66 protein-coding genes (2 of these 66 running past the window's edge) are annotated in these 54807 nt (G+C 57.6%); 43 read left to right on the top strand and 23 right to left on the bottom strand.

Translation table 11 applies throughout. The features are described 5' to 3' along the window. The 4 genes from SIB73_RS01920 to SIB73_RS01905 all read left to right on the top strand — a co-directional run. On the top strand, positions 1-507 hold the 3' end of the coding sequence (locus SIB73_RS01920) for a homoserine dehydrogenase (RefSeq protein WP_413403378.1). Its footprint begins 810 nt before the window's first position; the window shows 507 of its 1317 coding nt (coding positions 811-1317); its start codon lies beyond the left edge, outside the window; it ends in the stop codon at positions 505-507. A 131-nt stretch (positions 508-638) separates the two neighbouring features. Beyond that, positions 639-881 carry a hypothetical protein gene (locus tag SIB73_RS01915; RefSeq protein ID WP_413403380.1) on the top strand — a complete coding sequence of 81 codons (243 nt, stop codon included), beginning with the start codon at positions 639-641 and terminating at the stop codon, positions 879-881. 57 nt (positions 882-938) lie between these two features. Next, on the top strand, positions 939-2534 hold the full coding sequence (locus SIB73_RS01910; protein ID WP_413406509.1) for an ABC transporter substrate-binding protein: 1596 nt from the start codon (positions 939-941) through the stop codon (positions 2532-2534). Further along, positions 2534-3553, top strand: a complete 1020-nt coding sequence (locus tag SIB73_RS01905; RefSeq protein WP_413403382.1) for an ABC transporter permease — start codon at positions 2534-2536, stop codon at positions 3551-3553. Before SIB73_RS01910 ends, SIB73_RS01905 begins: the two co-directional genes overlap by 1 nt. Before the next feature lie 27 nt (positions 3554-3580). Here SIB73_RS01905 and SIB73_RS01900 read toward each other — a convergent pair whose 3' ends face one another. Next, positions 3581-5131: an alpha/beta hydrolase gene (locus SIB73_RS01900; RefSeq protein ID WP_413439689.1), complete on the bottom strand. Its 1551-nt coding sequence runs from the start codon at positions 5129-5131 to the stop codon at positions 3581-3583. 104 nt (positions 5132-5235) lie between these two features. On the opposite strand from SIB73_RS01900, the gene SIB73_RS01895 reads away from it, so the two are divergent. The 7 genes from SIB73_RS01895 to SIB73_RS01865 all read left to right on the top strand — a co-directional run bounded on the left by SIB73_RS01895 (position 5236) and on the right by SIB73_RS01865 (position 11256). After that, complete coding sequence (locus tag SIB73_RS01895) at positions 5236-6489, top strand: MFS transporter (RefSeq protein ID WP_413403386.1); 1254 nt, start codon at positions 5236-5238, stop codon at positions 6487-6489. Positions 6490-6589: 100 nt separating this feature from the next. Further along, positions 6590-6988 carry a hypothetical protein gene (locus SIB73_RS01890; RefSeq protein WP_413403388.1) on the top strand — a complete coding sequence of 133 codons (399 nt, stop codon included), beginning with the start codon at positions 6590-6592 and terminating at the stop codon, positions 6986-6988. Positions 6989-7109: 121 nt separating this feature from the next. Further along, the gene (locus SIB73_RS01885; protein WP_413403390.1) at positions 7110-7730 is read left to right on the top strand and encodes a cysteine hydrolase; all 621 of its coding nucleotides are present in this window, start codon (positions 7110-7112) and stop codon (positions 7728-7730) included. Between the two features lie 9 nt (positions 7731-7739). Then, complete coding sequence (locus SIB73_RS01880; protein ID WP_413403392.1) at positions 7740-9293, top strand: ATP-binding protein; 1554 nt, start codon at positions 7740-7742, stop codon at positions 9291-9293. A gap of 245 nt (positions 9294-9538) precedes the next feature. Continuing rightward, entirely contained in the window at positions 9539-10108 is a 570-nt protein-coding gene (locus SIB73_RS01875) for a peroxiredoxin (protein ID WP_413403393.1), read from the top strand. A gap of 168 nt (positions 10109-10276) precedes the next feature. Continuing rightward, positions 10277-10729 carry a hypothetical protein gene (locus SIB73_RS01870; protein ID WP_413403395.1) on the top strand — a complete coding sequence of 151 codons (453 nt, stop codon included), beginning with the start codon at positions 10277-10279 and terminating at the stop codon, positions 10727-10729. A 206-nt stretch (positions 10730-10935) separates the two neighbouring features. Next, positions 10936-11256: a Nif11-like leader peptide family RiPP precursor gene (locus tag SIB73_RS01865; RefSeq protein ID WP_413403397.1), complete on the top strand. Its 321-nt coding sequence runs from the start codon at positions 10936-10938 to the stop codon at positions 11254-11256. 261 nt (positions 11257-11517) lie between these two features. On the opposite strand, the gene ychF is transcribed toward SIB73_RS01865, so the two are convergent. Then, entirely contained in the window at positions 11518-12609 is a 1092-nt protein-coding gene (gene ychF, locus SIB73_RS01860) for a redox-regulated ATPase YchF (RefSeq protein ID WP_413403398.1), read from the bottom strand. A 101-nt stretch (positions 12610-12710) separates the two neighbouring features. Here ychF and SIB73_RS01855 point away from each other — a divergent pair, with 101 nt between their 5' ends. The 4 genes from SIB73_RS01855 to cysS all read left to right on the top strand — a co-directional run bounded on the left by SIB73_RS01855 (position 12711) and on the right by cysS (position 19476). Then, complete coding sequence (locus SIB73_RS01855; RefSeq protein ID WP_413403400.1) at positions 12711-13886, top strand: efflux RND transporter periplasmic adaptor subunit; 1176 nt, start codon at positions 12711-12713, stop codon at positions 13884-13886. A gap of 24 nt (positions 13887-13910) precedes the next feature. Then, positions 13911-16922: a DNA polymerase I gene (gene polA / locus SIB73_RS01850; RefSeq protein WP_413403402.1), complete on the top strand. Its 3012-nt coding sequence runs from the start codon at positions 13911-13913 to the stop codon at positions 16920-16922. 456 nt (positions 16923-17378) lie between these two features. Then, the gene (locus tag SIB73_RS01845) at positions 17379-17765 is read left to right on the top strand and encodes a hypothetical protein (protein ID WP_413403406.1); all 387 of its coding nucleotides are present in this window, start codon (positions 17379-17381) and stop codon (positions 17763-17765) included. Positions 17766-17979: 214 nt separating this feature from the next. Next, a complete protein-coding gene (gene cysS, locus SIB73_RS01840) occupies positions 17980-19476 on the top strand; it encodes a cysteine--tRNA ligase (RefSeq protein WP_413406511.1) in 1497 nt (498 codons plus the stop codon). On the opposite strand, the gene SIB73_RS01835 is transcribed toward cysS, so the two are convergent. Continuing rightward, a complete protein-coding gene (locus tag SIB73_RS01835) occupies positions 19477-19716 on the bottom strand; it encodes a hypothetical protein (protein WP_413406513.1) in 240 nt (79 codons plus the stop codon). Positions 19717-19799: 83 nt separating this feature from the next. On the opposite strand from SIB73_RS01835, the gene SIB73_RS01830 reads away from it, so the two are divergent. Beyond that, positions 19800-20213 carry a DUF2721 domain-containing protein gene (locus tag SIB73_RS01830; protein ID WP_413406515.1) on the top strand — a complete coding sequence of 138 codons (414 nt, stop codon included), beginning with the start codon at positions 19800-19802 and terminating at the stop codon, positions 20211-20213. 27 nt (positions 20214-20240) lie between these two features. On the opposite strand, the gene SIB73_RS01825 is transcribed toward SIB73_RS01830, so the two are convergent. Next, positions 20241-21587: a sodium-dependent transporter gene (locus SIB73_RS01825; protein ID WP_413406517.1), complete on the bottom strand. Its 1347-nt coding sequence runs from the start codon at positions 21585-21587 to the stop codon at positions 20241-20243. 82 nt (positions 21588-21669) lie between these two features. Between SIB73_RS01825 and SIB73_RS01820 the strand changes: the two genes are divergently transcribed. Together SIB73_RS01820 and SIB73_RS01815 are read left to right on the top strand one after the other, a co-directional pair. Then, positions 21670-22923 carry a 1-deoxy-D-xylulose-5-phosphate reductoisomerase gene (locus SIB73_RS01820; protein WP_413403408.1) on the top strand — a complete coding sequence of 418 codons (1254 nt, stop codon included), beginning with the start codon at positions 21670-21672 and terminating at the stop codon, positions 22921-22923. Beyond that, positions 22920-23264: a (2Fe-2S) ferredoxin domain-containing protein gene (locus tag SIB73_RS01815; RefSeq protein ID WP_413403409.1), complete on the top strand. Its 345-nt coding sequence runs from the start codon at positions 22920-22922 to the stop codon at positions 23262-23264. Before SIB73_RS01820 ends, SIB73_RS01815 begins: the two co-directional genes overlap by 4 nt. On the opposite strand, the gene SIB73_RS01810 is transcribed toward SIB73_RS01815, so the two are convergent. The 4 genes from SIB73_RS01810 to SIB73_RS01795 are packed head-to-tail and all read right to left on the bottom strand — an operon-like array spanning position 23242 to position 27307. Next, positions 23242-24399, bottom strand: a complete 1158-nt coding sequence (locus SIB73_RS01810) for a YheT family hydrolase (protein WP_413403411.1) — start codon at positions 24397-24399, stop codon at positions 23242-23244. The genes SIB73_RS01815 and SIB73_RS01810 overlap by 23 nt on opposite strands. 24 nt (positions 24400-24423) lie before the next feature. Continuing rightward, entirely contained in the window at positions 24424-25845 is a 1422-nt protein-coding gene (locus SIB73_RS01805; RefSeq protein WP_413403413.1) for an NAD(P)(+) transhydrogenase (Re/Si-specific) subunit beta, read from the bottom strand. After that, the gene (locus tag SIB73_RS01800; RefSeq protein ID WP_413406519.1) at positions 25845-26189 is read right to left on the bottom strand and encodes an NAD(P) transhydrogenase subunit alpha; all 345 of its coding nucleotides are present in this window, start codon (positions 26187-26189) and stop codon (positions 25845-25847) included. The genes SIB73_RS01805 and SIB73_RS01800 overlap by 1 nt, the downstream gene beginning before the upstream one ends. After that, entirely contained in the window at positions 26189-27307 is a 1119-nt protein-coding gene (locus tag SIB73_RS01795) for a Re/Si-specific NAD(P)(+) transhydrogenase subunit alpha (protein ID WP_413403415.1), read from the bottom strand. Before SIB73_RS01795 ends, SIB73_RS01800 begins: the two co-directional genes overlap by 1 nt. A gap of 144 nt (positions 27308-27451) precedes the next feature. Here SIB73_RS01795 and SIB73_RS01790 point away from each other — a divergent pair, with 144 nt between their 5' ends. Next, positions 27452-28030 carry an EF-1 guanine nucleotide exchange domain-containing protein gene (locus tag SIB73_RS01790; protein ID WP_413403416.1) on the top strand — a complete coding sequence of 193 codons (579 nt, stop codon included), beginning with the start codon at positions 27452-27454 and terminating at the stop codon, positions 28028-28030. 37 nt (positions 28031-28067) lie between these two features. Here the strand turns inward: SIB73_RS01790 and SIB73_RS01785 are convergent, their stop codons facing one another. Next, a complete protein-coding gene (locus SIB73_RS01785; RefSeq protein WP_413403418.1) occupies positions 28068-28244 on the bottom strand; it encodes a hypothetical protein in 177 nt (58 codons plus the stop codon). Positions 28245-28424: 180 nt separating this feature from the next. On the opposite strand from SIB73_RS01785, the gene SIB73_RS01780 reads away from it, so the two are divergent. The 3 genes from SIB73_RS01780 (at position 28425) to trxB (ending at position 31649) form a co-directional block, all read left to right on the top strand. Next, positions 28425-29780 (top strand): DEAD/DEAH box helicase, encoded by a 1356-nt coding sequence (locus SIB73_RS01780; protein ID WP_413406521.1) that lies wholly within the window; start codon positions 28425-28427, stop codon positions 29778-29780. Between the two features lie 96 nt (positions 29781-29876). Further along, positions 29877-30125 (top strand): hypothetical protein, encoded by a 249-nt coding sequence (locus SIB73_RS01775; protein ID WP_413406523.1) that lies wholly within the window; start codon positions 29877-29879, stop codon positions 30123-30125. A gap of 162 nt (positions 30126-30287) precedes the next feature. After that, the gene (trxB, locus tag SIB73_RS01770) at positions 30288-31649 is read left to right on the top strand and encodes a thioredoxin-disulfide reductase (protein WP_413403419.1); all 1362 of its coding nucleotides are present in this window, start codon (positions 30288-30290) and stop codon (positions 31647-31649) included. 3 nt (positions 31650-31652) lie between these two features. Here trxB and infA read toward each other — a convergent pair whose 3' ends face one another. Further along, complete coding sequence (gene infA, locus SIB73_RS01765; protein WP_006041809.1) at positions 31653-31922, bottom strand: translation initiation factor IF-1; 270 nt, start codon at positions 31920-31922, stop codon at positions 31653-31655. A 227-nt stretch (positions 31923-32149) separates the two neighbouring features. On the opposite strand from infA, the gene SIB73_RS01760 reads away from it, so the two are divergent. Then, positions 32150-32398 carry a Nif11-like leader peptide family natural product precursor gene (locus tag SIB73_RS01760; RefSeq protein WP_413403420.1) on the top strand — a complete coding sequence of 83 codons (249 nt, stop codon included), beginning with the start codon at positions 32150-32152 and terminating at the stop codon, positions 32396-32398. Next, positions 32356-33012 carry a pseudouridine synthase gene (locus SIB73_RS01755; RefSeq protein ID WP_413403422.1) on the top strand — a complete coding sequence of 219 codons (657 nt, stop codon included), beginning with the start codon at positions 32356-32358 and terminating at the stop codon, positions 33010-33012. The genes SIB73_RS01760 and SIB73_RS01755 overlap by 43 nt, the downstream gene beginning before the upstream one ends. Here SIB73_RS01755 and SIB73_RS01750 read toward each other — a convergent pair. The 5 genes from SIB73_RS01750 to SIB73_RS01730 form a co-directional block, all read right to left on the bottom strand. After that, entirely contained in the window at positions 32987-33766 is a 780-nt protein-coding gene (locus tag SIB73_RS01750; protein WP_413403424.1) for a methyltransferase domain-containing protein, read from the bottom strand. The genes SIB73_RS01755 and SIB73_RS01750 overlap by 26 nt on opposite strands. Beyond that, the gene (locus tag SIB73_RS01745) at positions 33766-33981 is read right to left on the bottom strand and encodes a hypothetical protein (RefSeq protein WP_413403427.1); all 216 of its coding nucleotides are present in this window, start codon (positions 33979-33981) and stop codon (positions 33766-33768) included. Before SIB73_RS01745 ends, SIB73_RS01750 begins: the two co-directional genes overlap by 1 nt. Positions 33982-34059: 78 nt before the next feature. Continuing rightward, positions 34060-35022 (bottom strand): NAD(P)H-binding protein, encoded by a 963-nt coding sequence (locus SIB73_RS01740; protein ID WP_413403429.1) that lies wholly within the window; start codon positions 35020-35022, stop codon positions 34060-34062. A gap of 55 nt (positions 35023-35077) precedes the next feature. Continuing rightward, positions 35078-35176, bottom strand: a complete 99-nt coding sequence (petM, locus tag SIB73_RS01735; RefSeq protein WP_011933540.1) for a cytochrome b6-f complex subunit PetM — start codon at positions 35174-35176, stop codon at positions 35078-35080. Between the two features lie 25 nt (positions 35177-35201). Beyond that, a complete protein-coding gene (locus SIB73_RS01730; protein WP_413403431.1) occupies positions 35202-36332 on the bottom strand; it encodes a N2,N2-dimethylguanosine tRNA methyltransferase in 1131 nt (376 codons plus the stop codon). A 46-nt stretch (positions 36333-36378) separates the two neighbouring features. On the opposite strand from SIB73_RS01730, the gene SIB73_RS01725 reads away from it, so the two are divergent. Next, positions 36379-37359: an alpha/beta fold hydrolase gene (locus SIB73_RS01725; protein ID WP_413403433.1), complete on the top strand. Its 981-nt coding sequence runs from the start codon at positions 36379-36381 to the stop codon at positions 37357-37359. Beyond that, entirely contained in the window at positions 37356-37886 is a 531-nt protein-coding gene (ilvN, locus tag SIB73_RS01720; RefSeq protein WP_413403435.1) for an acetolactate synthase small subunit, read from the top strand. Before SIB73_RS01725 ends, ilvN begins: the two co-directional genes overlap by 4 nt. 9 nt (positions 37887-37895) lie before the next feature. On the opposite strand, the gene SIB73_RS01715 is transcribed toward ilvN, so the two are convergent. The 3 genes from SIB73_RS01715 to SIB73_RS01705 are packed head-to-tail and all read right to left on the bottom strand — an operon-like array spanning position 37896 to position 39337. Further along, positions 37896-38582 (bottom strand): peptidylprolyl isomerase, encoded by a 687-nt coding sequence (locus SIB73_RS01715; protein WP_413406525.1) that lies wholly within the window; start codon positions 38580-38582, stop codon positions 37896-37898. 9 nt (positions 38583-38591) lie between these two features. Further along, on the bottom strand, positions 38592-39128 hold the full coding sequence (locus tag SIB73_RS01710; protein ID WP_413403437.1) for a photosystem I assembly protein Ycf4: 537 nt from the start codon (positions 39126-39128) through the stop codon (positions 38592-38594). Beyond that, on the bottom strand, positions 39128-39337 hold the full coding sequence (locus tag SIB73_RS01705) for a hypothetical protein (RefSeq protein WP_413403439.1): 210 nt from the start codon (positions 39335-39337) through the stop codon (positions 39128-39130). The genes SIB73_RS01710 and SIB73_RS01705 overlap by 1 nt, the downstream gene beginning before the upstream one ends. Positions 39338-39349: 12 nt before the next feature. Between SIB73_RS01705 and psbD the strand changes: the two genes are divergently transcribed. After that, positions 39350-40405 (top strand): photosystem II D2 protein (photosystem q(a) protein), encoded by a 1056-nt coding sequence (psbD, locus tag SIB73_RS01700; RefSeq protein ID WP_006041823.1) that lies wholly within the window; start codon positions 39350-39352, stop codon positions 40403-40405. After that, positions 40389-41777 (top strand): photosystem II reaction center protein CP43, encoded by a 1389-nt coding sequence (gene psbC, locus SIB73_RS01695; protein ID WP_413403440.1) that lies wholly within the window; start codon positions 40389-40391, stop codon positions 41775-41777. Before psbD ends, psbC begins: the two co-directional genes overlap by 17 nt. A 90-nt stretch (positions 41778-41867) precedes the next feature. Here the strand turns inward: psbC and SIB73_RS01690 are convergent, their stop codons facing one another. Next, on the bottom strand, positions 41868-42128 hold the full coding sequence (locus SIB73_RS01690) for a hypothetical protein (RefSeq protein ID WP_413403442.1): 261 nt from the start codon (positions 42126-42128) through the stop codon (positions 41868-41870). Between the two features lie 79 nt (positions 42129-42207). Continuing rightward, entirely contained in the window at positions 42208-42780 is a 573-nt protein-coding gene (locus tag SIB73_RS01685) for a nucleoside triphosphate pyrophosphatase (RefSeq protein WP_413403443.1), read from the bottom strand. Positions 42781-42835: 55 nt separating this feature from the next. On the opposite strand from SIB73_RS01685, the gene SIB73_RS01680 reads away from it, so the two are divergent. The 11 genes from SIB73_RS01680 to SIB73_RS01630 all read left to right on the top strand — a co-directional run bounded on the left by SIB73_RS01680 (position 42836) and on the right by SIB73_RS01630 (position 50818). Then, the gene (locus SIB73_RS01680) at positions 42836-43216 is read left to right on the top strand and encodes an Npun_F0494 family protein (RefSeq protein ID WP_413403444.1); all 381 of its coding nucleotides are present in this window, start codon (positions 42836-42838) and stop codon (positions 43214-43216) included. Between the two features lie 64 nt (positions 43217-43280). After that, positions 43281-44762: a cobyric acid synthase gene (locus SIB73_RS01675; protein WP_413406527.1), complete on the top strand. Its 1482-nt coding sequence runs from the start codon at positions 43281-43283 to the stop codon at positions 44760-44762. Then, entirely contained in the window at positions 44759-45010 is a 252-nt protein-coding gene (locus tag SIB73_RS01670; protein ID WP_413403445.1) for a 2Fe-2S iron-sulfur cluster-binding protein, read from the top strand. Before SIB73_RS01675 ends, SIB73_RS01670 begins: the two co-directional genes overlap by 4 nt. After that, positions 45007-46209 carry a chloride channel protein gene (locus tag SIB73_RS01665; protein WP_413403446.1) on the top strand — a complete coding sequence of 401 codons (1203 nt, stop codon included), beginning with the start codon at positions 45007-45009 and terminating at the stop codon, positions 46207-46209. Before SIB73_RS01670 ends, SIB73_RS01665 begins: the two co-directional genes overlap by 4 nt. Next, a complete protein-coding gene (locus tag SIB73_RS01660) occupies positions 46209-47081 on the top strand; it encodes an EamA family transporter (protein ID WP_413403448.1) in 873 nt (290 codons plus the stop codon). The genes SIB73_RS01665 and SIB73_RS01660 overlap by 1 nt, the downstream gene beginning before the upstream one ends. Positions 47082-47138: 57 nt before the next feature. After that, on the top strand, positions 47139-47882 hold the full coding sequence (locus SIB73_RS01655) for an MBL fold metallo-hydrolase (RefSeq protein WP_413403450.1): 744 nt from the start codon (positions 47139-47141) through the stop codon (positions 47880-47882). A 24-nt stretch (positions 47883-47906) separates the two neighbouring features. Then, positions 47907-48569: a secondary thiamine-phosphate synthase enzyme YjbQ gene (locus SIB73_RS01650; RefSeq protein ID WP_413403451.1), complete on the top strand. Its 663-nt coding sequence runs from the start codon at positions 47907-47909 to the stop codon at positions 48567-48569. A gap of 10 nt (positions 48570-48579) precedes the next feature. Then, positions 48580-49854, top strand: coding sequence for an MFS transporter (locus tag SIB73_RS01645; RefSeq protein ID WP_413403453.1), 1275 nt, complete (start codon positions 48580-48582; stop codon positions 49852-49854). A 68-nt stretch (positions 49855-49922) separates the two neighbouring features. Continuing rightward, positions 49923-50210: a hypothetical protein gene (locus SIB73_RS01640; RefSeq protein WP_413403454.1), complete on the top strand. Its 288-nt coding sequence runs from the start codon at positions 49923-49925 to the stop codon at positions 50208-50210. 148 nt (positions 50211-50358) lie between these two features. Next, positions 50359-50535: a hypothetical protein gene (locus SIB73_RS01635; RefSeq protein ID WP_413403456.1), complete on the top strand. Its 177-nt coding sequence runs from the start codon at positions 50359-50361 to the stop codon at positions 50533-50535. 73 nt (positions 50536-50608) lie between these two features. Further along, a complete protein-coding gene (locus SIB73_RS01630; protein ID WP_413403458.1) occupies positions 50609-50818 on the top strand; it encodes a hypothetical protein in 210 nt (69 codons plus the stop codon). 953 nt (positions 50819-51771) lie between these two features. On the opposite strand, the gene SIB73_RS01625 is transcribed toward SIB73_RS01630, so the two are convergent. After that, entirely contained in the window at positions 51772-51993 is a 222-nt protein-coding gene (locus SIB73_RS01625; protein WP_413403460.1) for a hypothetical protein, read from the bottom strand. Between the two features lie 272 nt (positions 51994-52265). Between SIB73_RS01625 and SIB73_RS01620 the strand changes: the two genes are divergently transcribed. Continuing rightward, positions 52266-52496 carry a DUF1651 domain-containing protein gene (locus SIB73_RS01620; RefSeq protein WP_413403461.1) on the top strand — a complete coding sequence of 77 codons (231 nt, stop codon included), beginning with the start codon at positions 52266-52268 and terminating at the stop codon, positions 52494-52496. 43 nt (positions 52497-52539) lie between these two features. Here SIB73_RS01620 and SIB73_RS01615 read toward each other — a convergent pair whose 3' ends face one another. Continuing rightward, positions 52540-52800, bottom strand: coding sequence for a hypothetical protein (locus SIB73_RS01615; protein ID WP_413439688.1), 261 nt, complete (start codon positions 52798-52800; stop codon positions 52540-52542). Between the two features lie 155 nt (positions 52801-52955). Next, positions 52956-53528 carry a septal ring lytic transglycosylase RlpA family protein gene (locus SIB73_RS01610; protein ID WP_413403465.1) on the bottom strand — a complete coding sequence of 191 codons (573 nt, stop codon included), beginning with the start codon at positions 53526-53528 and terminating at the stop codon, positions 52956-52958. A 154-nt stretch (positions 53529-53682) separates the two neighbouring features. Between SIB73_RS01610 and SIB73_RS01605 the strand changes: the two genes are divergently transcribed. The 3 genes in view from SIB73_RS01605 to SIB73_RS01595 are tightly spaced (at most 25 nt apart) and all read left to right on the top strand, a layout consistent with a single transcriptional unit that may run on beyond the window. Next, a complete protein-coding gene (locus SIB73_RS01605; protein WP_413439687.1) occupies positions 53683-54420 on the top strand; it encodes an alpha/beta hydrolase in 738 nt (245 codons plus the stop codon). Between the two features lie 25 nt (positions 54421-54445). Next, positions 54446-54592, top strand: coding sequence for a hypothetical protein (locus SIB73_RS01600; protein WP_413403470.1), 147 nt, complete (start codon positions 54446-54448; stop codon positions 54590-54592). Further along, positions 54589-54807 carry the 5' portion of a hypothetical protein gene (locus tag SIB73_RS01595; protein ID WP_413403472.1) on the top strand. Its footprint extends 36 nt past the window's final position, so 219 of the gene's 255 nt are visible here — the first part of the coding sequence; its start codon is at positions 54589-54591; its stop codon lies beyond the right edge, outside the window. Before SIB73_RS01600 ends, SIB73_RS01595 begins: the two co-directional genes overlap by 4 nt.

Here is a 54807-nt window from a genome sequence, read left to right as displayed (position 1 = left end):
CAACCCACACTGGTGCCGAAGGATCACCCCCTCGCCGGGGTCAACGGTGTCAACAACGCCATCCTTGTGGAAGGCGATCCAATCGGCCGGGTGATGTTTTACGGCCCCGGCGCCGGATCAGGCCCAACCGCCTCTGCAGTGGTGGCTGACATTCTCAATATCGCCGGAATACGCCAGCTCAGCAGCAGCGATGGCGGCCTTGACCCACTGCTGGCAGCCAGCAGCTGGCGTTCCTGCCACCTGGTGGATTCCAGCCGGATCCGACAGCGCAATTACGTGCGCTTCAACACGGAAGACACTCCCGGAGTCATCGGCAGGATTGGCAGCTGCTTCGGAGAACAGGGCGTCTCCATCCAGTCCATCGTCCAGTTCGATGCCTGCGACGAGGGAGCTGAAATTGTTGTGATCACCCATGAAGTCGGCAACGGAGCGATGCAGAACGCCCTGCAAGCCATTGCCTCTCTGCCGGGAGTCCGCTCTCTGGCTGCCCATTTCAGCTGCTTCTGAGTACATCGGGAGGACGTGTGCGGTTCAGCGTGTCGTCGCAGCACCTGGCAGAGAGCCCCCCGGATGAGGCACAGTTGTAAGAACCATCACAGCTTCGGTTCGCATTCGCGGATTCATGCTGCAAAACGTTCATGCCGAACGATCTCACAGTTCTTCAGGGGCAACGCTGCAATCAGTCGGAATCCCGATCCGTCATGAGGCTCCACCAAGGAGACTGCATCACGTTGCGCAGCGATGCCGGCCTTTTCCAGGTCATCGGCATTGATGGTGACCACGACCGCTGCTGGGTGCGCCAGTGGCCCCTGAAGCCCCAGGGCTCACCGGTTTTCGAAGTCCCTCTCAACCAGATCAAGTCACCCTCTGTTTCCGACTAGGACGCGGGGCCTTTAATGGCTTCGTCTGACTCCAGTGGCGTGATCAATTCATCCAGAATGTCAGGCCTGGCCTACCTGAGACGGCACTTGAAACACCTGCTGCCACTCACTGCAGCCCTGGCACTCTGCGTCAGCCAAGGGGCCTGTCAACCAGGCAGGCGCAGTGATCGGATCACGGTGGCCAGTGCAGGGCGCATCACCTCCCTGGATCCTGCACAGGCAAGCACCTTCGGCGCTCTGCAGCTACTGAGCGCTCTCGGAGACACGCTCTACAAAAGAACTGCGCAGGGTGAATTGAAGCCGGCCCTGGCGGCAGCACTGCCGGAGATCAGTGATGACGGCCGCACCGTCACGATCCCCCTGCGGAAGGACGTGCTCTTCCATGACGGCACTCGCTTCGATGCGGAGGCAATGGCCTTCAGCCTGCGACGTTTTCTGGAGATCGGCACCCTCAACTATGTGGTCGGGGATCGCATTACCGCAGTTGAAACTCCCGACACCTACCAGTTACGACTGCGCTTGAGCCGACCCTCGAGCTCCCTTGAGAATCTGCTCACAGCAACCAACCTGACGCCTGTCTCGCCAAAGGCCTATGAGGATCATCAGGACAGGTTTCTCAACGACCGTTTCATCGGCACGGGGCCCTACAGGCTGACCAGTTTCCGCGCTGTACAGCAGCGTCTGGAACCTTTCAAACGGTACTGGGGGCCCTTACCCAGCAACGCCGGTCTGGATCTGATCTATCTCAGCAACTCCACCGCCCTGTTCGGAGCGATGCGCAGTGGCGAAGTGGATGTGCTGCTCTCTGACTCGATCGACGAAGACCAGCGCCTGGCGCTGAATCGCATGGCCAGCGAGGGACGGCTGAGGGAAGGGCAAGGCCCGGCTCTGGTGATCGGGTACATCACGCTGCTGAGCAACACACCACCACTTCAGAATCCAGTCCTGCGACAGGCTCTGGCTCTGAGCCTGGACCGAGACCTGATTAACGAGAGGGTGAGCCGCGGATTGCGGCCACCGCTGCTTTCACTGGTTCCTCCCGGCCTGCCGGGGGGAAATATCGAACCCTGGCCAAGGCATGACGCTGCCCGAGCCAGAAACCTGTTCATCCAGGCTGGCTACTGCAATGGGAGGGTGTTGCATCTTCCGTTCACCTACCGATCGAATGTGCCCGCAGACCGTCTGATGGCACTCACCTGGCAAGCCCAGATCAAACGCGACCTGGCCGATTGCCTGTCCCTCAAACTTGACGGCGTGGAATCCACGACTGTGTACCGGCAGCTTGGAGAAGGTGCTTTCCAGGCCGTGATGCTCGACTGGCGCGGCGCCTATCCAGACCCCGAGGCTTACCTGGCACCTCTGCTCAGCTGCAGGGAATCGGAAGGATCCGTCTGCAAACGTGGAGAAGCCGCCATCAGCGGCAGCTTCTGGACAGCACCAGGCTTGGAACAAACCCTGCTGCAATCGGACCGCAGCAGGGGAGATGATCGACTGCGCGATCTGGAAAGCGTTGAGCGAATGGCTGCCGCAGGTGCTGCATATATCCCTGTCTGGCTGGTGACGCCCAGAGCCTGGAGCAGCACAGCACTGGCCACCCCGGAATTCGATGGCAACGGTCAGCTGCTTCTGGCCCGGTTACAGGGGGTGCGCTGATGGGACGAAGTCGCGAGCTGCTTCGCTACACGGGAACACGGTTGGCCCTCGCACCGGTGATGCTCTGGCTGATCGCGACCCTGGTGTTTCTGCTGCTGAGGGTGGCTCCCGGTGACCCGGTGGACGCTGTGCTGGGCAGCCGGGCGCCGGAAGCGGCCAAGGCAGCACTGAGAGCACGTCTTGGGTTGGATCAATCCCTGGTCCAGCAATATCTGGACTTTCTCTGGGCACTGGTGCACGGCGACCTCGGCGAGGCACTGATCAATCAGGAGCCCGTGAGTCGGATCATCCGCGAAGCACTTCCGGCAAGCCTGGAATTAAGTGTCACCGCCCTGATTGTTGCAGCGGTGACAGGTCTGGCGGTGGGTTTCACGGCCATTGCCCGATCCGAAGGAAAAATCGATTTGGCTGGTCGCTTCTATGGCATCGGGACCTACGCACTACCCCCCTTCTGGGTGGCCATGCTGGCCCAGCTGCTGTTTGCCGTGACCCTGGGCTGGCTGCCGGTTGGAGGTCGTTTCCCACCTGGAATGATCACTCCTGATGGCAGCGGCTTTCTGATTGCCGACAGTGTCATCAGCGGGAACTGGGAGGCACTTCAGGGTGCCCTGCGTCACCTGGTGCTGCCGGCATGCACTCTCGGACTGCTCCTGAGTGGTGTCTTCACCAACGCACTGCGCCTGAACCTCAATCGCAGTCTTCGCTCCGACTACGTGGAGGCCGCCCGAAGCAGAGGGTTGAGTGAAACCCAGGTGATTCTTCGGCATGCACTGCCCAATGCGCTGTTGCCTGTGCTCACGATCGCCGGAATCACCGTCGCCTCACTGATTGGAGGCGCACTGCTGATTGAGGTGACGTTCTCCTGGCCAGGCATCGCACTGCGCCTGCAGGAAAGCATCAATCAGCGCGACTACCCGGTGGTTCAGGGAATTGTGGTGGTGATCGCCGCTCTGGTGGTGCTCGTCAGTGTGGCCGTGGATCTTCTCGTCGCCCTTCTCGATCCAAGGGTTCGATACTGAGCGGCGCCATCAAGACGACCCTGGGCTTCAATCCACGAAGCGGGCTGCACCGGTTTGATCCAGACGATGCAGGTGGAGATCCCCCACCTGCAGATGTTCAACCCCGCCCTTCTGGGAACTCGACACACGACCAGCCTCCAGATCGATGAGGAAGCGCACGATTTCGCGTTCCAGTTGAGCCTGAACCCTCAGAGGCTGAACTCCAACCAGTTCCTCGCCGAGCTGGAAAACATCTTCACCCTGCCCGCCGCCACTCTGCCCCTCTACGCGCACGGGCGAGAAATGGCTGGCGCCTTCCACAAGCACGGCACGGGTTGCAGGATTGGCTGGCAATGACCTGAGCAGTCCCAGCTGCTCACTGAGTGGAGGCGTGATCAGATCGAGAGTCCCTCCGCTCAAAAAGACTGCGACATCTGCCGACAGGGGTATCTGTCGGGGCCAGAGCAAGCTGCCGAAGCTGTTGAGTCCCACCACACCGGCCAGCTCCTGGGGGGGACTCACCTCTGGAAGGATCACGTCCTCGATCTGACACTGAAGAAGTCTGGACAGATTGCTGATCGGAAGATCATCAAGATCCTGGCCGCAACGTCGCGCGAGGCCCTTTTCCGGCCTGGCACCGGACGCGAGCAGTGCTGTGAGTGCTCCCAGAGAATGCCCACCCAGCACCAGACGGGTCCCGGGGAGCTCGAACACTTCCCTCCGGCGAGCGGCCAGGACCGCTGACAGATCTCTCAGCCGATCAGGCAGAACCTCAGCACCCGGTGGCGGTTGTCGTCCTTCCAGTAGTGCCTGTACGGCGAGCGCATCACTGCCTGGATGCTCAAGGACAAGAACCGGCCAGCCCTGATGACTGAGTGCCCGACCCAGCCAGCGGAAATGATCCGGACTGCCACCAAGACCCGGCATGAGCACCAGCCAGTGACTGCGCTGACGACCATCGGAAGGACTCGGGCGCCAAAGCTGGAGCTGCAGCGGCTGATCGCGATGCTCAACCGGCAGGGTGAGTTGCTGCAGCGCGCTATCAGAGGCGACCTTGTCCGCATCCTCAGGATTGATGCTCTGAGTGAGCGATGAAACTGGGAGTTGATTGAGGGTTTTGACCAGAGCCTGCTGCCGTTGCAACTGAAGCCTCCAGCTGCTGGCAACCGGAAGCAGGGCATCGAGATCCAGTCTGACGCGCTGCGCAGGCAGCGCCTCCAGAAGGTCAAAGGTGGACACCTCAGGGCGCTTTGCGAGCAGCGACTCAAGCGTCATCTGCACGGTCTGCCCCGTTGTGTCGTCATCAACCAACACCAGGTCACTGACCTGATCCAGCAAACGACGGCCTGCCCAGCTGTTGAGAATCTGCCTGGCCATGCTGCGGTCGTTGATCAGCGGGGCCTTGAGCAGATCAATCACTCCCTGACGGCTTTCCTCCTCAAGCAGATTCAGCCAGACGCTCAGTTCCGATGAATCGGATCCTTGTCCGCGGATCCAGCCACCCAGATCTGAGATCGACAAAGGCAGATCCATCCCATCCAGACGGACAACCAACTCGGCGGCTGTACGCGCTGGTCGCGGTGAAAGGGCACAGAGCATCAGACTGCAAATCAGTCCTACGGCAAACCGTTGTCCTGTTGAGCGTCTTCGCAAGGCCTAAGCCAGTTCATTGGTGGAACCAGTTTCCCGCACCTTTGCAGGAAGTGGCTTCAATCAGGCTGCTGGCCTCGCTGGGAGCCGGTGGTGTCATCTACCTGACACCGATCGTGTTTCATCAAGCCAGCTTCACCGCAACCCAGGTGGGACAGGGTCTGGCTGCGGCGGCCCTGATTGGCACTGCTGCGCGTCTACTGAGTGGCCTGTTGCTGGATCGGGGTCTGAGCTGCTCCTGGCCGGTGCGCGCCGCTGCAGTGCTGGCCTTGATCGCTGATGTCATCCTGCTTCAAGCGCAGGGTTTCGGCGGCTACCTCACTGGACAGCTACTGATCGGTCTGGCGGCAGGCCTTTACTTCCCAGCCATCGAGCTGGCCGTTCCGCTCAGCTGCGCCGGTTTCAAATCCAGTCGCGGTTATGCACTGGCCCGCAGCGCTGACGCACTTGGTGTGGCCTCAGGAGCACTGATCGGTGCGATCGTCACAGCCCTGGGATTGATCCGCGCGGTCTATGTGGTCGAGGCGGTGGCGGTTGTGATGATGTTGCTCGTTCTGAGCTGGCGGCCCCTTCCCGACGGGCGTGCCGCCCTGCTGCATCTCGACAAAGCCAGTGATGAGCCTTCCAGTGCATCTACCACGATCAGGGATGGATGGCGCTGGCTACCACCTCTACTGCCTGTTCTGGCCATCAGCATCGTTGCCACAGGCATGATCGCCCTAAGACAGAGTGCCCTGCCTCTGGATCTGGTGCGTGGAGGCCTGTCGCGACCGGCAGTGAGCGAAGCCGGAAGCGGTGCACTGATCGCGCTGCAGCTGGCTCTGCTTGTGGCTCTTCAGTGGCCTGTGGGCAACTGGGTGGCCAAGCGCAGCCTCCGCTTCGGCCTGGGCATGGGACTGGCTGGCTTCGTGCTGGGCTCCGTTCTTCTGGCAAGCTCCGCTTTCTGGAGCCGCGGGATGGTGCTGATCTCCCTGGCGATGGTGCCACTGGCCTTCGGGGAAGCCGCTTTCCTTCCCAGTGCCGCCGAAGCCATGGTGGAAGAGACCCCTCTGCAACACAGAGGACTGTCCATGGCGCTGTTTTCCCAATGCTTCGCCATCAGCGCCACCGGGGCACCTCTGTTAGCCGGTGCTTTGCTTGACCAACAGGGGCATGGTGTGCAGCTCTGGTTGATGATGGCCGTCATCTGTCTGGCCGTGATGCCCCTGCTGAAAACAGTGCGGCCCCGTTATGCAGCAGAACTGAAAGGAACTCCCCTGGAGGATGACGAGGATGTCTCGAACCGGCGGGTTGCCTCGCTCCGTTGAAGATCGAACGATCCATTGTCAGGAGGGTGAACCTCCTCATCTCTTGAAAAGCCACTGGTTCACAAGCACTCCATAAACTGCCGCCAGTTTTGCTGCAGACATGAGAAGTGCTTTCAACGTCAAGTTTGAAAACCGGCAGGGTAATCCGCTCGGCTGGCGTTGCTTGTGGTATTCAGCCGTGATGATTGCCGCACTTCTGGGAGCCCTGGAGCCGCCGCTTCAAGCCAGTGAAACGCAAACGCGTCATGCCATGGCAGCCATGGCTGCTTTTGCCGAATGCAAGGTCCTGAACGCCGGATACAGCCGTGACAGAGCCCGGAACATCCTGAATACCTGGATTGAAAACAAAGGCTTGCAGAAACAAGCTGAGTGGTTGCGATCACCCCAGGCCATTCGCGTGGTAGCTCTGACCAGTGAAGCGATGAACAAAAGCTGCAATGGCTTTGATCAGAACAGTTCTCAATTCATACCTGCAATGGAAGCGATTGACCGTTTATGAAATTCAGGATTAGCGCCAAAAACCAGTGAAACTCATTTGCAAATTGAACAGATACCGTTAAATAACCATACAAACTCCGATTCAGGAATAAACTGGATGGGGATTTTATTGGGCCATCAGTGTGATTCGCTTCAGACCCAACCAAACGGCACTTGTACTGATTGGTTTTCAGAAAGACTACTTCGACCCGCAAGGAGCCCTCTATTCCGTAGTAGAAGAATCGCATCGTGTTTCAGGCACCCTCGAACACACCATCGAGACAATCGACAACATCGCTGAGTCTCCAATCACCATCGTGAACACGCCTATCGTATTCAGCGAGACCTACAAAGAGATCGAGAACCCAACTGGAATTCTCAAGGCAATCAAAGAAATTGAGGCCTTTAAAGCAGGCACCACAGGAGCAGAGGTGATAACTGAAATCACAAAGTACGGAGATCGCATTAAAACAGTTCCTGGCAAAAAGGGATTTAATGCTTTCTCCAACACTGATCTCGAGAAACTGCTTACTGAGCATCACATCGAACAGATCGTGATTGCTGGATGCGTTTCGTCGCTCTGCATCAATGCCACAGCGCTTTACGCGAGAGATCAAGGTTATGAAGTCACAATTCTCTCGGACTGCACCTCAAGCCGAACACCCATTGAACAGGAGATGTTTTGCGGTGAAATCTTCCCACTATTCGCGGACGTAATAACTCACAAGGAATTTATCAATGCAATAAAAAGCAGTTCCTGTTGATCGCAAGCCATGGATCGTTATCAAGTACCTGACGCTGCAGCGATTGCGCAATCAAGACTGATCGAACGATTGGCGGAATCGGAACGCACAATGCGAGATATTTTGGTCAATCTTCCTGTTATCGTCGCACGCTTTGATCAGAATGATAAAGGAAAAATTCAATTCCTCAATATGGCGTGGAGCAGAATATTGGGATTCAATATTGATGCCTGTATAGGGATGGAAATCAATTCCTTTGTGCTGGGAGAGGACCTAAAAAGGTGGATCGAGTTACTCGACCAGAGCAAAAACGAGGAGGAAAAGTCATCCGATCTAGACAGTCAAATCCGATTCAAGGATTCCAACGAGCAAATTCGTTGGCTGCGAATCAAACTCGATCAGCGCAACAATGGCGAAGTCATTGCATTGATGGAGGATTTCACAGAAAGGCGTCGGCTTGATGCTGAGTTAATTCAAGCCCAACGGCTGGAAAGCATTGGCCATCTTGCGGGTGGCTTGGCCCATGATTTCAATAATCTTCTGCAAGTCATTATGGGGTATATAAATTTAACCCAAAGACTCATCAACAAAAAGGGAATTGACTCTGATTACCTGGAGATCGCCAAACAGGCCTGTTTACGTGCAGCTGGCCTTTCAAAACAGATGCTGACCTTCAGCAAGGGAGGGGAGCCGGTTCAGAAGGCCGGATCCCTGGAAAAGGTTGTCAAAGAGGCTGTCGTCATGAGCCTGCACGGATCAAAACTGAAAGCAGCGATCAAAATTGAACCCCGCTTACCACAGGTGAACATGGATTATGGACAAATTCATCAGGTCCTCCATAACGTTATCCTCAACGCGGAACAAGCAACATCAGAAGGCGGAGAGCTTGCTATTGCCATACGAAGAGAATTGCCAACAGACAGCAATTCCTACCTGCAAGAAATGGTTATCATTGAAATTAAAGACACAGGAATTGGAATTAAAGCAGCGAACCTTGGGAAAATATATGATCCATATTTTACAACAAAAAAAACAGGAAATGGCCTTGGCTTGACAAGTGCGTATTGGATCATCAAGAAACACAATGGCAACTTGCAAATCAAAAGTGATTACGGGAAAGGGACGACAGTCCAGATTTCCTTACCCGCCTTGCCTCGATCAAAGGCCTCAGATCAATCAAAGAGCACTCAACACAAACCAATAACATCCATGAACATTTTAATCATGGACGACGAAGAAATTGTTCGAAATTCAATGCAGCTCATGCTGGAAGATGGTGGTCATCAGGTGACTTCCGTAAAACACGGCGAGGAATGCCTGGAGGAATACGCCAAAGGATTAAAAGAAAAAAAATACTTTGACATCATTATTCTTGATCTGACAATATCAGGAGGAAAAGGAGGCATATGGACGATTGAACAAATTCTCAATTTGAATCCGTCGGCAAGAGCCATTGCCGCAAGTGGGTATAGTGACGACAATACTTTGTCCAATTACAAAAATATAGGGTTTTATGCCGTTCTGCAAAAACCATTTGGAATAGACACTCTCAATCAATGCCTGGAAGATGTTATCAATATGTGATTTGCCTCAGACTTGCGAATACAATGACCATGCTGAATAACAAACAACAAAAACATCATTGTTCAGGGGCCAAAATCAACACTGAACCCCTGAATTTCAGATCCATCTCGGTCGGCAGGCCAATCAACTCGACACACGCACGCCATCAAAAACAACCATATAAGTAAAAACACTCATCCGTTGGTCTAAAGGAATGGTTAAAAAGACAATGTCAACATAGCCACAATCCTGCATTCATCCTGATCATGCCTCTCAACAATCAAGTTCCGTTGGTTACGTTTCAGACTCGTGTCCGTGATGAAAGTGTGCCTGGCGACAATCCATTCCGGTGGCAAGAGCTAAGCAGCAAGGACATTTTTAGTGGCAAAAAAACTGTACTTTTTGCACTTCCTGGAGCTTTCACTCCAACCTGCTCATCCAATCATCTGCCCCGGTACGACGAACTCTTCGAAGAATTTAAAAGTCAAGGCGTTGATCAGATCATCTGTCTGTCAGTGAACGACGCATTTGTCATGTTCCAGTGGAGCAAGCACCTGGGAACCAAGAACATTTTCATGCTGCCTGATGGCAATGGTGAATTCACCAGAAAGATGGGAATGCTTGTTGAGAAAGAAAACCTAGGTTTTGGAATGCGTTCCTGGCGTTATTCGATGCTTGTCAATGACATGGTCATTGAAAAAATGTTTGTTGAGCCTGATTTTGCAGACAACTGTCCAACAGATCCTTTCGAATCCTCTGACGCTGACACGATGATGGCATTTCTGAAAGGGAGCACATCAGCAGGGATCGCCAAACCACATGCGTTCATCGGCTGATTGAAACGCAAATCACCCTCATCCTGAGCTGCGTTCAAAACCAAGGTCTGTTAACCGAAGACAGGCCTTGGTCACGACAGGCTGATTGATCCAGCACGCCAAAGGGCGTCAAGACAGGCCATGAAGAGAGGAGACATCGGCAGAAAGCTACTGATCCCCTTCCTTGTCTTGGCTGTTGCACCGGCAGCAGCCGTCCCATTACCTCTGGTCTGTGAGTTAACCAGCGAAGAGTCTCCTTCAATCAAGATTCGACTCACTGAACGAACAACAGGATCGCTCAACGGTGAATTGATTCAGAACGGCAGTGCACTTGGTGTTTTTCAATCGGGAAAACCCAAGCGAGGCAAGGATCCCTGGTGGTCTTTTCAGCAAGACAAAAAAAGCTCCAAGGGCATTTCAGTTTTCTTCAAAGGCACGGAACTCTGGAACCCTCATCGACGGTTGCCGAAACCACAAGACAGCAACCGAGTGCTTTTTGCGGGGCTGGCAGCTGCGCTTTGGAACTGGGATTCAACTGAACAACGAAGTGTTTTCCGCGGGAATATTGATTTACTGAAGGCCGCTGGGGGCCTCTGGTCAATTTCCAGCCAGTGCGTTGGCGGAAGAATTGTTGATGGATGATACTCATGCAAATCATCATTCTGCACTCCTTTAATGAATCATTGAATGAGCTGAGTGACAAATTAACTTATCACCTGACAGCCTTCTTATACGATTAATAAAAACTATTATGGATTCAACAATCCCTATCAATCTTAAGAAAGATAGATGACTGGACGTTCAGCAGCCTGCTCTCTTTATATTTGTAAATTTTAGCAGATAGACGCTTGGCAGTTATTGATGATTTCATCAATGCTTTGACAGACAACACTGAGCTAAGACAATCAATCCAGGCGGCCACAACAGCCGCCCAGGCTGTAGAAATTGCTGCTAACGCAGGATTCATCGTCACTGAGAGCGAATTGCTCAGAGTTTTCAAGACAAAATTGTCTGAATTATCAGAAGAAGAACTGGCAGGTCTTTCTGGAGGAAAAGGAAAAACTGCAACAATTATTTCAGAAGGTGTTCATGATGCTTTTGTTCCACCAAAAACAACCGACCCTGGAGGATCCGGCTATTCAAGTGCCGGGCTCCCCCCCATGGAGTGATCAACAGGATTTTGAGCCATTCAAGACTGCCGGAAGAACTTGCAGAGCGCCATTAATCTCATGTTGTTGATTCCTACCCGTAGCACGATTGGAGAGATTTCCGGGGCTTCCATAACGCTTTGATTTTTAACATGCTTGTTTCAAGCCTGTCGTGATTCGGAAGAGAAACCTGATGGGGTTTTCTGAATGCCTGCAATGGTAGACAAACAGCGAGACAGATTCAGTCAGTAGATCATCACTTCAGTCGTCCTGACAGGACTTCTAGACATTAAACAAAAATTCCATCACATCACCTTCCTCAACTTCATATTCTTTGCCTTCACTGCGTAGCCAACCTTTGTTGCGAGCTTCTACCAGCGATCCTGCCTCCAGCAATTTCTCGCAACCGATGGTCTGGGCACGAATGAATCCTCGTTCGAAATCGGTATGAATCACTCCTGCCGCCTGAGGAGCGGTCATCCCAGCCCTGAAGGTCCAGGCACGAGTTTCCTTTTCACCCGTCGTGAAATAAGTGCGCAGTCCCAACAAGCGATAAGTGGCACGAATCAGGCTTTTCAACCCACCTTCCTGCACCCCAAGTCCATCGAGATAGTCCTTTCGTTCTTCTTCGCCGAGCTCCACCAGTTCCGCTTCGACCTGGGCAGAGATACGCACGGTTTCTGCACCTTCCTTTGACGAGAGAGCCACCACCTCCTCGCAGAAGCGATTACCAGCAGCGAGATCATCCTCACTCACATTGGTGGCGTAGATAATCGGCTTGGCCGTCAACAATCCAAGTGGTTTGATCATGAGTGATTCCTCGTCGCTCAGTTCAACACTGCGCGCTGCACCACCCTCTTCGAGCACAGCCTGAATCCGTTCAAGCGCCGCATCCTCTGTCTGGGCTTCCTTGCTTGTGCGCATCTGCTTTTTCAGGCGCTCGCGACGCTTTTCAATCTGCGTCAGATCAGAAAGACCGAGTTCAAGGTTGATCACCTCGGCATCGCGAACGGGGCCAACGGAGCCGGAGACGTGAATGACGTCGTCATCCTCGAAGCAACGAACTACATGAACGATGGCGTCCACTTCACGGATGTTGGCCAGAAACTTGTTGCCCAACCCCTCGCCCTGACTGGCCCCCTTCACCAGACCAGCGATATCGACGAACTCCATCCTTGTGGGGATGGTTTCGGCGCTGCTGCTCAGATCAGTCAGCTGCTGCAGCCGCGCATCCGGAACAGCCACGGTCCCGACATTCGGTTCGATGGTGCAGAAGGGGAAATTGGCTGCCTGGGCCTGGGCATTGGCCACCAGGGCATTGAAGAGAGTGGACTTGCCCACATTGGGCAAACCGACGATTCCGGCTTTGAGCATGGCGGGAAATCTATCGGCAGAGGCGTCCTGAGAACCATCCCTCAGAACACGGTTGGACCACTCACGGGCGAGAATGATTACGAAGATTGTTGAAGGGGGCCATGGGCAGCCAGAAAAGCCAGTCCCCTAAAGGGGCCACACCCGAAGCCCTGCGCCAGTTGACTCGCTTGAGTGGTGTGAAACGCAGACGACGTCGCTTAATCGCAGCTGGTGCTGCAGCTATTCTGTTGACGTCAGGTGGTGTGATCTGGAGAAAGGGGCCAGGTTCTGATCGATCGCGTCAGCTGAGTGAGTTCACCGTGGCGGCGGAGCGAGGATCTCTGCCTGGCGTGATCACGGCCAGTGGAGAACTGGAAGCCATCCGACGGGTGAACGTGAGCCCCAAGAAGGCTGGAGTGGTGGAGGAGTTGTACGTCAATGAAGGCGATGTTGTCGCCAAAGGGCAGCTCCTGGCTCGTATGGACGTCGGTGATCTTCAGGATCGCGTGGATGAACTTGCCGCACTCGAGCGGCAGGCCAGGGCGGACTACGAAGCCAAGCGGGCCGAATACCTTCGCAACCGGCAGCTGGTGGATGTTGGAGCCATCAGTGCATCCGACCTGGATGGCTTCCGAGCCGCCTTCATCAGCAGCAGGGAAGCGCTGACCGCCGCTCGCGAACGCATTGAACAACGCAATGTTGAAGGCAGTGACCTGCTGATCCGGGCTCCTTTCAGCGGGGTGATTACGGAACGCTTCGCCGAGCCTGGATCCTTTGTCACCCCCACCACAGCGGCTTCAACCAATGCCGGCGCTACCAGCTCATCGCTTGTTGAGCTGTCGGAAGGCCTGGAAGCGGCGGCAAAGGTTCCTGAGAGCGACATCGGCCGCATTCGTATTGGTCAGGATGCCACTGTTCGCGTGGATGCCTTCCCTGATCAGCTCTTTCCTGCAAGGGTGCGCGATATCGCACCGCGCGCGCTCAAAACCGACAACGTGATCTCATTTGAAGTGGAGCTCACGCTGATTGATCCGCCACCGACGCTCCGCATCGGCATGACCGCGGATGTGAATTTCCAGACCGGACGAACTAGCGCAAACACACTCGTGCCAACGGTGGCAATCGTGACTGAAAAGGGTCAGTCAGGCGTTTTGTTGGTTGGCAAAAACGATGAGCCCACCTTCCAGCCGGTGCAACTTGGTGCCAGCAGCGGCGACAGGAGTGCCATTCTCTCCGGTGTGGAGCCCGGCACACGCGTGTTCATTGACATGCCGCCCTGGGCAAAACCGCGCGACTGACCGAGCCAGGACCTCCCTTCATCCATGCCCGAAACACAGGAGAAACCCCTGCTGCTGCTGGTGGATGGCCATTCTCTGGCCTTCCGCAGTTTCTACGCCTTCAGCAAGGGAGGTGAAGGGGGACTCTCCACGAAGGATGGCCGTCCCACCAGCGTGACCTATGGATTCCTCAAGGCCCTGCTCGACAACTGCAAGGGACTGAAACCCGAGGGTGTGGCGATCGCCTTTGACACCGCAGAACCCACCTTCCGCCACAAGGCCGATCCCAATTACAAGGCCCACCGCGATGTGGCCCCTGACGTGTTTTTCCAGGACCTGGATCAGCTGCAGCTGATCCTGCGCAACCAGCTTCAGCTGCCACTGTGTCTGGCTCCTGGTTTCGAAGCGGATGATGTTCTCGGCACCCTGGCCAACCGGGCCGCCTCAAGCGGATGGAGGGTGAGAATCCTGAGCGGTGACCGCGATCTGTTCCAGCTGGTGGATGACCAGCGGGACATTGCCGTGATGTACATGGGCGGCGGACCGTATGCCAAGAGCAGCGGCCCCACCTTGATTGACGAAGCCGGGGTCCAGCTGAAGCTCGGGGTGATGCCCGACAAGGTGGTGGATCTGAAGGCACTCACCGGCGACAGCTCGGACAACATCCCTGGAGTCAGGGGCGTTGGACCGAAGACAGCCATCAATCTGCTCAAAGAGAATCAAGATCTTGATGGCGTCTACAGAGTTCTTTCCGAAGTCGAGGCGGAGGGCCCCAAGGCCAGCAGAGGCGCTGTGAAAGGAGCCCTGAAGGGCAAGCTGAGATCCGACCGGGACAACGCCTATCTCTCAAGGCAACTGGCCGAAATCCTTGTTGACATACCGCTTCCTGAGGATCCAGTTCTTGAACTTGGCCCTGTGGACGGCGATGGCCTCGAAGCGCAGCTGATGGATCTGGAGCTCAACAGCCTGGTGCGGCAGGTGCCTGGTTTCATCGCCACCTTCTCTCCAGGCGGACTGACGGCGAACGCCAATCTGCTTGAGAAGAAAAGTTCCAACGAGACAGGTCAGGCAGAGCAAGCGCAAGGATCCACGACAACAGAGCTCAAGTCATCTGAATCTGCTGGCGCTGACGCGGCCGGATCCAAGCCTGAGCTCAAGCCACAGCTGATCAACAGCTCAGCAGCACTCAAGGACCTCATGCAGAGACTCCAGTCCTGCACCGATCCTTCTGCTCCGGTTGCACTGGATACGGAAACAACCGATCTCAACCCCTTCAAAGCGCAGCTGGTAGGCATCGGCGTGTGCTGGGGGCCAGGTGATGCCGATCTCGCCTACATCCCTGTCGGCCATCGTGCAGCGACGGAAGCAACGCTGGAACCCGAACGCCAACTGGTGCAGCTTCCACTCGAAACGGTTTTGGAGCAGATGGCTCCCTGGCTGGCAAGCCCTGAGCACCCCAAGGCACTGCAGAACGCGAAATACGACCGATTGATTCTGCTGCGCCATGGCCTGGCGCTGGCTGGAGTGACGATGGACACCCTGTTGGCCGATTACCTGAGGGATGCCGCGGCCAAGCACGGCCTGGATGCCATGGCATCACGGATGTACGGCATCACCCCCACTCTGTTCACAGATCTGGTGGGCAAGCCCAAGGACGGCAAAGCCAGCTGCTTCGCGGAAGTGGACCTCGACCATGCCGCGTTGTACTGCGGCATGGACGTTCACCTCACACGTCGACTGGCCATTGATCTGCGCCAACAGCTGCAGGCAACAGGAGACAGTCTTCCCAGCCTGCTGGACAATGTGGAACTGCCACTGGAACCGGTTCTGGCTCTGATGGAAGCCACCGGCATCCGCATCGACGTGCCTTACCTCAGTGCGTTGTCAGCAGAAATGGGTGACACCCTGCAGCGCCTGGAGAAGGAGGCCAAAGAGGCGGCGGGAACAGATTTCAATCTCGCCTCTCCCAAACAACTCGGTGAGCTGCTGTTCAACACTCTCGGCCTCGACCGCAAGAAATCCCGGCGAACCAAAACCGGCTTCAGCACAGATGCCACGGTGCTGGAGAAACTCGAGGCTGATCACCCCGTGGTGCCGCTGGTTCTCGAACACAGGGTGCTGAGCAAACTGAAAAGCACCTACGTGGATGCCCTGCCGCAGCTGGTGGAAAAGGAAACCGGGAGGGTGCACACCGATTTCAATCAGGCGGTGACAGCCACCGGCCGGCTGAGCAGCAGTAATCCCAACCTCCAGAACATCCCTGTCCGCACGGACTACAGCCGCCGCATCCGCAAGGCTTTCCTGCCCCAGGAGAACTGGACCCTGCTCAGCGCTGATTATTCTCAGATCGAGCTGCGCATCCTCACCCACCTCTCAGGAGAGGAAGTGCTGCAACAGGCCTACAGAACAGGAGACGATGTACATGCGCTGACAGCACGGCTGCTGCTCGACAAAGACGAGGTGAACAGCGACGAGCGACGCCTGGGCAAGACGATCAACTTCGGTGTGATCTACGGCATGGGCGCCCAGCGCTTCGCCCGGGAGACCGGCGTCAGCCAGGGGGAAGCCAAGGAGTTCCTGCTGCGCTACAGGGAACGTTATCCCAGAGTCTTCGCTTATCTCGAGCTCCAGGAAAGGCTCGCTCTCAGTCGCGGCTACGTGGAGACGATCATGGGTAGACGACGCCCTTTCCACTTCGATCGCAACGGACTGGGACGTCTACTGGGCAAGGAACCCATGGAGATCGACCTGGATGTGGCTCGTCGGGGCGGAATGGAGGCCCAGCAATTGCGCGCTGCAGCCAATGCACCGATTCAGGGATCCAGCGCCGACATCATCAAACTGGCCATGATCCAGCTTCAGGCTGCGATAGAGCAGCAGGGGCTGCCGGCACGACTGCTTCTTCAGGTGCACGATGAATTGGTGCTCGAGGTGGATCCAGACGCTCTGGAATCAATCCGGAAGCTGGTTATTAACACCATGGAGAAGGCTGTGGACCTGAGTGTGCCCCTGGTGGCTGAAACCGGGCTGGGCGCGAACTGGATGGACGCCAAATGAAGCGAACCTAAATGACGATCATTCAATCGATCTGGAAGAGGCCATCCACACTGAAGTGCGGCTGTTCATTCTCAAACAACCCTCGCGCTCCCCGATCAAAGTGACAAAAACCATGACGATTGACAGAGCAATCATCCCGCCACTACGCCTAGCTCTGGATGCATCATCCGCTGAAACTCAGACTTCAATCAAACACCTTTAAAACCATCGTGAGATTGATACAAGTCTTCGGAACTCAAACTTCGGAAATCAACATGGGTTCCAGGCAATTACCTCTTTTCAAGAATTCTCTGCAATGAGCTATGAACAACTGGCAGGCGATTGGGGGCTTTCACGAGCCCATTCCAAGTTGCAAGCAAATCTGGAGGATGCTTGAACTGACGGTCAAAGCGCAGTTTGGCCCAGAACTCTTCAACACCTTAGTGATGCAATCCATTCACGACTGAGCAAAACGCCATGCCCCGAAGAGCTTTTCATGGACTATACCTTCAGCCGACCGGTGCACCTCGTTTCTTCTCATTCGTCACCTACACGCCACAAAGCAAGGAACAAATGGTTGCATGCGGTGACTTACAGGAAGATGAGGAATACATCAATCCAGTGATCTGCGATTTCCTCCTGTTTGTGGCCGAATGGATCCTTGATATTCCACTCAATCATGATTTCCCCATTGGGTACGATGATGTGAGGGTGATTTGTTCCAGGCAGCGAGGCAACGGCAGCCAGCACGAATACCTGATTCAAATCAGTGACCAGGGAGAGAATGAGTCAAGACGCTCAGTCCTTGGACAATTACTGAAAATAGTCGGCCGAAAATCATGGAACGGCTTTAGCCCAACCTAGGGAGAGGGGGCAACAACGAACCTCAACAAGAAGCTCTGAATCACAACAATCATCAACCAAGGGCAAGTGCAACCCACAGGCCATCGACATCCCTGGGAACTGCAGGGGGGCAGTAAAGACAACAGATCGGTAACAACACTGCAGCAACCAGCCGATTCCTGGGCGATGCAGGAGTGGGCGGGCCGTAACCTCCTTGGAGAGCCTGATCAGACCTTTGCCACTGCGCCTCACGAACAGCCTGAGCAATCGCACCGAAGACTTCGAACCGCTGGAGGCAGGCAAGGCAACGATCTACTGCTGTGGGGTGACGGTTTACGACCTTTGTCATCTGGGCCATGCACGCAGTTACATCAACTGGGATGTTCTGCGGCGTTATCTGATCTGGTGCGATTACGACGTCACGTTTGTTCAGAACTACACGGATATCGACGACAAAATACTGAACAGGGCTACTTCCGAGGGCTCAACCATGGAGGAAGTCAGTGAAAAAAATATCAAAGCTTTTGAAATCGATATGGCACGCCTGCACATTCTGCCTGCAGACAAAATGCCCAGGGCGACCTGTTGTATCCCAGGCATTCAAACTCTGATCGGAGAACTTGAAACCAAAGGAGCTGCCTACAGCTCCGACGGCGATGTGTATTTCGATATTTCCAAAGCGAAGAATTATGGACAGCTGAGTGGGCGAGACCCCAACGAGCAGAAACAAGGGGCCAGTGGCCGCATCAATGAGGAGGAGGATGCACGCAAGCGACATCCCTTTGACTTCGCGCTCTGGAAAAAAACCAAAGACGGAGAACCAGGATGGGAGTCACCCTGGGGTCGGGGACGGCCCGGGTGGCATATCGAATGCTCAGCCATGGTTCGCGAAGAATTCGGCACAACAATTGATATTCATCTCGGCGGCGGAGATCTTGTTTTTCCTCACCATGAAAATGAAATTGCTCAGTCAGAAACTGCGAATGAAGCGCAGTTAGCCCGGATCTGGATGCACAACGGCATGGTGAATGTGGGCGGCACCAAAATGTCGAAGTCGCTGGGCAATTTCACAACAATCCGCTCGCTGCTCGACAGCGGAGTCTCAGCAATGACGCTGAGACTTTTTGTGCTCCAGGCGCATTACCGCAAACCACTCGATTTCACAGCTGATGCGCTGGACGCGGCAAGCACCGGTTGGAAAGGGCTCAATGCAGCTCTTGGCCTTGGTCGCCGGTGGTCCGACCAGATGGGCTGGCCCGGAGCAGAAGATCTGCCATCCGGTGCCATGCATGCTCAGAACCTCGACGTTGATGAGGTTCTCATGGCTGCACGCGACCGCTTCACCCAGGCCATGGATCAGGACCTGAACAGCTCTGGAGGCCTCGCAGTGCTGTTTGAACTGGCCAAACCACTGAAGTCGACAGCCAACCGACTGGAGCGTGGAGAGCAAGTGAAAAAGCCGGATGACCTGAATGCCCTGCATCAACGCTGGCTGTTGCTGCGTGAGCTCGCCGCCGTGCTCGGACTCAGGTATGAGCCTCAGCAAACCATGGAGGACTCCAACACAGCATGTGAGGAGAGCAGCGAGATCGAAGCAGCGATCTCTGCACGCAAGGCCGCCAAGCAGGCCAAGGATTTTGCTGAAGCCGACCGGATCCGGGAGGAACTTGCCGCTCAGGGGATTGAACTGATCGACAAACCCGGCGGCACGACCGAATGGCGTCGCCGTTGATCACCGCTCTTTCGAAGCCATCATCGCCTCGATCTTGCGGATGCGCGCCAGTGTGGTGGTCCAGACCTCAAGCCTGAAACGCTGCTCGGCCAGAGCGGGATCATCGGGATCGGCAGCGTCGATCCAGCTCCGCAGTTGCTCCAACTTGGCCTCAGGATCCTGCTTGGCTTCGAAGGCATCCCACAGCTCCCGCTCAAGCCTGGCTCTCTCGATGAAATTCCAGCGTTTGAGCCAGAGCATCCTGTTGGCGTGCATCACAGACCCTGTCTACCGGATTTCCATTGCGTGAGCTCTAAGGTTCGCCCTGGATCGGCGAGATGCCCATGGAACCCGAGAGCCTCTCCAAAGCAATCCAGCTGTCGGTTGCCCCGGTGTTTCTTCTGGCCGGCATCGGTGCCTTGATGAATGTGATCTCGGGCCGTCTGGCGCGGATTGTCGATAACGCCCGCAAGACCAAGGCGGCCCTTGATGCGGGCGAAACAGTCGATCAACGCGAGCAATGGGGGTACCGCAGGCGCATGCAGCTCACGATCCGTGCCATCGAGATGCTCACAGCCGCAACTCTGCTGATCTCGGCCGTGGTCGCCGTGATGTTTTTCAGCGTGATCAGCCGCGTCAACCTCACGCTGGTGGTGGTTCCCCTGTTCATCACGGCAATGCTGCTGGTGATGACAGCGTCAATCTGTTTTCTGAGAGAGGTGCGGATGGCTTCCGCTCACATCAACCGACTGTTCTGAACACGCTGTTCAAACCACAAACAATGGTCAGCTCTGCCCGGTCCAGTTGCGGATCAGATCCACCACGCTGATCAAGAGACCGACAGAAATCACGACCGGTGAGACCCAGCGAAGAAAGAACAGGATCAGACCGGAGGTTGCTGCTCTGGTGACGGTGCTGTCCTTGAGGTCAGCGAGGAAGGTCTGGGGCACAACCCATCCCATCAGCACGGCAATCAGCAATCCGCCGGCAATCAGCAGCACTCCTCCGAACAGGGCATCCATCGCTCCAAGCACCTGCAGATTCGTGGCAGCGGGGAGTCCGACAACAAAAATCACAGCCGCGCTGAGCCAGGTCGCCTTGGTGCGGCTCCAGTTCAACCGATCCATCAATGACGCCACCGGGACTTCCAGCAGCGACACCGACGAGGTGATCGCAGCGAGATAGGCCAGGGAGAAAAAGGCAACAGCCACGATTCGTCCTGTCGCACCGATGGAGGCCAGACCTGTGGGCAGAGCGAGAAAGATCGTGCCGATCGTGGACTCACTGACCGCATCTCCCAGCCCGAAGCTGATCACCAAGGGGAACGTGAGCATGCCCGCCAGCAGACCCACTGCGGTGTCGAGCCCCACCACCGAAACCGCTTGCTGAGGGACAGGAGCCTTGCGGTTCAGATAGGCCGAATACGCCATGATCGATCCGATTCCGGTGCCGATCGAAAAGAAGGCCTGGCTGAAGGCATTGCGGATTGTGGTGATGTTCATCAGTTCCCGGCCGTCCCAGCGCAGCAGGAAGGTCCTGTAACCATCAATCGCTCCCGGGAGCGTGCTGGCCCAGATCGCAAGGGCTACCAGCAACACAAAGAGAAGTGGCAGCGCCCAGCGCGACAGTCGCTCGATGCCGGCCTGCACGCCCGCTGAGACAACAGCAGCGGTCAGCAGAAGGCTGATGGCCTGCCCAGCCAATGCAGAGTTGCCGCCGCTGATGGTGTTGAAGAACAGCTGGGCGTCCTCCATGGTCTGGGGCAGCCCCACGTTGAGAGCATGAATCAGGGTCTGAGCGGTCCAGCCCATCAGTACGGCGTAGAAAGCCAGGATTCCGCAGGGGGCAATCACAAAAAGCCAACCCATCGGTTTCCAGTCACGGCCGGCCACCTGGGCGGGTGCCAGCAGAGGGCTGCGACCGCTGTTGCGACCCAGCACCATCTCAGCCACCAGTACCGGCAGACAGATCACTGCAACAATGAGCACATAAAGGAGTACGAAACTGCCTCCGCCTCCCTGGGAGGCTCGGTATGCGAATCCCCAGAGGTTGCCCAGACCCACTGCACTGCCTGCTGCCGCCAGGACAAAACCCAGCCCTGATCCCCAGTGCTCCTTCTGCGCTGCCGCCATGAACGTGAACACAGTGCGCTGGCCGAAGTTTGCCAGGGCCTGGAATTGAAGTGGGAGGATGGCTGCAATCGCCATGATCCGCGTGAAAGCCATCAGCGTGCTGGGCTCCACCGGCTCAATTGGCACTCAGACTCTCGAAATCGTTCAGGAATTCCCGGACCAGTTCCGGGTGGTTGCTCTGACTGCAGGTCGCAACCTGCCGCTGTTGGTGGAACAGATCCAGCGACACAGCCCGGAGGTGGTTGCGCTGGCTGACGAATCTCTCCTAGGGGAACTGGAGGAGCGGCTGGCCTCACTCCCGGCTGATCTGCGGCCGCAACGGCAACCGGAACTGGTGGGCGGTCCCGGTGGACTGAACGTGGCGGCCTCATGGGACACGGCGGACCTGGTGGTGACGGGCATCGTTGGCTGTGCGGGCCTGCTGCCGACGCTGGCGGCTATCCGGGCCGGAAAGGATCTGGCGCTGGCCAACAAGGAAACCCTGATCGCAGCTGGTCCGGTGGTGTTGCCGGAGCTCAAGAAAAGCGGCAGCAGGCTGCTGCCGGCCGATTCCGAACACTCCGCCATCTTCCAGTGCCTGCAGGGCACCCCCTGGGCTGACAATGCGCGCCTTTCAACAGGTGTGCCCACTCCGGGGCTGCGACGGATTCAGCTCACGGCATCAGGTGGTGCCTTCCGTGATTGGGCCACGGCCGATCTGGAGAAAGCCTCGGTGGCGGATGCAACCTCCCACCCCAACTGGAGCATGGGCAGAAAGATCACCGTTGATTCAGCCTCGCTGATGAACAAGGGGCTTGAGGTGATCGAAGCGCACTATCTGTTCGGCCTCGACTACGACCACATTGAAATTGTCATCCACCCTCAGAGCATCATTCATTCGATGATCGAGCTGGCTGACTCCTCGGTGCTGGCTCAGCTGGGATGGCCCGACATGAAGCTGCCGATCCTCTACTGCATGAGCTGGCCATCTCGACTGGAGACACCCTGGAGACGACTGAATCTCACCGAAGTCGGGCAACTCACCTTCAATCAACCGGATCCCGCCAAATATCCCTGCATGGAACTGGCCTACGCCGCCGGCAGAGCCGGTGGAACCATGCCGGCTGTGCTCAATGCAGCGAATGAGGAAGCGGTGGCCCAGTTCCTTGAGGAACGGGTCCATTTTCTCGACATCCCCGATCTGATTGAGACAGCCTGCGAGCGCCATAAATCCGACCGTGTTGACCGACCACAACTGGATGATGTGCTGGCGGTGGATCAGTGGGCCCGTCTTGCCGTGCGCGAACAGGTTGAGCGGGGCACACGGCGACTGCCGCTGACTGCAATGGCGGCGTGATCAGTCACCACCTGCTTCTCTGTGCCACGGCAACCAAGGCCAAATGCTGTGATCCAGCCCTGGGCGCGGCAAGCTGGGAAGCCCTGAAGCTGGGAGTTCGGGAGCTGGCACTGGAGCGTCCGGACCGACCGGAGGGCGTTGTGCTGCGCAGCAAGGCTGACTGCCTGAGGGCCTGCGACCAGCAGGGGCCCGTGCTGCTGATCTGGCCCGATGGAATCTGGTATGGAGCTGTCACACCGGAGCGGATCAGACGCATCCTCGAAGAGCATGTGATCGGTGGATGTCCGTGTGAAGACTGGGTGATCCGCCGCAGCCCCTTCAGCGTGCCTCAACAGAGCTGAGTTGGCTCAGCCAGGCCGAAGCCACACGATCAGACCAGCATCCGCTCTCCAGGCTGTCACCGGGAGCGTGAAAGCCGTTGTGGCCGCCTCTCTCAGTGAGAAGAACCGACACGGGTTCATGCTGATCAGCCGGCTGCGAGGTGAGGGCTGAAAGCAAACGCGTGGCTCCAGCCGCTGGCACCCAGGGATCATCAAGAGCCTGAAGCAGCAGGGTGGGTGGCAATGCACGCCGGTCATCGAGCAGCAACCGCAGTGGAGAGGCCCCGGAGTAGTAGGCGTCCACGGAGTCGAATCCCCAGCGAGGGGCGGTGACCACTGCGTCAAAGGCGCGGATGGAACGCGGAGGATCGTTGATCAGTGACTCATTTTCCCGCGGGCTTACACCGAAGGGATCTGCAAGAGTCTGTTTCACCAGGCGTTGCAGCAACCAACGCTGATACACACGGTTGCGCGGTCGTTCGATCGAGGCGCTGCAGGCGGCCAGATCCAGGGGGCTGCTGGCGCAGAACAAGCCATCGAGCACCTGCTGGTCGGAGGGAAGTCCGGCTGCGGTCCTGTCTCCGGCACTGGACAGGCAAGCGTTCAGAAGCATCGTGCCGCCGAGAGATACGCCAGCCCCGAAGAGGGGAAGGACCGAGCCGGAGGGTGCCAGCTGCCGGCACAGCTCACGGGCACGCACCATCACTGGCAGCAGATCGCTGTTGCAGGTGGCGGCATAGGTGCCACCCGCCAGATCTCTGCCGGGATCGGCTCCCCGCAGATTGAGCCTCAGCACAGCAAAACCCTGCCTCTGCAGAGTGAGAACCAGACGACGCAGGCCCTCCCGCCGACTGGAACCACCCAAGCCATGAAGGGCCAGAACGAGGGCACGTGGGGAAACCGGATCACCCGCAGGCGTAGGCAAAGGAGGATCCAGAAAGGCCAGCAACTCCCCCGCTGCTGCAGCGCCACTGGCCAGCGCGGGAACAGCAATACGAATCGGCTCACCCTGATCATCAGGGAGAGGCAAGGGCCGAATCGTGTCACGCAGGGTCTGGAGATCACCGCCCAGCCAGGGCCAGCGCTGTTGATAAGGCACAACCCCCAGCTGCCTGAGCAACCGGGGGTTGTGCTGATCGTGGGAGTGGGAACCCATCAAAGGTCGTTCAGACCGATCTGATCACTTCTTACCAACTCCAAGCTCCTTGAGCTCACCGAGCAGATCACCCAGCACTTTCTTGGCATCGCCAAACACCATCGATGTGTTGGCCAGCTCGAAGAGATCGTTCTTGATCCCGGAGTAACCAGCACTCATGCCGCGTTTCACAACAAAAACCGTTCGGGCCTGCTGAACATCAAGCACCGGCATGCCGTAGAGGGGTGAATCTGGGTCGTTCTTGGCCTGGGGATTGACGACATCGTTGGCCCCAAGCACCAGGACCACATCGGTGGCGGGAAAATCAGGGTTGATGATGTCCATTTCCTTGAGCTGCTCGTAGGGCACATCGGCTTCAGCAAGCAGCACATTCATATGACCCGGCATGCGCCCAGCCACTGGATGAATGGCGTAATCAACCTGAATTCCGGCGGCTTCCAGGGATCGGGTGACCTCCCTGAGCGTGTGCTGGGCCTGGGCGACAGCAAGGCCGTAACCGGGCACGATCACCACCCGCTCTGCCGCTTCGAGAGTGAGAGCACACTCCTCAACGCTGCAGCTGGTGATGTTGGTGTATTCACCGCCGCCGCCGCCGGAGGAGGAGCCGGCCCCCAGAGCTCCACCGAACAGAACCGAAACCAGTGATCGGTTCATGCCGTTGCACATCACCTGGGTGAGGATCAGACCAGCGGCGCCGACCATGGCACCGGCCACGATCAGAAGCTGACTGCCCACCACAAAACCAGCGGCAGCCGCGGCCACACCTGAATAGCTGTTCAGCAGGGAGATCACCACGGGCATGTCAGCGCCGCCGATCGGCAGGGTGACGCCGATTCCCAGCAGGCCTGAAGCGATCACAAGCAACCACAGGGCGGCCTGACTGCTGCCGTCGGAGGTGATCAACTTGATCGCAGCCACAAGACAGACAACGGCCAGAGCGATGTTGACCAGGTGGCGGATCTTGCTCTGCATCCAGGGAGGCGTTGAAAGCCAGCCCTGAAGCTTTGCCATCGCCACGATCGAACCTGTGAAGGTGATGGAGCCAACGAAGACGGAGATCACAATCGACACCACCGCAACGAGCGTGCCGTCGTCGAGCGTGCCGGGGAAGAGTGCCGCAGCCAGGGCCACCAAAAGCGATGACATGCCGCCACAGCCGTTGAACAAGGCCACGGTTTCAGGCATGGATGTCATCGGCACCCGCTGGGCCGTGATCGCACCCAGCACGCCACCGACTGTCGTGCCGATGATGATCCAGATCCAGGCCTGACCATCAAAGCTGGGGGTGCCCAGATAACTGATCAGCAGCCCAATCACAGCAAGTGCCATGGCCACAGCGGCAAGCTGATTGGCACTGCGCGCAGAACGCACCTTGGAAAGACCTTTGATGCCGAGCGCCAGCAGCAGAACGGCAACGAGGTCGATGACGTAGTTGAGGATCTCCATCAGCTGTTCTCCTTGCGGGCGGGCTTGCGGCTGAACATGGCGAGCATGCGGTCAGTGACCAGGAAGCCGCCGATCACGTTGAACAGAGCGAAACCCAGGGAGATGGAGCCCAGAACCAGCAGAGGAGTGCTTCCATCGGCTTTGATGATCGCGGTGAGTGCGGCCAGCATCGTGATGCCGGAGATGGCGTTGGCCCCACTCATCAAAGGCGTGTGCAACGTCGGAGGAACCTTGCCGATGAGCTCAAAACCAAGCAGGCTTCCGAGCAGCAAAACCCAGAGGGCATTCACCAGTGGTGGGGTCTGGGAGGCCGTTGCCGCTCCCATTAGAAAAAGTGAATCCATCATTTGGCTTCTGGGGTGAGAACATCTCCGCGGCGGATGGTGCCGTCATGACTGATCAGACATCCAGCGATCAGCTCGTCCTCGCTGTCAAGACTGAGCTGACCATCCTTCAGGGTCGGTTGAAGCAAAGCCAGCAGGTTGCGGGCATACATCGCACTGGCGTGATTAGGAACCGTGCAGGGCAGATCGTTGGCGCCAATCAACTTCACACCGTTGCGATCCACAGTCTGCGAAGAAACGGTGTCTGCACAGTTGCCGCCCTGGGCAACCGCCAGATCCACAACCACGGCTCCGGGGCGCATGCGATCGAGCATGTCTTCACTGATCAACCGTGGAGCACGACGACCTGGGACCTGAGCGGTGCAGATGGCCACATCCGCCTCAGCCAGCTGGTCTGAAAGCTGCTGACGTTGTGCGGCAAGAAAAGCATCAGAGGCCTGCTTGGCGTAGCCACCGGATTCCGCAGGCTTGTCCTCCATCTCAGGTGGGTCAATGAAGCGGGCTCCAAGCGATTCCACCTGCTCCTTCACAGCCGGGCGGATGTCACTGACGTACACAACGGCGCCCAGCCGGCGTGCCGTGGCAACCGCCTGCAGACCTGCCACTCCGGCACCAAGAATCACAACACGGGCAGGCTGAACGGTTCCTGCCGCCGTCATCAGCATTGGGAAATAACGGTCCAGCGCAGCTGAGGCCAGGAGAACGGCCTTGTAGCCGGCGATATTGGCCTGGGACGACAGCGCGTCAGCAGACTGAGCACGGCTGATGCGAGGCAGCAGTTCAAGGGCCATGGCCGAAAGACCGGCTTGATGCAGTACCCCAGCCAGCTCAGCGTTGGCGTAGGGAGCGAGCAGACCCACCACCAGAGAGCCGCGACGGAGCTGACTCAGAGCAGTCCCTGAGGGGGATTGAACGCAGAGCAACACATCAGCCTGGGACCAGGCCGAACTGTCCCCTCGGGACACGAGTTCCGCTCCGGCCTCGACATAGGCCTCATCCAGATAGCCGGACGCCTGTCCAGCCCCTTTTTCGAGGACAACCCTGCAGCCGAGTGCAGTGAATTTCCTGACGGTTTCCGGAGAAGCTGCAACGCGGGTTTCGCCCGCTGCGGTCTCCACCGGGATCAACAGTATGGGCAAGTTCGTGATGCCGCCGACCCAGCTGAGATTAGGAGGTCACGGGTGAGGGCCCTGCATCTTTTCTGAAGAAGGGGGTTTAAGCCTGAAGCCTGTAGCTAGGGAGAGGGTCCTGTCTGCAACAGCATGGGACTCACCGCAATCGAATGCCCTGATGGCGTCTGCCACAGCCACCACGGCGGTCATGCCGTGGACCGCAGCACGATGGAACACCTTCTGGCTGAACACGGTCGTGAATGGTGCGAACGCCTGGCCGAACGCATTTATGAGATGTCGGTGGACACGTTCTCCCAGACCGTGATGCCGAGCCTGCATGCAGCAGGCTGGCAGCGACGTCATCTCGACTGGGAGTTCAAACTCAGGGAACTGGATTCCGAACCTGATCGCACCCTGGTGGATGGAATCATCAACGCCACCGAAAGTTTTCTGCGCAGCAGTGAGGTTCATCGTCTGTTCATCCAGGAGCTCGTTCAGGGCACTTTCGATGAAGCATCTGATGATCACCTGCGCAGTGAAGCCGTCAGACATTTGATCAACAAGGAGATCCTGACGCTTCTGAAAGACAACAGAGCGGAGCTGATGGATCGCCTGACATCGAAAATCCTCGAGCCGGCAGGCGGTCAGGCTGATCGCGCCCAGAAGGCGGCTTCAGAGGGTGTGATGGAGGTGGAGCGGCTGCTCCGTAATCACACCGAATCGCTCTGAAATCTGAACGCACCGATCAGCCAGAGGGTGAGGAGCTTCAGAAGATCGGCTGAAGCTCCTCCTCCACAGACAACGCCTGCGGGCGGAGGCCCTGACCGTGGAGGAGCCGCGCGCGAAGGATCAGCGGGTCAAGATCGCATTCCAAAGACCAGCAACGCTCAAGACAGCGGCGGGATTCAGGGCTGAACGAGTAACGGAGAAGGCTTCTGGCCATGGCGGCAGGGGGCCGAACCCCAGGGGCTGATGGTCGGAAGTTAAGGGTGGCGCAAGCGATTGGAATGGTTAGAAAGACCTATCTTTCAGCGCCGCCATCAACACTCCGTCCTTCGCGCTTGGTGTCGAGCTTCCATCCAGGAGGATTCGTCCCAGACAATGGCAGCAGCAGCTGATTCAGCTGCTGCGCAGACGGCTTGACCCAGAGACGACTGCTGGCCGTGATGTTCTGATTCATGCCGGTCCAGGAGCGGGCAAAACTCTTGGGGCTTTGCTTGCCTTTCAGGCGATGCAGTCGGAGGGCAGGCTTCAACGCGCTCTGATCTTCTGCCATCGCACCTCGATCCTCAACCAGTGGAGGAATGCTGCAACCCAGCTGGATCTGCAGCTTGATCTCTGGAACGGGCCTGACAGCGCCTCAGACGAGGCGGATGGGTGGCTGCTCAGCTACCAGGGCGCAGGACGCCAGCAGGATGACCTGAAATCCGAACTCAGCTGCTGGAACCCGGAGCTGCTGCTGGCCATCGCCGACGAAGCGCATCACCTGGGAGTTGACCCTGACGAACCCGACGGCCCTGTCTGGGGGCGAACCTTTCTGGAGCTCAGCAGCCATGCCCGGTTACGTCTCGGTTTGACGGGAACACCGTTCCGCGCGGACAACCTCGCGTTCTGCGCCGCCCGACGGGTGCGGGTTGAGGAAGCCGGCCAGCTGGTGGAACAGATCCATCCCGATCTGTCGGTGGAACCCCGAGAACTGATCAAAGCCGGTGATGTTCGTCCTCTGGAATTCCGTTTCCAGGACGGCTGGGTGGAACACGCCAAGCAAGGGATCCCGGAGCGGGAGGTTTCGCCAATGTCAGCTGAACAGAGAGAGAGCTGGCGAGCGAGAAATCTACGCCGCGCCATTCGTCTTTCCGACAGCAGCAGCATTGCCCAGCTGTTGCTGCTGAGAGCCCGCACCAAGCTCGAAAGCGTTCGCAGACGGCACCCACGTGCCGGTGGACTGGTGATCGCCCGTGACATTGAGCACGCCCGCAGCATCACCTTTCTGCTGGAGGAGGAGGGCGACCGGGTGGACCTCGTTCATTCCCAGGACCCGGGAGCCCCTGAGCGTCTCAATCGTTTTCAGAGCGGTAATGCCGACTGGCTGGTGAGCATTGACATGTGCGCGGAGGGATTCGACGCATCAAGGCTGAGGGTGGTCGCCTACCTGACGACCGTGGTGACACGCAGTCGGTTCGTTCAGGGAATTACCAGAGCCGTGCGCATGTGCAGCGAAAGAGCCTCGTTGGAAGCGGTGCCGCGCGAACCCTCCTACGTGTTCGCTCCAGCGGATCCATTGCTGATGCAGTACGCCCGCAGCTGGTCTCTTTCCGAGCCTTACCGCATTGCAGCCCCGCAAAGCGCCGTAGACAGCGACGGCAATCCGGAAAGTGACTGGCGAGGTCCGTCGCTGCCCATGGAAGCGATTGAGGACGGTGCAGGTGCTGTGATTCGGATGCGCACACCGCAGTTACCAGGATTTTTGCAGCGTTGAAAACATTCTTTCTCAAGAAAAAATGCGACATTCTGCGAAATCCGGCCTGATTTGGACCCATCAACCATCAGCCTGATCGCCATCTGGGAGACAGACATGGATGCAGCAATTGAACGTCGAGTCAACGTTGCCACCTGCTGGGCAACAACCAGGATCGCAGTTCTGGACAGTGCTGAGCGCTACGAAGACAGCTATGCCTTAACGCAGGAATTCAGAGAATGGATTACCTGCCTGGGAGAGCATCCTGAACTTCTTGAGGACTCTGTGTTGAGTCTTCAGAGAACACAAGGCAAACACCATCACCTGGAGCGTGACGGTGCCACCGACGGAGCCGTTGAAATCTAAAGAAAGACTGAAATTTGTATCGAAACCTTGAGGCTTTGCGGCCCAATTTGTACATCTGAGATGATCAAATTTGACTCATATTGTTGATCTGATTCGTTTTCTCCCTTCCTCTGTCGTTTCGTCGCGGAGATTAAAGTCAACTCATAATCACTCCGGATAAGCATGGCGGTTGAAAATCTGGTGATCGTGGGGTCCGGCCCAGCCGGATACACCGCTGCCATCTATGCCGCCCGTGCCAACCTCAACCCTCTGTTGGTCACAGGATTCCAGCGGGGTGGAATTCCCGGTGGCCAGCTGATGACCACCACCCATGTTGAAAACTTTCCCGGATTCCCAGATGGTGTTCTGGGGCCGGACCTGATGGATCTGATGAAAGCCCAGGCGACGCGCTGGGGAACGAGACTGCTTGAAGCGGACGCTGACCACATTGATCTCAGCCAGCGCCCATACCGAATTGAGGTTGAGGGTCGGATTGTTGAAACGCAATCCGTGATCATCGCCACAGGGGCCAGTGCCAACCGGCTCGGCCTGCCCAATGAGGACCTCTTCTGGAGCAAGGGCATCAGCGCCTGCGCCATCTGCGATGGCGCCACGCCTCAGTTCCGCAACGAAGAACTGGCTGTGGTCGGCGGCGGGGATTCAGCCTGCGAAGAAGCGGTCTATCTCACCAAATACGGAAGCCGGGTGCACCTGCTTGTGCGCTCGGACCGTCTGCGCGCCAGTGCGGCAATGAGCGATCGCGTGCAGGCCAACCCACAGATCAGCGTTCACTGGAACACCGAGGTCAGTGATGTTCAGGGCGATGACTGGCTGAACAGCCTGCAGCTGCGGAGGCGTGACAGCGGAGTTGATGAACAGCTGGCTGTGCGGGGCATGTTCTATGCGATCGGACACACGCCCAACACCGAACTGGTGCGCAACCAGCTCGACTGTGATCAGACCGGTTACCTGATCACCAAGCCCGGCCGGCCCGAGACCTCCATGGACGGTGTTTTTGCAGCGGGCGACGTCGCCGATGGGGAATGGCGCCAGGGAGTCACCGCTGCAGGCAGCGGCTGCCAGGCCGCCCTCGCCGCCGAACGCTGGCTCAGTCATCACAATCTGGCCACACTGATCACCCGGGATGAGGCAGAACCAGCCAAGGCCGACACTCCGCAGACCACGGCTGAAACCACTGAAGCGACCTACGACTCCAACGCCAGCTGGCAAAAGGGAAGCTATGCCCTGAGGAAGCTTTATCACGACAGCAACCGCCCTTTACTGGTGGTTTACACCTCGCCAAGCTGTGGCCCCTGCCACGTGCTCAAGCCCCAGATCAAGAGAGTTCTTGATGAACTCCAGGGGGAGGCCCAGGGAATTGAGATCGATATCGAAGCCGACCAGGAGATCGCCCAGCAGGCAGGAGTCAACGGCACACCCACCGTTCAGCTGTTTTTCGACAAGCAACTGAAGCAGCAGTGGCGTGGCGTCAAACAACGGAGCGAATTCATGGATTCGATCCGTTCGTTGCTCGCCGAGGTCTGATCCTCAACGACGACGCGGGCCGCCAGGACGGTTGCCACCGGGACGACCACCGGGAGCACCGGCGTTGCGCTCCCTGTAAGTGATCCGGCCACGAGTCAGGTCATAAGGACTGATTTCCACCAGCACCTTGTCTCCGGCAAGCAGCTTGATTCTGAATTTGGTGAGCTTGCCTGCCGCGCGGCAGAGGCACTGATGACCTGCGGGCTGCTCCAGAGTCACGAGATAAAACCCGTTGCCCTGTTCCTTCTCGATCACACCCGAGGTTTCAATCATGCGCTGGCGTTGACCTGCAGAACTTGCCCCAATTTAGAAGGCCGTCCGCTGCCTGAGCACCCCCAAGGGCGAGGAGCTCTCCCTAAGGTCTGCTGAATTCGAGACGAACCGATGATCCTCCCTCCCCTCTCCATGGATCTGGGGCTGCTGATGATTTCCATCGGTGCTGTGAATCTGTGGCGTGCCCGCCAGAAATCCACCTAACCTTCTGAAAACGCCAGATCGCCGTGTCCGAGTCCGCTCTCGCCGCTTTCGTAGACCTCGCCAAGTCTGATTCCCAGGTCCGCGAACAGGTGCAACAGGCCGCGACTCCCATGCATGTGGTGAACCTCGCCAGGGAAAAGGGTCACGTGTTCACTCAGGCCACCATGATGAAAATGCAGGCCGAGAAAATGAAGCACCTGCATGATGACCACCTCAACAAGGCCTCGAGTTGGGGCGAAGCACTGTTGATCTGTTTCGGGAACCACTCCTGACCCTTCTGCTTCACAAGCCCTACGGAGTTCTGAGCCAGTTCACACCGGAACCGGGCAGCAAGTGGGGATGCCTGGCCGACTGGGTGAACGTCCCTGATGTATATGCAGCAGGACGACTGGACGCGGACAGCGAAGGGCTGCTTGTGCTGACCGCCAACGGTCGGCTGCAACAACGCCTGACCGATCCCCGTTTCGGTCACTGGCGCACGTACTGGGTTCAGGTCGAAGGCATCCCCGAAACCTGCCAGCTGGATGCTCTCAGGAGCGGAGTGCTGGTCAAGCAGCGGCGCACAAGACCAGCTAAGGCCGAGTGTCTTCCAGCCGAACAGCAGCAGACCTTGGTGGAACGCAATCCGCCGATCCGCACCAGGCTGAGCATTCCCACCACATGGTTGCAACTCAGCCTCAGGGAGGGGCGCAATCGCCAGGTTCGTCGCATGACTGCGGCCGTGGGGCTTCCCACTCTTCGACTGATCCGCCAGAGCATTGATCTGATGGATGGAGGCCCTGCTCTCAGCATCGAAGGCCTTGTTTCAGGCCAGTGGCGTGAGCTCAGGTCAAGCGAGAATCAACGCTTGATTGGGTTACTCAACCGTCAGCCAAAACGCCGGTGAGCGTGACAGCACGGAATTCGATGCCCTCAACAACACGCCAGGGTTGTTCGGAGCGATCGGCGTAGCTCACGTCCTTGAAACCGAGTGCACGGAAATCAGACAGGAAGGCATCCTCTTCCCATGCACCGCTGATACAACCGCTCCACAGCTCTGGATCCTGTTGAAGATGCTGTGGAACAGGCCGATCACAAACGATGTCGCTGATGGCGATGCGGCCTGAGGGCCTCAGCACGCGGCGGATATTGGCGAGCAGAGCCGCTCGAGCGGAGGGATTCACCAGGTTGAGCACGCAGTTACTCAGCACCACATCAACACTGGCTGATGGAATCAGCAGCTCACCCGCCACGGTGGGTGCATCCAGAGCTTCGATCGCCCCCTCCACAAAGCGAACATTGCTGAAACCCACTCTCTCGGCCACCACAGGCGCGGCGGCGCGGGCAAGCTCCAACATGTCGGCATTGCGGTCAACACCGATCACGGCGCCGCCAGCACCGACAACCTGCGCACAGATGAAGGCGTTTTTGCCGCTGCCGCTGCCCAGATCCAGAACAATGTCACCGAAGCGAACCCAGCGAGTCGGATCGCCGCAGCCGTAGTCGCGCGCCACAACCTCATCGGGGATGACTTTCAACAGGGAGGCATCAAAAGCAACAGGTGTGCAGAGACAGGCTTCCTGCTCCTTTGCCGCTGCGCCATAACGCTTTTCAACAGCCTGGGTCTGATCCAGAGCCGGTCCACAACATCCTTCGCTCATCAGCCGAGGGCCTCCTGCAATTCGCGCACGGTCGACCACTGACCGTAGTAGTAATTGGCGCTCGCTCTGCGGTCGCCATCCTCAAGACTGTCGAAGGCATCAAAACCAACACTTCGCCAGAGATCGTGACCGCAGGCCCGGTCAAGCTCCGTCTCAGCTTCGCGAGCAAGGTTATCGAGACGTCGCTGCAGATTCTTGACTTGAGCGACAGACATCTTCAGGAGAAAAAAGATGAAATCAGCATAACAAGCAACTAGTACAGATCAACTACAAGGCACGAAACAGGTCTGCGCTCAGAACGGCAGTTTCTTCTTGGCATCTTTGTCAAGATCAGCCTCCATGGCCCGCAGACGTTTGAGAATGGTGTCGTAGTACTCCTGGATGTAGTCCTCCAGGTGAGTGATCTCACCGGGATCGATTCCGAAGCTCTCGCAGGTCGCCTCCATGGGGGCATCCATGGAATCACCGCTGCCAACCACCTCAGCAAAAGCAAGACGCTCGGCCACATTCACCGCAGGTTCAAAGAACGAGCACATTCCTTCCGTGAATCGCATGATGAAGGACGGCACACGAAACACCCTCGCCGACTTCTCGGCAGCTTTCTCGCAGAGCTGAACAATCTCACCACTGTTCCAGGCCTTGGGCCCGACAACAGGGAATGTCTTGCGCACAGTCTCTGAATGGTCGAGCGCGGCCACGGCGAAACGCGCCATGTCCTGCGTGTTCATATAGGCGATGGATGTGGGGCTGCCACTCACCCAGACGGTCTGACTCTCGAGAACAGGGATGGCGAATTGACTGATCACACCCTGCATGAACCCAACACCCTGAAGGATGGTGTAATCAAGCTCTGATTCCTTAAGAAGTTTTTCAGTGCAGTACTTGATGTCCATCAACGGCACATCTCGATGCTGCTCAGCATTCAGAAGCGAAAGAAAAACAAAACGTTTGACCCCGGCTCGTTCACAGGCCCTCAAAAGGTTGAGTTTGCCGTCCCAGTCGGTCTCATAAACACTTCTGGGATCATCAGGACGACTGGTTGCCGCATCGATAACGGCGTCAACCCCGTCGAGGGCGTAATCAAGACTTGCTGGATTGAGCAGATCACCTCGAGTGAGCTCGCAACCCCATTCCTGCAAAAAGGGTGCTTTCCGTGGAGTTCCCACCATGCAACGGACATCATGACCCTGATCAAGGGCCCTGCGGGCGATTTGCCTCCCCAAGGTTCCTGTTCCACCAATGACAAGAACCTGCATGGGGCTTTCAAAGTCCAGCGAGGAGCTTAGTTGGCGGTCCCTCGCATTGCGGGGATCAGTCTTTCTGAAGCTTCAGCAGCAGAGCTCCACCAGCCAGGCCCACGGGAATCAGCACCCAGAACACCGCTGCAATCCCGAAAATCTCCGAAGCCATTGGACAGTGCTCTCACAGCCCCTATTTAAAGATCTCCGGGCGATGGTTCAACGCATTGTTGTAATAAAACCGTCAATGGCGCATCGGTGCGCAGCTGACCTGTCATCACGGCGCTCGAACAAGCGCGGTGCCCTGCTTTCACAAGCGACTGAACAAGGGCTTCAAGTCGAGGCGGCCCATCAAGCGAGAGCCGACTGGCCAGCTCGGCGGTGGACCAGCAGCAGACCGGCAATCCGCAATCGGTCTGCAGACGTTCCAGCAGGCGCCGCCCAGCAGACGAGAGGCTCACGGGACGTGCATCCGCAATCTGAAGCAGATCAGCCAGCAAATCAGGCTTCTGCAGAGGGCCGATCCAGAGCGGCCCTGTCACCGCCCATCGTCCCTGGCCATCGGTGCAAAGACATCCCCCCCAGCCCGAGAGCTTCAACAGGGATTGCACCGCTTGATCACCACAGCGCTGGCAACGTGCCAGCAGGCCCAGCTGCGATTCCTCATCAGCGGCGACGCGCTGACGCAACCGCACCGCCAGCCGGAAGGTGCGTCCTTCACTGAAGCAGGCCACAGGTTCAAGCCCGCGGCCTAATTGCCAGGCTTCCCTCGCCAGTGCAGCGAGCTGAAGTCGCAGAGCCAGCTCCCAGCTAGCGGGATGTGCTCGCGCCGCAGCCCCGAAACGACGGACTGCCGCAGGGCGGTCATGGCCGGTTGGCGAACGCCCGTCAGTGCTGGCGAGGATAAGCAGGCCGTCGAAACGCAGCACCGCAAGAGCGGACTGAAGCAGGGCATTCGGGCAACCGAAAGCATCAAGATCGATCAAGTCGAAGAAGGTCTGATCGAGATAGGCCTGTCGCAGCAGACGCTCCGCCGCCCAAGAGGTCGTGGTCAAAGAGAGATCACGCAGCTCGTGAAGCGGCTCAAGGTTCAACGCCAGCAGAGCACTGCGGTCCGGATCCGCATCGTTCGACCACAGCTCCAGTTCGGGTCTTGTTTCAGGAAGGGCCTCAAGCCCCCAGCGCAGCCCGCGGATGCCACAACCGGCCATCAGATCCAGCCAGCGCAGGGGCCTGTTGGCCTCTGACACCTGATGCGTCGCCAGCAGAACCGACAGATCACGCGCGGGTCTTGAATCCTGTCGAAAAAAGCCGGTTCCGGTCTGCAAGCGGACGGCTCCTTCGCGATAGTGAGAAACCGGCGCTTCCAGGTGCGTGCACGCAACCGCTCTCCAGCCTGCCTCCACCGGTGCCAACTGGGGAAAAGCCAGTACATGGAACTGGATGGGTCTGAGCTGTCACTGGCGCGTTCTGGGGAAACCCGCGGCGCCGGCCATCGTGCTGATTCACGGTTTCGGAGCCAGCAGCAGCCACTGGAGACATAACGCCGGGGCCCTGGCCGCAGCCGGCTTCCGGGTGTTCAGTCTTGACCTGATCGGCTTCGGCCGCTCCGACCAGCCGGGGCTGAACCGCCGCTTCTCACTCGACAATCGACTCTGGTCCAGGCAACTGGGGGCATTTCTCGAAGAGGTGGTGCAGCAACCGGCCGTGCTTGTGGGCAACTCTCTCGGTGGCCTCACTGCTCTGACCACCGCTGCACTGCGACCTGAACTGGTGAAAGCAGCCATAGCGGCTCCACTGCCGGATCCAACCCTGCTGCGTCCGCTGCCGAAACAACTGCCCCGCTGGCTGAGGCGATTGCGCAGGTTGAGCGTGACTGTCGTCTGCCGTCTGCTGCCTCTGGAACTGATCGTGCCCCTGATCGCACGAACGCGACTGTTGCGCGCAGGGCTGCAGGGGGCCTATCAGCGATCGATCCGATCCGACCTCGAGCTGCAGGACCTGATTGCAGAACCTGCCCTGCGCGTCAGCGCTGCGCGAAGCCTGCGGGCGATGAGTGTGGGCATGGCTCTGCGCCCCAGGAGCGCCACCGCTCCGGTGCTGCTTCAACGCCTGCAGAACATGAGCGAAAGACCTCCATTGCTGTTGATCTGGGGAAGGCAGGACCGTTTCGTTCCCTTGATGATCGGCGAATCCGTCAGACGCCAGCACCCCTGGGTTGATCTGCAGGTCATTGACAACGTCGGGCATTGCCCCCACGACGAATGCCCCGAGCTCTTTCACCGGGAGCTGCTGCACTGGCTGGACCGTAATTTGGGAGGCGCAAGCGCATCAGGGATCGGGCACCAGGCATGAAGCACACACTGTCGGTTCTGGTGGAGGATGAATCCGGCGCCCTGAGCCGCATTGCCGGCCTTTTCGCTCGACGCGGCTTCAACATCGACAGCCTTGCGGTTGGTCCTGCTGAAGCCGCTGGTCGCTCGAGACTGACCATGGTGGTCGAGGGCGATGAGAACACGCTGCAGCAGATGACGAAACAGCTCGACAAGCTCGTCAATGTTCTGCAGGTGCTCGACCTGTCCCAGCGCCCTGCCGTTGAACGGGAGCTGATGTTGATGAAGGTCTCAGCCCCCGCATCACAGCGAGGCGCGATTCTTGAGCTGGTTCAGGTGTTCAGAGCCAAAGTTGTTGATGTGGCCGACGATGCTCTGACGCTCGAGGTGGTGGGCGATCCGGGAAAACTGGTTGCTCTTGAGCGACTGATGGCTCCCTATGGCATCGAAGAAATCGCACGCACCGGGAAAGTGGCTCTTGAAAGAGCCTCCGGGGTGAACACCGAAATGCTCAAGGCATCCAGCAGCGGCGGACGCGTGCCCGCCTGACCTGGCCGCTCAAAGACCTGGTGTCAGCACCGTGGCTTTTTTGATGGTGTCGTCCTGACGGATGGCATCCACCACCTCAAGGCCTTCGCTGACCCGCCCGAAGACGGCATAGCGACCGTCCAACTCGGGAAGGGGCTTCAGCGCGATATAGAACTGGGCACTGGCGGAATCCGGCGCCTGTGAGCGAGCCATTGCCAGAGCGCCACGTTCATGGCTGAGCTTGAGCTGCAGAAGCTCTGAGGGATTGGTGACCACACGCCCGTAACGGGGCTGATCTTCTCCCTTGAATCCCAGCTCCAGAGGAACAAAACGTGCCTGGCCAGTGGTCGGATCCACAAAACTGCCTGTGCCATATTGCGATTTCGGCGTTGAAGGATCACTGGAGGAAGGATCACCGCCCTGAACCACAAAGGGAACGGGATCGCGCACCACACGATGGAAGACGGTGCCGTTGTAAGCACCTCTTTTGACCAGATCCAGAAAATTCCCGGCCGTCACAGGAGCTGCATCACCGTCGAGCTCCAGGGTGATGGAGCCCTTGCTGGTGATGAGCTCAACGGTGGCTTGGCCTTGCAGACAGGGGCTGCTGGCCTGCTCACAACCCACAGGGATCGATGCGGTGGTGCTTGACGCGCAGCTCACCAGCAAGGGCAGACACAGGGCAAGTGTCAGGAGTGTTTTGAGTGGTCGACGCATCATGGTTGTTCAGAGGCCTTCGAGATTCACATTCAGGAAACGGGCAAGCTCGGCACCATCCTGCTCGAGCTGTGCGAGTGGAAGCGGCTCACCAACCCTGGTGAGGGGCATGTCACGACGACCCTGAACGCGCAAAGACACTCGGCGGCGGGTGTTGAAGCCATCTCGCACCTCAACTTTCACGGCTTTGATGTCCTTGATTGGAATTTCGACGCTGATCGGCTTGCGGAAGCCTCGCCTGGAGATGGTGACAAGCCCGGAGGATTTATCGAAACGGTTGGAGCCTGCACCTACATCAATGGCAATCACTGTCCATAAATATGTGGCCAGAAGTGCTGCAGCAATGCTGTACAGCCCCATGACCAGACCCTGGGGGATGAACACAAGTCCGGCGGGGTGTCCGAGAGGGAGCAGATCACGACCCAGATAACTGGACAGTGAAGCGAACAGAAAACCAACACCACCGATGGTGACCATGCCGGCGACCAGCACATTGGACAGCCGCCGGGAACCGACGACAGGTTGTTCAAGCAGATCAGCGGCCATCACAGCCCGGAAGCAGCGCCCATTGTGACCGCAGAGGCGGCATGAATGGCGATGTTCTGCATCACTGCCACAAAGGCCTTGAACAAAGAGGAAGAAACCCCGAAGAAATGTTCCGATACAAGGGGTTTCAGGTGAAGCGATTCAGCCCCGCAACCTTCGCCGAAATTGTTATGGTCGCCGGGTATCCCACAGCCTGCGGCTATCCGCACCCGTTCTCACTCATGACGATCGCTGTAGGACGCGCGCCACAGCGGGGATGGTTTGACGTCCTCGATGACTGGCTCAAGCGCGACCGCTTCGTTTTTGTCGGCTGGTCCGGCATTCTTCTCTTCCCAACGGCCTATCTGGCCATCGGTGGCTGGCTTACAGGCACCACCTTTGTCACCTCCTGGTACACCCACGGCATTGCCTCCTCGTACCTGGAAGGTTGCAACTTCCTGACTGCTGCTGTGTCCACCCCCGCTGATGCGATGGGTCACAGCCTCCTGTTGCTCTGGGGCCCTGAAGCCCAGGGTGACTTCGTTCGCTGGTGTCAGCTCGGTGGCCTCTGGGCCTTCGTTGCCCTGCACGGTGCCTTCGCCCTGATCGGCTTCATGCTGCGTCAGTTCGAGATCGCCCGTCTGGTCGGCATCCGTCCTTACAACGCCATCGCCTTCTCAGGTCCGATCGCGGTGTTCGTCAGTGTCTTCCTGATGTACCCCCTCGGCCAGAGCAGCTGGTTCTTCGCGCCCTCCTTCGGTGTGGCAGCGATCTTCCGCTTCCTCCTCTTCCTCCAGGGTTTCCACAACTGGACCCTGAATCCCTTCCACATGATGGGCGTCGCCGGCATCCTCGGCGGTGCACTGCTCTGCGCCATTCACGGCGCCACCGTGGAGAACACTCTGTTTGAGGATGGTGAGCAGGCCAACACCTTCAAGGCGTTCGAGCCCACCCAGGAAGAAGAGACCTATTCCATGGTCACCGCCAACCGCTTCTGGAGCCAGATCTTCGGTATCGCTTTCTCCAACAAGCGTTGGCTGCACTTCTTCATGCTGTTCGTGCCTGTGATGGGCCTGTGGACCAGTTCCATCGGCATCATCGGTCTGGCCCTCAACCTGCGTGCCTATGACTTCGTGTCACAGGAGATCCGCGCAGCAGAAGATCCCGAATTCGAGACCTTCTACACCAAGAACATCCTTCTGAATGAAGGTCTGCGTGCCTGGATGGCACCGGCTGACCAGCCGCACGAAAACTTCGTCTTCCCTGAAGAGGTTCTGCCCCGTGGAAACGCCCTTTAATTCCGGTCTTATCGCCACTGGCGGTAAAGACCTTGACTCCACCGGCTATGCCTGGTGGGCTGGCAATGCCCGTCTGATCAACCTTTCAGGCCGTCTGCTCGGTGCCCACGTGGCTCACGCAGGCCTGATGGTCTTCTGGGCCGGCGCCATGATGCTGTTCGAGGTGAGTCACTTCACCTTCGACAAACCCATGTACGAACAGGGTCTGATCCTGTTCCCCCACGTGGCCACCCTCGGCTACGGCGTGGGTCCCGGTGGCGAAGTCACCGACCTGTATCCCTTCTTCGTGGTTGGTGTTCTGCACCTGATCAGTTCCGCTGTGCTCGGTCTAGGCGGTCTGTACCACGCCCTTCGCGGACCTGAAATCCTCGAGAACTACTCCACGTTCTTCTCACAGGACTGGCGCGACAAGAATCAGATGACCAACATCATTGGTTATCACCTGATTCTTCTCGGTGTCGGTTGCCTGCTGCTGGTCTTCAAGGCCATGTTCTTCGGAGGCGTTTATGACACCTGGGCACCGGGCGGTGGTGATGTTCGTCTGATCACCAATCCGACTCTTGATCCAGGTGTGATCTTCGGCTACCTGTTCCGAGCTCCCTTCGGAGGCGAGGGCTGGATCATCGGTGTGAACTCGATGGAGGACATCATCGGTGGCCATATCTGGCTTGGTCTCACCCTGATTTCCGGTGGTATTTGGCATGTCACCACCAAGCCTTTCGGCTGGGTGCGTCGCGCTTTCATCTGGAACGGAGAGGCCTATCTGAGCTACAGCCTCGGTGCGCTGAGCTTCATGAGCTTCATTGCTTCGGCCTACATCTGGTTCAACAACACCGCTTACCCCTCCGAGTTCTACGGCCCCACCAACGCCGAATCCTCCCAGGCTCAGAGCTTCACCTTCCTGGTGAGAGACCAGCGACTCGGCGCCAACATCGGCTCCGCCATGGGTCCAACCGGTCTTGGTAAGTATCTGATGCGCTCACCCACAGGTGAAATCATCTTCGGTGGCGAAACGATGCGTTTCTGGGATTTCCGTGGTCCCTGGCTTGAGCCCCTGCGTGGACCCAACGGTCTGAGTCTCGACAAGCTTCAGAACGACATCCAGCCCTGGCAGGTTCGTCGTGCAGCTGAGTACATGACTCACGCACCCAATGCATCCCTTAACTCTGTGGGCGGCATCATCACTGAGCCCAACTCGGTGAACTTCGTGAACATCCGCCAGTGGCTTGCAGCGACCCAGTTCGTGCTCGCCTTCTTCTTCCTGGTGGGTCACCTCTGGCATGCCGGACGCGCCCGCGCCGCAGCTGCCGGTTTCGAGAAAGGTATCGACCGCCAGGCAGAGCCTTCACTGGCCATGCCCGATCTCGACTGATTCACTGCAATCAGACACTCAAGATCAAACTCAACGATCGTCACTCAGCCCCACTTCACAGTGGGGCTTTTTTAATGGCGACCGACTGAGTCAGAAGTTGAGATCGATCACGGTGTGACCCTTGGGGGGCTCATGCCGTTCCTGACCAGCCTCCGGCAGCTTGAATTCCGTGAGCGAACGGCTCCATTCATCCTGGGATTGAGTGAAATAAGCCTGCTCTGCATGAAGACTGAATGAATCATTGTCTTGATCGGTGGAGCTCACCGACAAAGGTTCCATGGCCGACGCGCTGAGAGCGAACATCGCTGAAAACAGAGCTGTGCCGATTGCAGGGAGCAGAGAACGAAGCATGGCCAGAGGTGTGAAGAGGGCCTGACTTCGCATTAGCTACGACTAGAGAAAAATGGCAACGTTCGCCTCTTGACGTGTATCAAACCTGCGGTATCCAACGGCGCAGAAGCGGCAGACTGAGGCCGATCACATTCGAATAACAGCCATCAAGACGCTCCACAAAGGAACCTCCAAGCCCTTCGAGAGCAAAGCCTCCGGCACAGCGAAGCGGCTCCCCACTTGCCACATAGGCTGCAATTTCCTGATCGGTGACATCAGAAAACAACACCCTGGTGGTCACACAGTCCATTCGGGGTTGCTGCGGATCCGTGCAACGAGCTGACATCAGGCAGTGGCCAGTGTGCAACTCGCCCCAGGAACCGCGCATGCCTCGCCAGCGTTCCACAGCCTGAGCCGAATCAGCTGGCTTGCCATAGACCCGACCGGCGAAGACGAAAAGCGAATCACAACCGAGCACCGCTGCGATGTCGTCGTCTTTGAGCTGACTGCGAACCGTAGAGGCCTTGGCCTGGGCCAGGCGCATCACCAACTCGATCGGATCGGGAACCTGAATGGACTCTTCATCGACACCGCTGATCTGGACTCGATGGGGAATCCCAGCCTGCTCAAGCAGACGACGTCTTGCCGGAGAAGCAGAAGCCAGCAGCAACATTGGTGTCTCAGTCGGAAGCTCTTAGAACGAGAATGACATCAACGCCACGTCATGCGTGACTTTTCAGGACCCCAGTGAACTCACCCGGCATGCCATGCGGCGAGCACGCCAGGCCGTGCGCTGCCTGCCGTTCCAACGCAATTTCTACCGCAACGTGGAACAGTCGGCCCTGAGCAGCAGCGAACTGGTCGCAAGGTCGGATTGGCCTGCACTTACCAGACGAAGACTGAATTCCAGCGAAACAGAAGATCTACTTATCTGGCTGATTCAGCTGGGTGTTCTGCGTCGGGAGGTTGACGGCCAGGGGCTGACTGAACGGGTGCGTCTAACCCCTCTGGGCAGAGAGGTGCTGGCTCCCTGGCCCGAAACGATCCCTGCAGCAGGCCTTGGAAGCCGCCTTGTTCACTGGTGTCGTCGCAGGCGGCCCCGATGGTGAATTGCGATGCTGCAGAACGTTCATGACGCAGCAACGGGTGGTATCTGAATGTCAAAGACCACTGATGGTGCTTGGCACAAGCAGTGGGGCCGGAAAATCGCTGATGACGGCAGCGCTATGCAGAGTGCTGAAACGGCGTGGGGAAACGCCGCTGCCCTTTAAAGGGCAGAACATGAGCAACAACGCCTGGGTTGATCATGAGGGGGGTGAAATGGCCTACTCCCAGGCATTGCAAGCCTGGGCTGCAGGCCTCGAGCCGAGGCATGCCATGAATCCCGTGCTGCTCAAACCTCAGGGTGATTCGACAAGCGAAGTGATTCACCTCGGAAACTCAGCGGGTATCTGCAGAGCAGAGCATTACTACCGGGACTGGTTCGATTCCGGCTGGGCAGCCATCCGCAGGGGGCTGAACAATCTGCAGACCAGCCATCCCAAAGGGAGGCTGGTGCTGGAGGGAGCCGGGAGTCCTGTGGAAGTGAACCTGCAGGCGCGCGATCTCACCAATCTGCGTCTAGCTGAGTACTTGCAGGCAAATTGCCTGCTGGTTGCCGACATTGAGCGCGGAGGCGTGTTCGCCCAGATCGTCGGCACGCTGCAGTTGATGAAACCACATCAGCGACATCTCATTCGTGGCCTGCTGATCAATCGATTCAGAGGCAGAAGAGAACTTTTTGACGAAGGTAGGCGCTGGCTTGACAGCAACACCGGAGTTCCCGTGCTGGGTGTGATGCCCTGGTTGGATGAGCTCTTCCCCCCCGAGGACTCTCTGGATCTGCTGGAAAGGCGCGGTCACAAACGCGGCGCTGAGCTGCAGATTGCAGTGCTGAAGCTGCCATCACTAAGCAACTTCTCCGACCTCGACCCCCTGGAGGCTGAACCAACAGTGGCACTTCGCTGGGTCTCACCAGGGGAAACCATGGGATCTCCCGATGCTGTGGTGATACCAGGCAGCAAACAGACACTACGGGATCTTGCAGCCATGCGCAGCAGCGGAATGGATTCTGATCTGATCCGCCATGCCAGGAGCGGCGGTGAGGTGTTCGGCATCTGCGGAGGCATGCAAATGTTAGGCGAGGAACTCTGCGATCCCGATGGCCTGGAAGGCGACAGCAATCCAGGGCGAACACGTGACAGCGTTGCCGGACTTGGCCTTCTGCCCCTGCGCACAGTGTTCAGGGGTGAAAAAGCCCTGCATCAGCGGAAGGCCCTGGTGCTCTGGCCGGATCAGCAGCCGAGGCTGGAGGTGGAAGGATTCGAACTGCACCGTGGATACAGCAAAGCCACCGGTCTCTGCGATGCGTTCAGCGCGGATGAAGGTCTGGGATGGGTCCACCAGTCCACTTCAGGCACCTATCTGCATGGAATTTTCGACAACGGACCCTGGCGCCGACGCTGGCTGAATCGTCTTCGCCGCAGACGCGGACTCGCGGATCTCAGTGAGCAGCAACCGCACCACAGTCGCCAGAGAGACGCCCTGCTTGACCGCCTTGCAGATGCCTTTGAAAAGCATGTGAATCTGGAACCACTGCTTCAGACATCTCCGTGAGCTCTGAGCACAAAAGAGTGGAAATTCTCTGGCCGGATGGCCAGCGCAGCGTCAGCCACAAAGGTGAGGACTGGCTGGTGGCGGCCCGCCAGGCCGGTGTTCATGTGCCCACCGGCTGCATGGGTGGAAGTTGCGGCGCCTGCGAGATCGACGTTGACGGCACCACCGTGAGGGCCTGTATCAGCACCGTGCCGGCGCCGGCCTCCGGACCACTCAAGGTGGAGTTGGCCACCGACCCGTACTGGTGAACAATCCACTGCCAAGCCAACAGCGAGGAATTCTCGCCGGCATGGCCCGCTCGGTTCTGGCCGGGGCTGCAGGTGGATCACTCGCAGCCCTGGTTGTGGGCTGCACGCTTCAGATCCAGGGATGGATCTGGGGTGCAACGGTCCAGCGTGGTCTGCCCAGCGAGCGGAGCTTGTTCTGGTGCCTGCTCTGGTGCGGAGCGATCGGCGTGGCCCTCAGCCTGCTGCAACGGCGGCATGCCGGCAGCTCTCTGCCCGAACTGCAGGACACACTCGCTGAACTGCGAACAGCGGAGGGACTGAACACGCAGCACGGTCTCAGGCAAGTGATCGGCGGCATGCTGGCCCTCGCCGGCGGAGGCACGCTTGGCCCCGAAGCCTTGATGACGCGGCTCGTCGCCGTGGCGAGCCATGCGATCTGGAAAGGGGCCGACCGCGACCTGCTGGCTGCTGCAATGGCCGGATCTCTGGGGCTTTTCCGCTCACCACTGCTGGGGGGAGCTGCGCTGGCAGGACGTCAGTGGCAGCTGATCTGGCGATGGCTGCCGGGAACCATCGGCGGGATCGCGGGGTTTGTGGCCTTCCACGGACTCAGTGACCTTGGTGGAGGCCTGCGGGGCGTGTCCTACGCCTGGCCCGCTGATCCGACACAACGGTTGGGTGCCCTGCTGGCGGCCTTGATCGCCGGGATCGCGGGCTGGCTGGCTGGACAGTTGATCAGACGCTGGCGGCAGTGGCTCCAGACATTGCAGCTTCTGGAAAGCTTCTGGTGGATTCCAATCGGCACGGGTCTGCTGATTGGTCTCTGCCTCTGGGGTTTGCCACTGGCAGGCTTCTCGGGGGAAAGCCAGTTGAAACCTCTGGTGCTGAACGAATGGAGGCTGGATACAGCCATCCTCATGCTGTCGGCTGTGGCCAAATTGCTGATGGTCGGACTCTGCCTTGAGACCGGCTGGAGGGGAGGACAGTTCTTTCCCGTGGTCCTGGCCAGCAGTGCGCTTGGGATAGGACTTCATCAATGGCTGCCCTGGATCGGCACGATCGACAGCTGGAGTGCCGGCGTTGTGGGGGGATGCCTTGCTGTGCTGCTCAACTCGCCGCTGCTCGGCCTGATCCTCGGCCTCACCCTGCTGCAGGGCCACGGAGCCGGTGCCCTGGTGATCGGTCTGCTGGTGGGTCTGATCCTGCAAAGGAGACACTGATGGGAATCCTGGCCGGATTGATCGCGGCCCTGGCCTGGACTCTGGCCAGCAGTCTCTGGAGGGGACTCTCCACCTCCCTGTCCGCCATTCAGCTCAACGGGCTCAAGAATTCGATCGCCTGCACCGTGTTACTGCCGGTGCTGGTCACGCTCCCCTGGGACGGGCAGTTACGGGCGCTGGTGCTGCTGCTGATCAGCGGTGGGCTGGGAATCTCGCTGGGAGACAGCTTCTACCTGGCCGCACTGAGACGCCTGGGTACACGCAGAACACTGACGCTGGAGTCGCTCTCACCGGTTGCTGCTGCTGCAGGTGGCTGGTTCGCCATGGGAGAGCAGCTTTCACTTCAGGGCTGGGCAGGTGCACTGCTGGTGACGGTCTCGGTGGTGCTGGTTGCACGGCAGCAACCTCCTGATGCCACCCGGATGCACGACCGAAGTCACACCGTTCAGTTGCAGGGACTGCTGCTGGCAGGCTTGGCCGTGGTGTGTGGTGTGGCGGGAGCTGCGGTCTCCCGCACCGTATTGATCAGCAGTGAACTGACACCTGTGCAGAGCGCCGCCTGTCGCCTGCTCGGCGGACTGCTGCTTCTGCTCCCCTGGTTGCGATTCGGAGTCAGGTTTCCACAACCGCGGCCCAGCACTATTCGCTGGCCTCGAGTGCTGGCGGCAACCCTGCTGGGCACGGTTCTGGGGATCCTGCTGCAACAGGTCGTGCTGCAGCGGTTGCCTTTAGGCATCGGCATCACGGTGCTGAGCACTGCACCCGTGATGGCTCTGCTGGTGGCCCCTTCCGAAGGTGATCATCTGAAACCGTCCGTACTGCTGGCCTCGGTGCTGGCGGTCACCGGTGTGGGGCTCGCCATGCTCAGCTGAACAACGCTCGGCACGGCCAGCACATTGATTAGCGTCAGGTCCCCACAACCCCCAGGGATGAAAGACACAGCCACCTATCTCGGCGCGAACGGTTGGCTGCTGGAGATGGCCGGACTGAGGGTACTGCTGGATCCATGGCTAACCGGTCCGTTGGTGTTTCCGCCGGGTGCCTGGTTGCTCAAGGGAGAAATGCCGAAACTGATGCCCATCCCCGATCAACTGGATCTGCTGCTGCTCACTCAGGGGCTCCCGGACCATGCCCATCCGGAAACGCTCCAGGCACTTCCGAAGGCCATACCCGTGGTGGCATCGGCAGCGGCAGCTCGGGTCGTGCAGCGTCTCGGGTTTGAAACGATCACAGCACTGCAGCCCGGTGACAAAACCACGGTCAACTCCCTGAAGATCCAGGCCACCGCTGGAGCGGCGGTGCCGGCGGTGGAGAACGGCTACCTGCTGGACTGGCCCGAGGGCTCCCTCTATCTGGAACCGCACGGCATCCTGGATCCTGCGATCGGCCAGCGCAGTGTGGACACCTTGATCACACCGGTGGTGGACCTTGGATTGCCGATGCTGGGAGCGTTCATCACCGGCGCACGCGTGATGCCGGATCTGATCAGCCGGTTCCAACCCAAGACCGTGCTGGCCAGCACAACAGGCGGTGACGTGAAGTTCAGCGGCATGATCAGCAGCCTGCTGAATGCCGCTGATGCGTCAACAGACACCGGCGATCTGCCCGACGACTGCACACTGATCACACCAACGGTCGGACAAGCGATCCCATTGCCGTCAGGGTCGCGCTAAAGAAACAACAGCGAAGCCCATGGCATGGCACTGGATCAGAGGCTGACGCAACTGAGCATCAACACGCGTGGACCTGGGTTCATTCGCCTCAACGAGCAGCTGAATCAATGTGTTCACGACTCCGGGCTTTGCACGGGAGTGGTGCATCTGACCTGCCTGCACACCAGTTGCAGCCTCACGATCAATGAAAACGCCGACCCCAGGGTTCTTGAGGATCTATCAGCCTGGATGAATGCCATGGTGCCGCAGGACGGCGCTGGACCCAGCGGACCTGACGGCAGACGTCGCCGTTATCTGCATGACGACGAAGGTGATGACGACATGCCTGCTCACATCCGCACGGCACTCACCACCCAGACCATGAGCCTGAGTGTTGACAAGGGTCGGCTGCTGCTGGGCACATGGCAGGCGGTTTATCTCTGGGAGCATCGGTCGTCACCGCACCACAGACGACTGGCCTGTCATCTGATCGGCGATCTGTCAGATGCATCCACCGGGCAGAGCCGGCTCGCGGCATCAGGCAGAAGCACGACAGCAGCACTCCTGAAACGCCGCAACGGCGCCAGATTGAACGACGTGGTGAAAGCGCGCCACATCCCTGAGGCATGGGCTGAAGACGGAGGTGTGGGAACGGATATCGATCTTCTGGTCGATCGGCTGCATGAGATCTCTGATCCATCGCAGTGATAACCAGCCGATGACCTCTCAACCCACCCAAAGGAACACCAGCAAAGTTCTGCTGGCTGGCCTGATCGGCAACGTGATGGAGTGGTACGACTTTGCGGTCTACGGCTACTTCGCAACAGTGATCGGCAGGGAGTTCTTCCCCTCCAGCGATCCAGCCGCCTCACTGATCGGTGCTTTCGGAGCCTTTGCCGCCGGATTTCTGGTGCGGCCTCTCGGAGGAATCGTCTTCGGTCGAATCGGCGATCTGGCGGGAAGAAAGCGAGCCCTGCAACTCTCGGTGATGGTGATGGCGGTGCCCACCGTTCTGATGGGCCTGCTTCCAACCCACCAGCAGATCGGCATCGCCGCACCGATTGCAGTGGTGCTGCTACGCATCATTCAAGGCTTGTCTGTCGGCGGCGAATACACCAGCTCGATCATTTTTCTCAGTGAGAACGCCCCCGACCGTCAACGTGGCTTCTACGCGATCTGGGGGCTGTGGGGGTCGGTGCTGGGGATGTTGATCGGCTCGGGCTTCGGTGATCTGCTGGCCCATACGCTCACCTCCGCTCAACTGGGAAGCTGGGGATGGCGACTGCCATTTCTGCTTGGTGCACTGGTCGCCACAACGGGTGTTGTGATCCGACAAGGGATTGGAGCCGAGATGATCGAACCATTGGCAAAATCGCCGATACGGGAAACGTTCGGCCGCTATCGCCTGCAGGTGCTGCGTGTCATGGCCCTGAACATCGCGAGCAGCATCGGCTACTACGCCGTGTTTGTCTATGCGGTGAGCTACGTGGAAGAGGTCGATCACCTCGATCCCGCAACATCCCTGAGCCTGAACACCGGCGTGTTGGCGGTGCTTCTTTTGCTCTACCCGATTTCAGCCTGGCTCTCCGACCGCATCGGTCGTAAACCGATGCTGATCTGCGGATCCTCACTGCTCTGCTTCGGCGCACTGCCTTTTTTCAACCTGATGCACAGCGGAGATCCTCAACGGGTGTTGTGGGGGGAGCTGGGGCTGACACTGGCTGTGGCTCTGCTGGCAGGGGGGAAAAATCCCGCCAATGTGGAACTGATGCCTCCCGCAGTTCGCTGCACCGGACTGGCCGTTGCGTTCAATGTGGCAGAGGGGTATTTCGGAGGAACAACCCCACTGATTGCAACCTGGCTGATTGCAAAGAGCGGCAACCCCCTCCTGCCAGCTGGATGGGTCGCCTTCGGAGGAGTATGCACCCTGATCACGGTTTGTGCCTTCACACGCGAAACCGCGTTCAGGCCACTCTCCACTGAGACAGGCTGAAAGCAGCTTGCTACAAGAAGAGGGAGCCGTATTGCCGGAATGGACTCTGAAGCCCTGGGTGAAAGCTGATGTGTCTGCTTGCAGCGCTCGGGCTGATCACACCACGCCTGATTCTGATCCTGCTCTGGCTGTTCAGCCCTGCAGTGGTGCTTGGACCTTTCACCGGCATGCCGATACCCAGTTCGGTCCTGCCTCTGCTCGGCCTTGTGTTCCTGCCGACAACAACACTTGGCCTGTGCTGGGCCACAGCATCCTTCGGAGGCGTTCAATCGTTCAGTGGATTATTGGTTGTTGTGATTGGCCTGGTCATTGATGCAGGTCTGATCGGCAATGGCAGAGGCATCGCCAGACGCTGACCATCACCAGTGCTCGGCATCAATGATGCTCGCCATCGTCCATCGAACGCCTCACCAACCATTGCGTGAGCGCCAGTACGGCTAAAAAACCACCTGCAACAAGGATGAGCAGCACGGGATCAGATCAGGAACGATTCTGAAGGAGCCTATGGAGCCGTCCGCGCATCCGATTGAACTGCGCACGTTGCTTCTCGCTGGAGTCGACCCGACGAAACGACACCACCAGGACGGTCGTCGTCGAGACAACGCCAAACGCGAAGATGCTCAGCAAAACGGGATCCAACGTTTCCATGGCAGAACGACGGAACGCGTGGCGAAAGAGTAACTGAGGAACGTGGAGACATGCCTGAATCAGATTCCAATGCCTTGCAGCACAATTCTCATAAAGGCAATGAACGATGACGTCTGAACACTTTTTCAATGCTCACAACCTCAATCTGAAGGCCGCCAGCGACATGAGAGTGGCTGAACGAGTGGCAAGCCATCTGCAAAGACGAATCGAAGAGGATGACTGGCGTCCCTACCAATCCAAAGAAGAAGCGGTGCGGGCCTGGAGTCGACTTGGAGGAATTCGGCTGCAGGTCATGCAGGCTCTGGGATTGATCTAACCCGACGACATGGGGCACGTTCAACCAACCCGAGTGTCGGACAAAGAAACAACAACGAATCAACGCTCACTCTTTTCTTCTTTGGGTCTTAGTGCGGTTGATCGCGTATTGGCTGATCAATTGATCACACAGGAACCAGAACTCCTGACCTGAAGACCTGAAGACCGGAACTCAGGTCAACCCGTCAACATTTTGGTCAACCGCGAAGTCATTCAAAGCAAACACCATTGACTCATCAAATTAAAAGCTACTCCAGGCCCCCTACAAACAAAAAGCCAAGGCCTTCTACAAATGAGATTGAAAACAGGACTCAAGTCGATCAACCACTAATGTTTACATTGATGTAGCCGCAAAGGTTTCTTCCATCGCTCTCCCATTCAGGATTCATGGCAACGATATAGAACTGGGCCTGCCTTGAATATTCCACCAAGAACCTGATGTGTTGACAAGTAACAACCAGAGCTGAATGAACCTTCGCTCATTGGAATGCAGCTCACAGGGCTTGTTGATCGCTTGTCGTCATGGAAAGCACAAACAAGGGCTGACACACCAACAGACCATGGTTAACAACAGGGTGTTGCGAAACACCTTTGACTGTTATCTGCACCGCCTCGGCCCAGTCAATCGGCACTGAAATCACAGATGGCCAACGCAAGCCCTATAAAGCTCCGGCCTGTTCCTTGCGAGCAATTGACTACGACGAGTCCCAAATGAAAGAAAGCGACGTCAGCAAACGAGAGCAGCAGTCGGAGTTGATCTACGACTGTTAGTTCGGATTCAGCCTGCTGACGCTGGATCGACGAGATGCTCAGCTGTCTCTGAATCCGGCCGAACGAATGGCGGACCCTCTTGAACCGATCACTGCAAAAAGGGCAGTGGAATCCAAGGTTGATCTTTTGACTGCATGGCCCGCAATGGTGGCTACAGCTGAGATGAAACAAGAAAGCCGCGAATCAGAACAATCCTTTGATCAAACTCTGCTGGAGACGGGCGGTGTATCCGCCATGACTGACCAGCAGTTGGGTGACGCTGATGGAATTGCAACATGTGCTGTTCACCACCACAGCAGGGCGGAGCGAAAACTGGCCAGCTGTCTGAGCTGAAATCATGTTGAGCCATGCCCTACCTACAGCGACAGTGTGACGGGGGTGGACTTCTACGGGTTCAGCGGGCACTTCAGTCGACTCAGAGAATACGTCTGACTTTCAATCCGTCATGGAATGGCCCTGATCGGGCAGGTTTCCAGCATCACCCGAAGAAGATTTCAGTGGATGCTGCCCGGTTGAGACACCATTGCTGGTGATTTCAAGGCGTGTGCGCCCATATTCTCCAGATATGGTGGCTTCAGAGAATCTTTAGGGGATAATTAAGAAGCTTTCCCGTAGTAACAAACCCAAGCAGAAGGTCATGGATAGCGTTAGAAAGAAGATTGTCTTACAAGCTACTAATGACGGACGGTTGGCTTAAGGACCCTCAAAAATCCTGGGCAGTTAGGTTTCACAGAGAGCCTCAAAGTGGACATAAAGATATTCGCGTTCTTGTTGATCACGGCAGAAGAGTCGCTCAGGATCAACCTGCTCTCCTGAAGTCAAGAAGAAACATGCGCTATGAAGATGCTATCTCCTTGTACAAGGAGCTTCAAAATATTGGCTGGACTCATTGCGAGGCCGTTTGGTAATCATTCTTGTCAAGTGATTTCAGGTCAAAACCTCTATCCGTCTTCAGAAGTTTTGAACATCACTTGAACCGAACTGATAGCTTTTAATGCTTGCATAATCAAGGCATTCAATCGACCCCTTGAGAAATTTTGATATTTTCCAATTCAGCACACTTGCCTGAACATCAAATCTCTTTAAATATTTTTTACACTCACATGAGATGATCAGATGGCCCATCTGAGTTCCATCCCCTAGAACTTTAAAATCAACAGCTTCGACATCTCCGATACACTGATTTTGCTGAATTTTGCTGAATTGCAGCAAATAGTCAATACCAGACCGTTTCATAACATAAAACCATGATATATCGAATTTACTTTAACTGAATTAATCCATAAACGTGTCAATGAAAGAGTTTCCCTTCAGCAGCGTCACAGACAACGGTCGATGAGGTTTCCAGCTCAGGTTGCAGCCCAAATTCAGTCAATCACTTCGATTTCCACCGATGTCTTGCCGTCATCGTCAACGTCGAGAGCCGTAGCCGAACCGTGGGCAAGATCAATCACCGTGCCTTGCTTGAACGGTTTGCGGTCATTGATGACAACCATCACGCTTTTGTTGTTATCGAGGCGTGTGACTTTCACTTTTGTACCCATCGGCAGGCTGCTATGGGCTGCAGTCAGAGTTCCTTGCTTGAGGATTTCTCCGCTGGTGGTTTTCTTTCCGTAAAAACCTGGTCCATACCAGGAGGCCTGACCCTGCACTCTCTCAGCTTCCTGCTTGTCGTCTTGAGGCGCACTGTTGGAGCTAGCCGCCTTGACAGAATCGGCGGCTGTTTTGGAAGCGGCGATTTTTTCAGAGGGGCTGACTTGTTCAGAGTTGGCTGTTGGTTCAGGAGCAGAGGCTGTTACCGAATCAGAGGCTTGTTCAGGGTTGACAGTGTTTTCAGGGGCTACCTTTTCAGTGACTGCCTTGTCTGTGACAGCGTCTTTTCCACATCCAAGGGCACTGAAGATCAGCAGGATTGAGACGAGCTTGCTGATTCGTTGCATGGAACGCATCTGCGGTTGATCAATCTTCTCTGGACTTAGCAACAGAGAAGGCTTCTGTGATTGCTGCGCAGCTCAGAAGCTGCGCGGCTGTCTTTTTCGATCAATCAAGGCTCATGGATTCGCCAGAATTCAACGCATGGATCTTGCTGAGAGCATGGCGGCTTCTCCTGAGCCTTTCTCGCTGCCTGGGGGGCCGATCACCGTTGTGCTGATCCACGGCTACACCGGGTCTCCTGCGGAGTTTTCGCTGCTGGCTGAGGCATTACATGCCGAGGGTTTTGGCGTGGAGGCACCCCTGCTCGCTGGCCATGGAACCTGCCTTGAAGATCTGATGCCAGTGCAACCGAGCCAGTGGGTGGCACAGATTGATGCCGTGGTTGGCCGGCTGCTCGATCAGGGGCAGCGCGTCGTGGTGGCGGGCTTGTCCCTCGGGTCGATTCTCGCGATTCAAGTGGGAATGAAGCGGCCAGAAGTTGAGGCGGTGATCACTTACTCACCGCCGATCATGAGTGGAGATCTTCGCGCCTGGATCGCTCCGGTTTTGGCTCTGCTTCTGCCTTCGGTGCGGCGTCCTGCAGATGATTTCGTTGATCCAACAACAGCTGAGCGCCTCTGGAACTATTCCCGCTGGCCCAGTCGTTGCAGCGTGCGCGTACTGGATCTAATCGCTTCCACAAGGAAACATCTCGACCACCTCCATCAACCTCTGCTGGTGATGGCCAGCACTCTCGACAAAGTGATCACGCGACGCGGGGTGCAATTGCTGAAACATCGGAGCGGATCCGAGCATGTGGAAGTGCACTGGCTCAGAGGCAGTGGTCACGTGATCACTGCTGACGCTGAGTGGAAAACAGTGGCTGATCGGACCTTGATGTTCTTGAAAAGCCTCTAGGGTCGATTTTCCCAAGAACTGAGCAATGGACCAGCAGGAACGAGACAACTGGCAGAAGGTTCTCGACTCCCTCGAAGCTGCCGGCGACAGGGAAAGTGCTTTTTATCTCCGTGCGCAAGCCATCTGCAGTGGGGAACCTGACCCGATGCTCACCTGGGAGGCTGAATCTTGAGCATCGATCCAATTCAGCAAGGCCTTGAGCAGTCGTTTGAAACAGAACGGTGGAGCCGGCTGATCCGTGACTGCGATGACCTCGAAACCCTCAGACAAACGGCGCTGTCATTGCTGCAACAGGTCACACAGATGAAAGTCGCCAGTTCCTGGATGGCATCAAGAGCATCAGAGTCTGAAAACGCCAAATTGGAAATCCTGGCGAAACTGATCCAG

Source organism: Synechococcus sp. MIT S9509 (genome assembly GCF_047303035.1).
Lineage (GTDB): Bacteria > Cyanobacteriota > Cyanobacteriia > PCC-6307 > Cyanobiaceae > Synechococcus_C.
The sequence above is the reverse complement of the archived record's forward strand: the minus strand, read 5'-3'. Positions and strand labels throughout refer to the sequence as shown.

Excerpts from the sequence above, each read along its gene's own strand:
- SIB73_RS01915 (WP_413403380.1), top strand. The coding sequence starts at position 639 with ATGCCGAACGATCTCACAGTTCTTCAGGGGCAACGCTGCAATCAGTCG.
- SIB73_RS01910 (WP_413406509.1), top strand. The coding sequence starts at position 939 with ATGTCAGGCCTGGCCTACCTGAGACGGCACTTGAAACACCTGCTGCCA.
- SIB73_RS01905 (WP_413403382.1), top strand. The coding sequence starts at position 2,534 with ATGGGACGAAGTCGCGAGCTGCTTCGCTACACGGGAACACGGTTGGCC.
- SIB73_RS01900 (WP_413439689.1), bottom strand. The coding sequence starts at position 5,131 with ATGCTCTGTGCCCTTTCACCGCGACCAGCGCGTACAGCCGCCGAGTTG.
- SIB73_RS01890 (WP_413403388.1), top strand. The coding sequence starts at position 6,590 with ATGAGAAGTGCTTTCAACGTCAAGTTTGAAAACCGGCAGGGTAATCCG.
- SIB73_RS01880 (WP_413403392.1), top strand. The coding sequence starts at position 7,740 with ATGGATCGTTATCAAGTACCTGACGCTGCAGCGATTGCGCAATCAAGA.
- SIB73_RS01875 (WP_413403393.1), top strand. The coding sequence starts at position 9,539 with ATGCCTCTCAACAATCAAGTTCCGTTGGTTACGTTTCAGACTCGTGTC.
- ychF (WP_413403398.1), bottom strand. The coding sequence starts at position 12,609 with ATGCTCAAAGCCGGAATCGTCGGTTTGCCCAATGTGGGCAAGTCCACT.
- SIB73_RS01855 (WP_413403400.1), top strand. The coding sequence starts at position 12,711 with ATGGGCAGCCAGAAAAGCCAGTCCCCTAAAGGGGCCACACCCGAAGCC.
- polA (WP_413403402.1), top strand. The coding sequence starts at position 13,911 with ATGCCCGAAACACAGGAGAAACCCCTGCTGCTGCTGGTGGATGGCCAT.
- SIB73_RS01845 (WP_413403406.1), top strand. The coding sequence starts at position 17,379 with ATGCCCCGAAGAGCTTTTCATGGACTATACCTTCAGCCGACCGGTGCA.
- SIB73_RS01835 (WP_413406513.1), bottom strand. The coding sequence starts at position 19,716 with ATGCTCTGGCTCAAACGCTGGAATTTCATCGAGAGAGCCAGGCTTGAG.
- SIB73_RS01830 (WP_413406515.1), top strand. The coding sequence starts at position 19,800 with ATGGAACCCGAGAGCCTCTCCAAAGCAATCCAGCTGTCGGTTGCCCCG.
- SIB73_RS01825 (WP_413406517.1), bottom strand. The coding sequence starts at position 21,587 with ATGGCGGCAGCGCAGAAGGAGCACTGGGGATCAGGGCTGGGTTTTGTC.
- SIB73_RS01810 (WP_413403411.1), bottom strand. The coding sequence starts at position 24,399 with ATGGGTTCCCACTCCCACGATCAGCACAACCCCCGGTTGCTCAGGCAG.
- SIB73_RS01805 (WP_413403413.1), bottom strand. The coding sequence starts at position 25,845 with ATGGAGATCCTCAACTACGTCATCGACCTCGTTGCCGTTCTGCTGCTG.
- SIB73_RS01800 (WP_413406519.1), bottom strand. The coding sequence starts at position 26,189 with ATGGATTCACTTTTTCTAATGGGAGCGGCAACGGCCTCCCAGACCCCA.
- SIB73_RS01790 (WP_413403416.1), top strand. The coding sequence starts at position 27,452 with ATGGGACTCACCGCAATCGAATGCCCTGATGGCGTCTGCCACAGCCAC.
- SIB73_RS01785 (WP_413403418.1), bottom strand. The coding sequence starts at position 28,244 with ATGGCCAGAAGCCTTCTCCGTTACTCGTTCAGCCCTGAATCCCGCCGC.
- SIB73_RS01775 (WP_413406523.1), top strand. The coding sequence starts at position 29,877 with ATGGATGCAGCAATTGAACGTCGAGTCAACGTTGCCACCTGCTGGGCA.
- trxB (WP_413403419.1), top strand. The coding sequence starts at position 30,288 with ATGGCGGTTGAAAATCTGGTGATCGTGGGGTCCGGCCCAGCCGGATAC.
- infA (WP_006041809.1), bottom strand. The coding sequence starts at position 31,922 with ATGATTGAAACCTCGGGTGTGATCGAGAAGGAACAGGGCAACGGGTTT.
- SIB73_RS01750 (WP_413403424.1), bottom strand. The coding sequence starts at position 33,766 with ATGAGCGAAGGATGTTGTGGACCGGCTCTGGATCAGACCCAGGCTGTT.
- SIB73_RS01745 (WP_413403427.1), bottom strand. The coding sequence starts at position 33,981 with ATGTCTGTCGCTCAAGTCAAGAATCTGCAGCGACGTCTCGATAACCTT.
- SIB73_RS01740 (WP_413403429.1), bottom strand. The coding sequence starts at position 35,022 with ATGCAGGTTCTTGTCATTGGTGGAACAGGAACCTTGGGGAGGCAAATC.
- petM (WP_011933540.1), bottom strand. The coding sequence starts at position 35,176 with ATGGCTTCGGAGATTTTCGGGATTGCAGCGGTGTTCTGGGTGCTGATT.
- ilvN (WP_413403435.1), top strand. The coding sequence starts at position 37,356 with ATGAAGCACACACTGTCGGTTCTGGTGGAGGATGAATCCGGCGCCCTG.
- SIB73_RS01715 (WP_413406525.1), bottom strand. The coding sequence starts at position 38,582 with ATGCGTCGACCACTCAAAACACTCCTGACACTTGCCCTGTGTCTGCCC.
- SIB73_RS01710 (WP_413403437.1), bottom strand. The coding sequence starts at position 39,128 with ATGGCCGCTGATCTGCTTGAACAACCTGTCGTCGGTTCCCGGCGGCTG.
- psbD (WP_006041823.1), top strand. The coding sequence starts at position 39,350 with ATGACGATCGCTGTAGGACGCGCGCCACAGCGGGGATGGTTTGACGTC.
- SIB73_RS01690 (WP_413403442.1), bottom strand. The coding sequence starts at position 42,128 with ATGCTTCGTTCTCTGCTCCCTGCAATCGGCACAGCTCTGTTTTCAGCG.
- SIB73_RS01685 (WP_413403443.1), bottom strand. The coding sequence starts at position 42,780 with ATGTTGCTGCTGGCTTCTGCTTCTCCGGCAAGACGTCGTCTGCTTGAG.
- SIB73_RS01675 (WP_413406527.1), top strand. The coding sequence starts at position 43,281 with ATGGTGCTTGGCACAAGCAGTGGGGCCGGAAAATCGCTGATGACGGCA.
- SIB73_RS01660 (WP_413403448.1), top strand. The coding sequence starts at position 46,209 with ATGGGAATCCTGGCCGGATTGATCGCGGCCCTGGCCTGGACTCTGGCC.
- SIB73_RS01655 (WP_413403450.1), top strand. The coding sequence starts at position 47,139 with ATGAAAGACACAGCCACCTATCTCGGCGCGAACGGTTGGCTGCTGGAG.
- SIB73_RS01650 (WP_413403451.1), top strand. The coding sequence starts at position 47,907 with ATGGCACTGGATCAGAGGCTGACGCAACTGAGCATCAACACGCGTGGA.
- SIB73_RS01645 (WP_413403453.1), top strand. The coding sequence starts at position 48,580 with ATGACCTCTCAACCCACCCAAAGGAACACCAGCAAAGTTCTGCTGGCT.
- SIB73_RS01640 (WP_413403454.1), top strand. The coding sequence starts at position 49,923 with ATGTGTCTGCTTGCAGCGCTCGGGCTGATCACACCACGCCTGATTCTG.
- SIB73_RS01635 (WP_413403456.1), top strand. The coding sequence starts at position 50,359 with ATGGAGCCGTCCGCGCATCCGATTGAACTGCGCACGTTGCTTCTCGCT.
- SIB73_RS01630 (WP_413403458.1), top strand. The coding sequence starts at position 50,609 with ATGACGTCTGAACACTTTTTCAATGCTCACAACCTCAATCTGAAGGCC.
- SIB73_RS01620 (WP_413403461.1), top strand. The coding sequence starts at position 52,266 with ATGACGGACGGTTGGCTTAAGGACCCTCAAAAATCCTGGGCAGTTAGG.
- SIB73_RS01610 (WP_413403465.1), bottom strand. The coding sequence starts at position 53,528 with ATGCAACGAATCAGCAAGCTCGTCTCAATCCTGCTGATCTTCAGTGCC.
- SIB73_RS01605 (WP_413439687.1), top strand. The coding sequence starts at position 53,683 with ATGGCGGCTTCTCCTGAGCCTTTCTCGCTGCCTGGGGGGCCGATCACC.
- SIB73_RS01600 (WP_413403470.1), top strand. The coding sequence starts at position 54,446 with ATGGACCAGCAGGAACGAGACAACTGGCAGAAGGTTCTCGACTCCCTC.